Here is a 47,929-nt window from a genome sequence, read left to right as displayed (position 1 = left end):
AGCAAGTTGGTACCACACCTTCCCATCCCGAACAGGACCGTGAAACGACTTTGCGCCGATGATAGTGCTGCAACCAGTGTGAAAGTAGGTCATCGTCAGGCTCTTATTCCGCATCGCCCCTGATTCAAATCGAATCAGGGGCTTTTGCTTTTTTAAATCCTTCTACACTTCATTTCCTACCGCACTCTTCAGCCAAATTTGTTTAGATTTGCTTGTGCTTTCCTGTTCTTCTGATTCGAGCCTCCGCCTTAGACTGTCACTGACTGACTTATTTCCTCTTTAGCCTCCTCATCTATTCCTGCTCTCGTCACTAAGTAATTTTTGTATCACTTAGTGATTACAGTGCTTTGCATTGTCTCTTCGCTTGTCTTTTTAGAAATGATCGATTTTGAAGCCTTAGACTTATTTGTCGATGTTTTATCCGATATATTTGAACCAAGCACTTCTTGTTTTTGTCAAAGCCGTGAGTAAGCCTAACTGAATAAAAATTGACGAAAATGTCATTTTAAATGCATACTTAGTTTTTATTTTAATAATATTTAAGGGGAGAGTTTCATGCGAAATAGTAGTCGCAATATTATTGTGGCATCTTTGATGGCAATGTCTGTTTCGGTCAGTGCTGCGGATGCGCCTAAGAAAAAATGGGATGTGAATAATCCACCCGGAGAAAGTAAAACAACAAATTTGGATGTCAGAACTGGCACTTGGATGAGTGTCGATGTTAGCCCAGACGGTAAACAAATTGTGTTTGATGTACTCGGTGATTTGTATCTCATGCCAATAGCCGGAGGAGAAGCGAAAGCCTTGACGCATACAATGGCTTGGGAGATGCAAGCGCGGTTTTCTCCTGATGGTAAGCAAATTGCTTATATGTCAGATGCTGGCGGTGGTGACAATGTCTGGGTTATGAACGTCGATGGAAGTAATTCTCGTGCGGTAACGAAAGAAGACTTTCGTTTATTGAATAATCCTGTGTGGCATCCAAACGGTGAGTTTATCGCTGCCCGCAAACATTATTCCGGTACTCGCTCCCTAGGTTCTGGTGAAATTTGGATGTATCACGCCAGTGGTGGTTCTGGTGTGCAAATTAATGAAAAACCAAATTGGCAAAAAGATCTCGGTGAGCCAGCTTTTTCACCTGACGGTCGTTATGTCTATTTTTCACAAGATACGACAAGTGGATCGGCGTTTGAATATAACAAGAATTCAAATGCACAAATTTATCAGATATTTAGAAAAGATTTACGTGATGGGAAAACCATCTCCTTTGTGAGCGGTTCTGGCGGTGCAGTGCGCCCGACGCCATCGCCTGATGGTAAGTATTTGGCGTTTGTTCGTCGCGTCAGAAATCAAAGCACCTTGTTTTTGAAAGACTTGAAAAGCGGCGAAGAATTTCCTGTTTGGGGAGAGCTAGAGCGAGATATGCAAGAAGCATGGGCAATTCATGGCGTTTATCCTGCGTTTTCTTGGATGCCGGATGCAAAGCAAATCGTGTTGTGGGCAAAGGGGAAAATTTGGAAAGTTGATCCATTTGCAAAATCTGCTCAAGAAATTCCATTTCACGTCAAGGATACACGTGAAATTCGCAATGCCGTTCGATTTGCGACGCCGGTTGGTAGTGAGCAATTTGACGTTAAACAATTGCGTTGGGTAAATGTGTCACCAAAAGGCGATAAAGTCATTTATTCAGCATTAGGACACCTGTATATTCGCGATCTGCCGAATGGTTCACCACGTCGTTTGACGAAACAAAACGATTATTTTGAGTATTTCCCGCAATTCTCACGTGATGGCCAAAGTGTCATATTTACTACCTGGCATGATGAGAAATTAGGTGCTGTTAAAACAATCGATTTACGCAGTGGACAAGAGTTAACTTTAACTAAAGAGCCAGGCAAATATGCTGATGTCACGCTTTCCCCAGATGGAAAGCAAGCCATTTTTGTAAAATCACGAGGCGGTTATTTAACCTCCCCATGGCATGGAATGGAAACGGGTGTCTATGTCGTTCCTACTGATGGGAAATCAATTCCTCGGAAGGTGGCCGATGATGGGAGTGCTCCTCAATTTGCGAACGATAACGATGTCATTTATTTGACGCGTACTAAGTACACTGGAGAGGTCGATTGGTCGACTTCATTGTTCCGTGTCAAGCTGGACAGAAGTGAAGATGTGGCTATTGCAAAAGGTGATTTTGTTTCTGCGTTCTCAGTATCTCGTGATGGAAAATGGCTGGCTTTTAATGAGCGGTTCCATGCGTATGTGATGCCGATGCCATTGGTCGGTAAAACCTTAACTGTTGGGGCGAAAGCGGATGCTTTGCCAGTAAAGCAATTAGATGTCAACGCTGGCGATTATTTGCACTGGTCTGGAGATAGTCAGAAGATTCATTTTTCTTTGGGCGACGAATTATTTACCACCGCTTTAACCAATACATTTGGATTTGTAGCGGGCGCCCCTAAAGAATTACCTAAGCCAGTAGAGTCCGGTCTGAAAATCGGATTCCGTGAAGTATCAGATAAGCCAAATGGATCGATTGTTTTATCCGGTGCACGTGTAGTGACCATGAAGGGGGATGAGGTTATTGAGAATGCTCGTATCGTCATTAAGGATAACCGGATAGTTCAAGTGGGAACAGCTGAAAATGTTTCTGTCCCAGCTGGCGCAAAGCAGATCGACCTAAAGGGAAAGACAATTATTCCTGGTCTTGTTGATGTACATTGGCATGGTGGCATGGGGGAGAGTGAAATAATTCCTCAACAAAGTTGGGTCAATTATGCATCTTTGGCATTTGGTGTAACGACGATACATGATCCCTCAAACGACACGACTGAAATCTTTACTCAAAGCGAAATGCAAAAAGCAGGGCGCGTGGTCGCTCCTCGAATTTTTTCGACGGGAACTATTTTGTATGGCGCAAAGGCCAACTTTAGTGCTGTTGTAAATAGTCTTGATGATGCGTTGACACACATGAAACGCTTGAAGGCTGCTGGCGCGATTTCTGTGAAAAGTTACAACCAACCTCGTCGTGAACAGCGTCAACAAATTCTGGAGGCAGCCCGTCAAACTGGCATGATGGTTGTGCCAGAAGGTGGTTCACTTTTTCAGCATAATATGACGATGGTGATCGATGGACATACTGGTGTGGAACATTCGATTCCGGTTGCAAATGCCTATGATGACGTTAAACAACTTTGGTCACAGACTCAGGTTGGATATACACCAACTTTAATTGTTGGTTACGGCGGGTTAGATGGCGAGCATTATTGGTACGCCAGAACCGACGTTTGGAAGCATCCTATATTGTCTCGTTACGTTCCTCGCTCGGTACTTGAGCCTCGCAGCGTTAGACGTTTAACTGCGCCAGAGGAAGATTTTAATGTCTTTAATGTGGCGCGTACTGCGACTGAATTACAACGTGCTGGCATACCTGTAAATTTGGGCGCGCATGGCCAACGCGAGGGTTTAGGCGCACATTGGGAAATGTGGACATTGGCTCGTGGTGGCATGACTCCGTTAGAGGTGATTCGTGCATCTACTTTAAATGGCGCGCGATATCTGGGAATGGACAAAGACATTGGCTCATTAGAAGTAGGTAAGTTGGCTGATTTGGTGATTTTGAATGGAGATATTCTAAAAGATATTCGTCAATCCGATCAAATTGCACAAGTGATGATTAACGGTCGCTTATATGACGTTGAGAATATGAATGAAGTCGGATTAAGGAATAAAGCTAGAAAACCATTTTTCTTTGAGGGTAAGAATGGTGTGAATGCACCTGTCAATGTGGAAACGCATGGTGAGGGGCATGGTCATTAAGTACATTTTTGATCGAAGTGTTTTAGAAAATGCCGCAATTTTTTGCGGCATTTTTTTGTCTTGGAAGTTGGCAATCAATTATCTTGTAGAAGAAGCTTAAAGAGCCGCGAAAATAGGCAGGTTCTATGTCGATTCTTGATTTAGCAGAAACTTGATTTGAATAAGATCTTAAAGATGCCGACTCTTATCTGCTTTTCCGTTTAAATACTTTAGAATAGAGGGTTAGATAAAAATGATGTGAATCGTCGCATTGAAATCGCTATTTAAGCGGGAAAAACTCATGAAATTGTCAAATACTCAAGAAATTATTGAAGAATTACGTGCTGGACGCATGGTGATTTTGGTCGATGAGGAAGATAGAGAAAACGAAGGTGACTTAGTATTGGCTGCTGAGTTTGTAACTCCAGAGGCGATTAACTTTATGGCGAAATATGGCCGTGGGTTAATTTGTTTAACATTGACAGAGGAACGCTGTAATCAGTTGAATTTGCCAATGATGGCGACACGCAACGGCACCGCATATGGAACCAATTTCACTGTCTCAATTGAAGCGGCTGAGGGCGTTACAACAGGAATTTCGGCCGCAGATCGTGCTCGTACTGTTCAAGTTGCAGTTGATCCTAAGATGACGGCTGACGATATTGTTCAGCCAGGTCATATCTTCCCATTAAAAGCGCAAAAAGGTGGCGTGCTGATGCGAGCAGGTCACACAGAGGCTGGATGTGATTTTGCAGAGTTGGCTGGATTGAATCCATCTTCAGTCATATGTGAGATCATGAAAGATGACGGTACAATGGCTCGATTGCCCGATCTAATGATATTCGCGGAAACTCATGGATTAAAGATTGGAACGATTGCTGATTTGATTCGTTATCGTAGTCAAAATGAAAGCATGGTGCAGCGGGTTGCTGAGCGTGATATGGAAACTGTGCATGGCCAATTCAAAGCAATCGTCTATCGTGACTTGCCTAGTAACTCCGCACATCTTGCATTAATTCATGGCGATATTAGTAGCGAGAAGGAAGCATTAGTTCGCGTTCATCAGCCAGTATCGATTTTAGATTTATTAGAAGCGCAAATTTCGACACATTCTTGGAGTATTGCCAACGCGTTGGCAATGATTAAGTCTGCAGACAATGGTGTCATGGTCTTACTAAATTGCGAGGAAACGGCGGAACAGTTGTTTGCGCAATTCAATGCTTTGAAAACGCCAGAAAGTCGTCCACAGGCACGTGCAGCGCGTATGGATCTGCGGACTTATGGTATCGGTGCTCAGATTTTAAAAGATGTCGGCGTCGGGCAGATGCGATTGTTGGCAAACCCGCGTAAGATGCCGTCAATGACAGGCTTCAACTTGGAAGTGACAGGTTATCTGGATAGTTCTACAGTAAAGTAATCTCAGTAAATTTGCTGACAAGTAAATTGAAAATAAGATGAAAAATAAATGAGACCCTGATGGTCTCGAGAGGAAATGAAAATGACAGTTGGACATTACGAATCAAATTTAGATGGTGCTGGTGTACGCGTTGGGATCGTACAGGCGCGATTCAATGAAAATGTTGGCGCAGGCTTATTAGATTCATGTTTGCAAGAATTACGACAACTAGGTGTCATGGATGAAGATATCCTTCATGTTACCGTGCCAGGAGCGCTAGAAGTTCCTTTAGCCTTGCAAAAGCTGGCGGCGACCCATCAATTTGATGCGCTGATTGCGCTCGGAGCGGTGATCCGAGGTGAAACTTATCATTTTGAGTTGGTATCAAATGAGTCTGGTGCTGGTATCACGCGTGTAGGTTTGGACACTGGAATCCCAATTGCAAATGCAATTTTGACGACCGAAAATGATGCTCAGGCGGAAGCACGTATGCACGAAAAAGGTGCTGATGCAGCTCGTGTTGCAGTGGAAATGGCTAATTTGACTCTCGCTTTAGAAGAGCTTGCAGAAGCGACTGAGGGCATCGAGTACGAGCAAGGGTAAATTGTGTCGTCTCTAGAGTGACAGCACGATGCAAAGATAAAAGTAAATATAGGAAATAGAATGACATCAAATACCCAACACGCAAACCCAAGTAAAAGTCGCTCGCCACGTCATCGTGCACGTGAGTTCGCATTACAAGGAATTTATCAGTGGTTGTTAAATAATGAAGACTCTGGTGTGATTGACGCGCACATTCGTGAAGCACATGGTTTCGATAAAGCTGACCGCGAACATTTTGATGCCTTATTACATGGTGCTATCAATCAGTCAATTCAATTACGTGAGGAATTTGCGCCATTTATTGATCGTGGAATCGCCGAATTGTCACCGATTGAGCACGCTGCTTTGTTAATCGGTGCCTATGAAATGAAGAATCACATAGAAATTCCATATCGGGTAATTATTAACGAAGCCGTTGAGTTAACAAAATCGTTTGGTGGACAGGATGGTCACAAGTATGTCAATGGCGTATTAGATAAATTGGCTACACGTTTACGCACGGTTGAAGTTGAAAGTAAGAAGTAAAACTAAGGCAATAAATATTGAAATAATTGGCAAATTATTTGCGTATTGAGTAAAAAACCGATGAATTGAATCATCGGTTTTTTTATGCGCGTCAATTTATTCGAAACTGTATTCTAATAAGACTTGTGAGGCATCGGTTCCTGTAGAGCTCCAAGTTGTTCGTCCATGCCCTTTAATTCCCGCAAAATCACCAGTTCCTGATCCAGAAATGACATTTAAGGTGCTAATGGACTGACCAGATTTCATTGAGCCAATATGTTGCAATATAAATCCACCCACACGATCACCAATTCTACCTGTGAGGTATTCTAGTCCAACAAAACTTGATGAATCTGTGTTGCCAGCAAATGCCAAACATTCAAAGCTCGATTCAGCTTGAATATCACCTAGATAAAGGTGGGTTAATTTTGAGCGTCGAAGACCCGTCGTCAGGTCAAGTTTTTCATCTATACCAAAAAGTTTTACCGTGCCACAAGCTAACATTTCGTTTACCTCCCCAGGGCGTTCAAAAGATTATTTTCATTTTTATTCAAGGTGAACTTTGGTTTTGCCTAAGACACGATGATTATTACCTTTTGAGTATTTTTTTTGCGCTTATTTTTTTGCTTATTATTGTCTACATGCGTTGGGCTTGTCGCCTCTTGTGCACATGTGTACTTGAGTATTTCAAAATTCACGTATCATGTCTACTCACAAAATCACATACTCTATGTGATTTTGTGATAGTTCTTATGTTGTTTAAAAAATATTTTAACTTAAAAGCCCCTTGAGTAATGATGAAATTTAGACAAATCGAAGCTTTTCGTTGTCTTATGGTCGCAGGCACGAGTATTGGCGCGGCAAGAAAGATGAATATAACCCAGCCGGCAATTAGTCGTTTAGTTTCTGATTTAGAGGAATCTCTCGGGTTTCGGCTGTTTAATCGATCAAAAGGGCGATTAGAGCCAACCACAGCAGGTGTTCGATTTTATCGAGCGGTGGAAGAAAACTTTCTTGGTTTAGAACGCCTAACGCAGGTAGCTAGCAATATTCGTAATGAGACACCTGAGGGCATTTCGGTTGCCTGTTTGTTTGTGCTGTCAACGACACTGATGCCTCTCGTTCTTAAAGAGTTTTTTAAATATCATCCAGATGTCCCGGTGACGATCGATACTTGTAACGGACCGGAAATTTTAGTGCGCCTGCAAGATATGAAAGTTGATATGGCGATTGCACTTGATTTTCCTCCATTTGCAGGAATTGAAATTGAGAAAATCTTGAAGGTGAATGTGATGTGCGCGATGCCAGAAGGGCATCGTCTTGCGTCAAAAGAGTCTATTTCTCCCGAAGATTTACATGAAGAGAATATGATTGGATGGGTGCCTATTATTTCTCAGAATTATGAGAAAGAACGACAAAGTTTGATTGACGTTGGTAGTGTCCCTAGAAATGTGATTAAGACGCATACATCGCATACACGTTATGCAATGGTTGCTAATGGATTAGGTCTGTCAATCGTTGAGCCATTTGCCGCCAAAATTTGGGCATCTAATGGTGTCGTTGTTCGTCCGTTTTCTGCCAAGATTAGCTATGAATACGTCTTGGCATATCCTGGTGGCGGGATACGATCACAAATGATGCGTGACTTCCGCGACGCGGTAATGACCGTGGCTGCGGACTATGATTTTGGTTTTGAAACACGTGTGGATGAAGCAAACGTCTAATTGACATGGAGTGCCAATAAAAAACGCACCATATAGTATTGATCTATGTGGTGCGCCTTTCAAACATCAAGGATTGCTAGAAAATTTTTTAGATTCCTGCAATTTGATCTGTGTTCATAGATGCTTGTTGCGTGATTTCATCTGGACGTTTATCGTTAACGTCCTGTGGTCGTGAAATCATACTTGGTTTCGCGGTTGTCGAGTAAATCGATACGGATTTGCCAGCAGCGACATCTTTTAGGCGTTTGTACTCGGCCATCACTAAGCCTCCATAGCCGCCATCTGTTTCCATATCAGCAGCGCCGACATAACGCTTCAAACCAGCTTCAACAGAACCTGCACTGTTAACATACTCTTTGAGAATCATTGCGCCAACCTTGATATTGGCTACGGGATTGAGTGCAGCTTTGATACCACCTAAATCAGAGAATTTTTCATGATGTACTTTGGACATCACTTGCATTAATCCTTGGGCGCCAACCGGGCTCTCTGAAAATGGGTTGAAACGTGATTCAATTGCGATAACCGATAAGATCAACAAGGGATCTAATTTGGTTTCTTTTGCAGTGAGGTAAGTAGCAGAGACAAGCATATCGATTGCTTCATCTGCGACGCGATAGCGTTTTGACAGCCAATTGGTTACCAGTTGTTGTTGACGCTGCGTACCGATTAAGTTTTGGTAATTGCCCTCACTACTTGCGTTTGCACCAGTTTCTACGTCGCCAACTTGACTAACTAACTGAGGAGTAGCCATCAGTAGCGCTAAGTTTGGTTCCGCTACTTTGTCTTCAACTGCGATCGTGGTGTCATCGCTAAATGGCGACAAAACACGGAATTTTTCCGCTAGGTCTGGATTTACAAACATGCTACCAAGTACAACCAATGCGATTAAACCCAAGCCAGATGTAAGATGTAATATGGTGGTAAGTACATTGACCTTTGACTTGCTAGCTAATAGACGAGCAAGCTCTTTTTCTGCAGATATACACTTGCTTGGAGAGCGAGCTGTTAGAATTAAATTTTGAAGCATACAACCTCCTGAATTGTCGAGAAGTGTCACGCATATTTACCAGTAATGGCGAAACATGCTCATCTACGAATCAGAAACATCGTCTTGGTGTTGACATACAATGTCAAACTAAGACGCCGGAGTTCTTCATTCTTTTCGGTCTTGCGATGGCATGGCAGAAAAGAATAAATAACGATATTCGGGTTGAGGCTTTCGCCTGATTTGAGGTAAGGAGATTTTTTGTCCTTACTCATACATGAGATCCCGAGTCCCAAAGTTGAGTTCTGTCATTTACATTAAGCGATGAACTCGAACTAAACTTCAAAATATTACTGTTAATCAATCCAGTAGTTTTCAAAGTTGGGCGAATTGTAGGTGTGCATTTATATCGAGTCAATACTATAAATCGAGTTCTTAATAACTTTTGGATCTTACTTTTCGTGCTGCAATGCAGCAAAACCTAATGAAATCAATTACTTGGCTAAGTATTTTAAGTAAACTCTTTGATCAACTGAATTCGTAAAAAAAGATGAAATATTCAGATTTAAGGGATTTTATTTCCCAATTGCAGCAACAAAATGAATTAAAACAAATAGTTACACCAATCTCGCCGATTTTGGAGATGACCGAAATTTGTGATCGTACCTTGCGAGCGGAAGGTCCAGCATTGTTGTTTACCAATCCCACTGGTCACACAATACCTGTTTTGGGAAATCTATTTGGCACACCCAAGCGAGTGGCAATGGGAATGGGGGCGAATGACATTAGCGAGCTACGAAAAATTGGACATGTTCTTTCGTCTTTAAAAGAACCTGAGCCACCAAAAGGTTTTAAAGATATTCTCGGTCTTGGTTCTCTCGTCAAAGCTGTATGGGACATGGCGCCAAAAGAGCTACGTGGTGCGCCTTGTCAGGAAATTGTTTGGGAGGGTAACGATGTCGACCTTGGACGATTGCCGATTCAACATTGCTGGCCAGGTGATGTGGCGCCTTTGATTACTTGGGGCTTGGTGATTACGAAAGGACCGCATAAAAAACGTCAGAACTTAGGAATCTATCGACAGCAGGTCTTAAGTCGAAATAAAGTGATTATGCGATGGTTAGCACATCGTGGTGGTGCATTAGATTTTCGTGAGCATGCTTTGGCCACTAAAGGACAACCGTATCCCATTGCAGTTGCTTTGGGGGCAGATCCGGCGACTATTTTAGGTGCCGTAACGCCAGTGCCCGATAGTTTGTCTGAATACCAGTTTGCAGGATTATTGCGTGGTAGTCGAACCGAGTTAGTGAAGGCGATTGGTAGTGAGCTTAGAGTCCCTGCGTCGGCAGAAATTGTACTAGAAGGGCATATATATCCTGATGAGTCTCATCCTAGTGGATATGAGCATGCATTGGAAGGCCCATACGGCGATCACACCGGCTACTACAATGAGCAGGATAGTTTTCCGGTGTTTACGATTGATAGAATTACGATGCGCCGAGATCCAATTTATCATTCGACTTATACTGGAAAGCCACCGGATGAGCCTGCCGTACTTGGCGTCGCGTTAAATGAAGTGTTTATCCCACTGCTACAAAAACAATTTCCTGAAATAACAGATTTTTACTTGCCACCTGAAGGATGTAGTTATCGGATGGCTGTCGTGCAAATGAAAAAATCTTATGCTGGTCATGCTAAGCGTGTGATGTTTGGTGTTTGGAGTTTTTTGCGTCAATTTATGTACACTAAATTTATTATTGTGGTGGATGAAGACGTCAATATTCGAGATTGGAAAGAAGTCATTTGGGCGATTACAACCAGAGTTGATCCTATCCGTGATACCACTATGGTGGATAATACGCCGATTGATTACTTGGACTTTGCATCGCCTATTAGTGGCTTAGGAAGTAAGATGGGTTTGGATGCGACGAATAAATGGCCGGGTGAGACTACACGTGAATGGGGTACAACAATTCAGATGTCACCGGAAGTCAAAAAACGTATAGATCATATCTGGCAAGAGTTAGGTATCTAGTTGGTGGTTTTGTCGGTGCTGTGATTTTTCACTCACGAACGGTGAGCAATGCGCTATAATGCGGCTTGGCGGGCCCCTGCGCATTGCGGCGTGACCAATCTGGTCAGGTCGGGAACGAAGCAGCCACAGTCATTTCCCGTAAGTGCCGCAGATCAGGCTCGCCCCTTTCTATCTTGGACTCGCTCCGAAATCTCAGTTCTTTCTGAAACTTCCTACTCTTTAGATTAATGTAGTTCTATGTGACTTGCCTTTGTTACGCTTTTCTTGATGTGTAATGTAGAAGCAGGATTGCGCCATTATTCTTATATCCACATAAAATAGAGCTGCGGATCTGCGTAAAATTCTTTAAAATGCAGCAGCGTCTTGATGTGCTTTGCTTCTTATAACTTAGCTATAGAGTCAGAGAATAAATAAACCAGCAAACAATCTCAATCAGATTCATCGTTAATGTTAGCTGGTACTCGTCAATTACTAAAATTAAATACGCTAGACTGAGATATTTCTCATCGATCAATCGCGATTTTTTGCGCGCAAGAATAAGGTAAAATTGCCAGATGTCCTATCAAGTCCTCGCCCGAAAATATCGCCCAAAAAGTTTTGAAACCTTGGTTGGTCAAGAACATGTGGTGCGTGCTTTAAGTCACGCGCTCGAACAGCAACGTTTACATCACGCTTATTTGTTTACTGGCACACGCGGTGTTGGTAAAACAACTTTATCCCGCATTTTGGCAAAATCCTTTAACTGTGAAAAAGGTATTACGTCGCAGCCTTGTGGCGTTTGCGATGCATGCACTTCGATTGATGCAGGACGTTTTGTTGATTACATAGAAATGGATGCGGCATCAAATCGTGGTGTCGATGAGATGGCATCTTTGCTTGAACAAGCAATCTACGCACCTTCCAATGCACGCTTCAAAGTCTATATGATAGACGAGGTGCATATGCTGACCAACCATGCTTTCAACTCGATGTTGAAGACCTTGGAAGAGCCGCCTGAGCATGTGAAGTTTATTTTGGCGACCACCGATCCACAAAAAATTCCTGTTACGGTTTTATCTCGTTGCCTGCAATTTAATCTGAAGCAAATGCCGCCTGGACACATCGTTGGGCATTTGGAAAATATTTTGGGGCAAGAACAGATTGAATTTGAGGTACCTGCTTTACGTTTGTTAGCGCAAGGTGCACATGGATCTATGCGAGATGCCTTATCTCTTACCGATCAGGCAATTGCGTATGCAGCTGGAAAAGTTAGTTTAGATGCTGTGCAAAGTATGCTCGGTGCCTTAGATCAATCGTATTTAATTCGTTTGTTAGATGCCTTGGTTGCAGAAGATGGTGCGGCTTTATTGGCTGTGTCGGACGAAATGTCGGCGCGTAGCTTGTCGTATAAAGCGGCTTTGCAAGATTTGGGCAGTATGTTGCATCAAATCGCCATTGCGCAAATGGTGCCTGCTGCTCTGGCTGATGACCTGCCCGAGCGGACTGAATTATTGCGCCTGGCTCAGAGCCTGAGTAAAGAAGAAGTTCAGCTGTTTTATCAAATTGCAGTACATGGCCGAAATGAAATTGGCTTAGCGCCTGATGAGTATGCAGGATTTAGTATGACTTTACTGCGCATGTTGGCATTTCGACCTGCGTCGGCGGCAGCTGTGACTAGCGGTGGTGCAGGTGGTGTGGGTTCAAATCGTCCGGTAGCAATACAAGCAACAGCGGCGGCGCGTCCAAGCCCATCTTTACCAAGTCAAACTCCTGTACGTGCTTCAATTGCGTCGCCGACAAGTTCGACTAGTTCTCCAATATCAGTACAAACGACGACGCCAATAGCTACAGCTGAACCTGTGTTAGCTCCTGCGGCGTCAACTATCACAGTAGCATCGCCTGAGACTCACAGTGTTACACCCGCCGCCAAGCCCATGAGTCCAGCGATGGCAGCGCTTGCAGCAGCGCGGGCAGGTGGTGGTAAGAAACAAGTGAATCAACAATCTCCTGTGCTGCAATCAGTGGTAGCGGAACCTGTGTTGCCAATGAAGAGTGAATCTGTCATTACGCCAGCTTCAGTCGTACAGCATAGTTCTGCAAGCAGTTTGCCAAACTATGTGGACGATAATCCGATGCCGCCGCCTTGGGATGACCTTGAATTTGAAGCGCAAGCAACACAAGTAACTCCGCCAACAGGTCGTCGTAAAGATATTCAAGAAGCTGATTATTGGACTGAGGAAGCTTCTGCTGAATTGCCACTTGAGTCGATCGCACAGGCAAATGTGATTTCTTTGGTTGCAGAAGCTCCAGCACTCCATGAGACAACTCAGGTTCCGGTGATTCCAGAAATAGCATCGCAGGTGGCAGCGATAGAGGAAACAGAAGATATTCTTGTCGCGCCTGCTGCACTAGTTAGTAAGCCTCTGCAATTAATGCCGATAGCCGAAATTAGCTGGGATGGACATTGGCCCAAGCTTGCAGCTTCCTTGCCATTGCGCGGCGTGGCGCAGCAATTGGCACAGCAAAGTGAATTGAAGCATTGCGGCATCAATGGGAATGCAATTCTGTTTAAATTATGTGTGCCATTGCAGACATTATTGTCGGCTGGAAGTGGTGAAAAACTGACTGCCGCTTTAAACGAACGTTTTGCTGATGCTGGGCGTGAGATCCGAATTGATTTTGAGATTGGTGCTGTTGAGCAGACTGCCAATGCGCAAGCGGTTGCTGAACGTGCCGAACGTCAAGTTCAAGCAGAGCAAGCGATACAATCGGATAATTTTGTGCAGACCTTAATGCGTGAATTTGGTGCCAGTATTTTGACTGGCAGTGTACGTCCAATTTAGTGGAGGTTTTGCTGCTCTTCCATCGATGTATGGTGATGCCAAAACGTCCTTTACTTATTTTACTTAGGAGAATTTATTATGATGAAAAATCAACTTGCAGGTTTAATGAAACAAGCGCAAGCGATGCAAGACAATATGAAAAAAGCGCAAGATCAATTGGCCTTGGTTGAAGTTGAGGGGCAGTCTGGTGCAGGTTTGGTACGTGTGGTCATGACCTGTAAGAACGACGTTAAGCGCGTAACCATCGATCCATCTTTGTTGGCTGACGATAAAGATATGTTGGAAGACTTGGTGGCTGCTGCTTTTAATGATGCGGTACGTAAAGCAGAAGCAACCAGCCAAGAGAAAATGGCTGGCTTGACAGCTGGAATGCCTTTGCCGCCGGGCTTTAAGATGCCGTTTTAAGTTGCCGCTTTTCTAGTTCGTTTTTTGTTCTAATTTATTTCGGAGCGCATCAAATTTTGATGCGCTTCTTTCATTGAGGTCGCCGCGTGAAATCATTAAGTAGTTTGGAACAGCTAGCAGAGGCTTTACGACGTTTACCTGGCGTTGGCCCTAAATCTGCCTTGCGCATGACTTACCACTTACTGCAGCATGATAGAGAAGGTGCTGAGCAGATTGGAAAGGCTATGCTCAATGCATTAAATATGGTGCATAACTGCGGCTCGTGCAACACCTTTACTGAAAATGAGATATGCGACACCTGTGCCGATGTGCAGCGTGATTCATCAATGCTTTGTGTGGTTGAATCACCCAGCGATCAATTAATGATAGAGCAGACGATGACGTTTAAGGGTTTGTATTTTGTCTTGATGGGGCGTTTATCGCCGCTTGATGGTGTTGGTCCGCAAGATATTCATTTAGAAAAATTAATTCAACGTGCGACCAATGGTCAGGTGAAGGAAGTTGTGCTGGCAACTAATTTCAATAATGAAGGTGAGGCGACTGCACACTACATTAGCGAAACCTTAAAAGCACGCGGTCTGCATGTGAGCCGCTTGGCGCGCGGAGTGCCTGTGGGTGGTGAGTTGGAATATGTGGATCCGGGGACTATTGCTCGTGCGATGTTGGATCGACGGGTGACTTAATGGTAAATGCAGATTTAAGCAAAACTAAAGGACCTTTGGCAGGTGTTAAGGTTCTTGAATTAGGCACGCTAATCGCGGGACCTTTTTGCTCGCGAATGCTTGCTGAATTTGGTGCGGAAGTGATTAAAATCGAAGCGCCTGATGGTGGTGATCCCTTGCGTCATTGGCGCGTATTAAAAGACGGCACTTCGTTGTGGTGGAGTGTGCAGGCGAGGAACAAGAAAAGCGTCACTTTAAATATGAAAACCACCCAAGCGCAAACTATCGCGCGTGCCTTAGCGTTGGACGCCGACATTATCATTGAAAATTATCGTCCTGGTGTGTTGGAGAAGTGGCAGTTGGGCTACGATGATTTAAAAGCGATTAATCCCGCAACGATCATGGTGCGCTTATCGGGATACGGACAAACTGGACCGCTACGTGATTTGCCAGGTTTTGGTGCAATTGGTGAATCGATGGGCGGATTGCGCTATGTATCTGGACACCCAGATCGTCCGCCGGTACGGGTTGGTATTTCTATTGGTGATTCGGTTGCAGCATTGCATGGTGTGATCGGCGCCATGATGGCCCTGCGTCATCGTGATGTGACTGGTGGGCGCTGGAACGGTAAGGCTGGTGCAGAGTCGCTTGCAGGGCAAGGACAGATGGTCGATGTTGCCTTGTATGAGTCGGTTTTCAATTTGATGGAATCCTTAGTTCCCGAATTTGATTTTGCTGGTGTTGTGCGCGAGCGCACTGGCGGCGCTTTACCAGGGATTGTTCCTTCCAATACCTACACGACTGCGGAGGGTGACAATATTGTGATCGCCGGTAATGGTGATGCAATCTTTCATCGCTTGATGTTAGCAATCAATCGCACTGATCTCGCACATGATGCAGCTCTGCAGCGCAATGATGGGCGTGTGCCGCGTACTGCGGAAATTGATGCTGCGATTCAAAGCTGGTGTGAAACCCAAACGATAGAAAGTGCTTTAAGCTGTTTGCGTCAGGCAGATGTGCCTGTCGGTAAAATTTATTCCGTGCGTGACATGATGAATGATGCGCAATTTCAAGCACGTGAGATGTTTGAACAACATCAGTTCGCTGATGGTACATCAGTTAAATTACCAGCGATTAGTCCAAAGTTGTCTGAAACACCGGGAAGAACATTGTGGCTGGGACCAGATCTGGGGGCGCATACGGAAGAAGTATTGTTTGCACTGGGTTATACCCTTGAGCAAATTCAAGCATTTAAAGAGCAGCAAATTATTTGAAATTGGCTGCTCTTTTTGTGGTTTTCTTTTAGCCCAGAGTTTTTACATATTCGCGTATCCCTGCCAACAGCATTTCGACAGCCATTGCAGTCAAAATTAAGCCCATTAAGCGTTCTACAGCAGTCATTGTACGTTCCCCTAAAGCGCGCTGCATACGTTCAGCGCCGAGTAAAACCACTAGCCAAACCAACGCAACGGCAACTAATGCGCCAACATGAACAACCACGTCAGATTGGCTGTTGGACGAAAATAGTAAAACTGTCGCCAGCGAAGATGGTCCAGCTAAAGCGGGAATCGCTAATGGCACAATAAATGGCTCACTATCGCCCTCGGTTGCGCCAAATACGCCACCTTCTTGAGGAAATACCATGCGTAAAGCAATCAGGAAAAGAATGACGCCGCCGCCGATGCGTAACGCGACTTCAGATAGTTGTAGTGCTTGTAAAAAATGTTTGCCGAAAAACATAAACAATAGAAGTAAGAAGAAAGCGATCGCGCATTCCCGCACTACCACGCGCCAGCGACGTTCTGGGGTCACTGTGGAAAGTGCGCTAACGAAGATCGGAATATTCCCGAATGGGTCGGTGACTAAAATCAAAAGGATGAATGCCTGGAAAAAGTCTTGGGTCATGTTGTTGTGCTCAGTATGGAAAATTTATTCTATTGAGATTGCCAAAGTAACTCAGTAAATAATCGATCAAATATAATCGATCAACTATCTAAGTTGCTCAGCGTTAAAGACTTACAGGCCTGATTTTGCTGCTGATCTTTGCTTCGGTCAATCAAGTTCTGCCATTCTCGTGTGCTAAAAAATTAAATCACGGTATGATGTTGTAAAAAATGAAGTCGCTTTTGGATGTTGTGTGTCATATAAATTGAATTGTTCATGATGGAAAAAAATAATCGACCAGATACTCCTTGTGTCGCAGTATGTTCAACTACTTTTGATGATGTTTGTCGTGGCTGTGGTAGAACAGTTGCGGAAGTCGCTGATTGGGTTTTTATGACCCAAGAGCAAAAAGATATCGTATGGGATCGCATTTTGGCCCAGGGCTTTCCGCGCCGGAATTAATCTATATCTGATTGTTTAGTAGCAGCTTAAATGGAAGGTGTATTTAAATTGCCATACTAAAATGCTGATCGGTGTGCGAGTGGTGGAATAATTTTTTTCTTATGCGATGAAATAGAATTTTCCGGTTTGTTTCATGATACGATTTACATCGTAAGTTTTTATTATCTTTTTCTTGTTGAGGTGATTTGCCATGAAAAAATGCATTAAGTGGTATTAGGGGTATCTCTCGATCAAGGTGATGGTAAGCAAAGAATGGCTAAGCGAATAATTGATAAGTAATTTAACGTATTGAGAATGTAATGAAGAATTTGAGCACATTAAAGCTAAGAAAACAGAAAAGTCGTACAGGTGCATTTGCAAAAGGTTTTACGTTGATTGAGATTATGATTGTCTTGGTCATTATGGGAATTTTGGCAGGTCTGGTGGTGCCCAAATTAATGGGCAGAACTGACGATGCACGAGTGCTACAGGCGAAACAAGATATTTCAACGATGCTCGGTGCATTGAAGATGTATAAATTGGATAATCTCCGTTATCCGACAACTGAACAAGGACTGCAAGCCCTGATCACTAAGCCATCTTCTGGCCCTGCAGCAAACGGATATAAGGCAGATGGTTATATTTCTAAATTGGCGAAAGATCCTTGGGGAAATCCCTATCAATATATGTCGCCAGGTTTGAAATCAGATGTGGAAATTTTCTCGTATGGACAAGACGGCAAACCAGGCGGTGCTGGTTATGACGCCGATATTGGTTCGTGGGATCTGTAAGCGTCTATTTTGTGGACGCGCAAATAAAAAAGCCGAAACAATTATTTAACTCAGGTTTTACACTGCTTGAGTTATTGGTTGTTTTAGTCATTATGGGCATTATGCTTGGTGCTGTGTCATTGAACGCAGTTCAAAGTGTTCATCAACGATTGCAAACCGATGCGCAACGAGTCTCTTTGTTGCTGCAGTTAGCTAGGGAAGAAGCAATTGTACGCAATCGGCAAACCGCTTTTGAAGTCCTTGAACAGGGATATCAGTTCTTGGTGTTAAACGACAATAAGTGGGAAAAAATTACTGATCTTGACACTCTACGCGGGCGTCCATTCACCTTCCCAGAAACGCAAGTAAGTATCCTTTCAGCTGATCCAGTTCGATCTGAAACGCTCCGTATCGTTTTTGGTCGTGAACCTGTAAGTCGCCCATTTACGATGATTCTCCGTGTTGGAAATGATCAGGTCGCTATCAATGCAGATGGTGTTGGCCATTTTGTTGTGGAGTGATGCAAATGGCGCTGAATACAGGAACGGACGTGAAATATCATCACAAACAAAATTGCCATCGCTTCGGTGGTTTTACTTTATTGGAAGTCTTGGTTGCCTTAGTGATTGTCGGCACCGTGCTAGGTGCGAGTCTACGTGCGGTCGCTAGCTTGGCACAAAATAGCAGTGGTTTGCGCGCCACCATGATGGCGAATTGGTCTGCGGAAAATCGCCTTGCGCAGATACGTCTTGGTAAAGAGTGGCCACAAATTGGTGAGAGATCTTTTCCTTGCCCACAAGGTGCGCTGGATTTGCTTTGTGAAGAGCATGTTTTGACCACGCCGAACCCCTCATTTCGGCGAGTAGAAGTGCTGGTGTTTGATGCCAGTAATTTACAGCGTAGGCTTGCAAAATTGACTCAGGTGGTTCCCAATGCGCCATAGTCAACGTGTTCATTTTGCTGGTTTTACTTTAATTGAGTTATTGGTCGCTATCGCTATTTTGGCAATTATCGCCGTTATGGGATGGAGTGGTTTGGATAGTATTATCCGCGCTCGTCAAACGCTCAATAGTGAATTGGAACAAAGTCGTGGCGCGCAAATTAGTTTTGCACAACTTGAAAATGATTGCGCACATCTTGTCAGCGATGCTCTGTTACCTAAGCGAGAAAATCTACGTGCATTTGATACGCAGTTGATTTTAATTCGGACGGTCTATGAAGATAATCGCGCTCCGCAGTTGCAAGTTGTTGCCTATAAAATGCTAGATGGCGTATTCACTCGCCGTGAATCAATCGCCACTCGAGATCTGAAATTATTGGATTCTTTTTGGCAAAGTGCAATTAATGGTAACGATAATATGCCTGTGGTGAAATTGCAGACAGGCGTCACGGTCTTTCAAATGCGCACTTGGAATAATGACGAGAACACTTGGCGAGTAGCTGGTACCGACATATCTCATGACGGACTCAATCCAGCACCCGGCAAGCCCGGAAAGTCAGTGCCGCGCAAAACCGGCCTTGAAGTGACCATGCAACTACTTGGTCAACAAAATCCATTGTTGAAAATATTCCTATTGGGTGCAGCATGACCCACCGAAAGCAAGACGGTGTCGCCGTGGTAACCGCCTTATTACTTACGACATTGGCGATTACTATTGTCGCTAGTTTGTTTTGGCAGCAGCAAGTGCAAGTACGCTCGATAGAAAATCAACGTTTTCAGTTGCAGAAAAAATGGGTCTTGCGTGGTGCTTTGGATTGGGCTGGTCTTATTTTGCGAGAAGACCGACGCATCAGTAAAGTCGATCATTTAGGCGAGCCTTGGGCGGTCAATTTGGGCGATACGCGACTTGATCAATATGTCGAGAACGGTAGGGCTGAAACAGAAGACAGTGATGCCACACTGTCTGGGCAAATCAGCGATGCGCAGGCGAAGTTTAATTTGTCAAATTTGGCCTTGAATGGTCAAGTTGATCGTCGCGAGCTGGCTGTCTTCGCTAAACTCCTCAGTAATTTACGCTTAGATCCGGCATTGGCACAAAGTGTTGCTACCCAAATTGCGTTGACTAGTGAAAGAGTGTTGGAGGGGCCAACTAAACCCGGAGAGTCAGGCGGGCCGGGTGATGTGAAAAATCCACCAGATCCTAAAGAAAATCCGGGTAGCCCACCGATAAGTCTGAATTCCGAAGTACAATTCTTGAAATTTAGTCAAATTGATGATTTGTTGTCAATTCCTGGTTTTTCCCTTGCAAGCATTGCGCGTTTAAGAAATTTCGTGACCGTGTTGCCAAGATCGACAAAAATCAACGTGAATACGACCACCGCTGAAGTTTTGTCAGCACGTCTGGAAAATGTCAGTATGACCGATGCCGCATTGATGATAGCGACAAGAGATCGTGCTTATTTTCTTGATTTTGAAAGATTTAAATTAAATTTTCCCGATAAAGTGCTTGAAACCGACGTGAATTTTTTAGATTTTCAAACCAATTTTTTTGTCGTGAATGGTAGGGTGCGCTTGAATCGATCTTTGTTGGAAGTCGATGCATTACTTGAGCGAGATGATAAAGGGACGCAAATCTTGTGGGTGCGAGAAAATTGAAATAAGAAATAAAACAAAAATAAGACAGCTCAATTTCGTAAAAGGTTTAATAGAACATGGCAAGTACGCTTTATTTACAATTACCACCTAAAGTAGTCGCGGACAGGCTCGGTGCATTGGATCAGCAAGTGGTCGCATATTGCCAAGCATCAGCAGATAAAAATATTTTGCAACAAGGACGTGATTCTTTGTCTGCGATACAGAAAAATGTATCTGGCGTTGATGATTTGGTGTTGTTGGTTTCGGCTAGTGATGTAAATTTCATTGAGGTCGCAGTTCCACCGATGCCTTTTGCGAAACTGAAGGCGGCACTTCCTAACTTATTAGAAGAACAGTTATTAAGCGATCCAACAGACTTATTATTTGTTCCTTCTCAACCTGTGAATGGAAAGTGCACTGTTGCGGTAGTCGCTAAATCTTGGATGGAACAATTGCTTCTCGTCGGAGCGGCTTTTGCGGCAAGAAAAGTCTCTGCTTATGCGGTGTCTGATTGTCTCGGACATGCAGCTGATTTCAGTACTGTCCTAGTGGAAATGGTCGTGGCAGATAATCTCACTTGCGAAATATCTGTTAAGGGAGATTCGCAAATCAGACTCGGATTAAGTATCGACTCGCAAGGAAAAGAATTGTCGGAGCGAGATTTTGCGAACCAGATTTACGCAGCCGTCAATATTTTGGTGCCGCAGCAAAATTTGCAGTGTTATGTTCCTATTGAATTAGAGTCGTCTTTGCAGCAATTGATTTCAATCGATGACGCAAATGACGGTGTAACACAACGCCAAATTCAATTCCATCGTCCTGATTGGAAAAATAAGATCGCTAAGGTTTCGAATCAAACCATCGATTTGTTTTCGACTTTACATGTAGAAGGCAAACACAGCGTTGATTGGCTTAAATGGCGTTGGACTATCATATTGTTGGTCACGATGTTGTTGATCAGCTTGCTTGCTTTAAATTGGCAATGGATGAGTCTTCGTCGTGAGGCGAATACAATTCGAGATTCTATACAAGCCATCTATCAAACCACTTTCCCCAAAGAGCCCGTTTCACGTGACCCAGTGTTTCAGATGCAGCAGAAAATTAATCTGGCAAAAAAAATGTCAGGCCAATCTGGTAATGATGACTTTCTTGTATTAAGTGCGCAATTTGCCGCAGCATGGGGGCAGTTAGTACCAGCACAGGCGAGTGCAACGGTTAGTAGTATTGAGTATCGTGAACGTAGTTTGTTTATCACTCCAAAGAATCCTGCTGAATTTCCAGCGGATCAGCTAACGACACTTTTGAAAGAACGTGGATTAAAGCTGGATGTCAAAGACGGTGTGCTCAAGCTGACAGTAGATATGGGTGGTGTACGATGAAACTTCGCGAGACTATCAATCAGTTACAAACTAACTGGAGCAAGCGGGAAATACGTGAACGTCAGATATTAATTGGCGTAGCTTGCTTGATCTTGGCCAGTTTAGTGTATTTAGTCGGAATTCAACCAGCCCAAAGTAATATTCGAAATTTGGAAAACTCCACGCCTGCGTTGAAAATGCAAGCGGCGACGATGATGAATATGGCTTCGCAATACGATGCTTTGTCAAAGACAATGGCTGAAAATGTTCCAGTTGTGACGCGTGAAGTCATCGAGTCGACATTGATGCGGCGTAATATAAAAACGCAGTCATTGACGGTTTCAAATGATATCGTCCGTTTTCAGGTGAATGCAGTTGCGTATGCTAATTTGATGGAGTGGATTTTAGAGATGCAAAAAGCAGCTCGATTAACGGTAGACGAAGCGAAAGTGACAGCGCTGGCTGATCCAGGGCAAGTCGGCGTGGTGATTACTTTGCGTCAGCAAAGGGCTAGTAATTAGTATGCAAAGAAAAACAGTATTTGGTTTGGCGGTAGTGGGTATAGTCAGTGTACTGGGAACGGTGTTGGTTTTTTTGCCTGCAAGTTGGGTAGGTGTCGCGTTAGAGAGACAAACACTTGGACGCATCAGCTTAGGAGATATTCAAGGAAGTTTTTGGCGTGGATCTGCATTTGTCGGTGCTGCGGTAGATCATAAATCGGCAGTCACACCCTTATTTCCTGGTCGGTTTTCATGGCGAATTTCACCAGCGATTTTGCTTGGGCAGGTTGCGGTGGAATTGGAAAATAAGCAGGTCATGTCGGCACCCTTGCAAATTAATGGAAATTTTCAACAGTGGCATATTAGTCCAGCGAGTATTAGTTTGCCGCCAGAGCGATTAGAAGGATTAGGTGCGCCATTAAATACGATTGGACCAAGTGGAAAAATCGTCTTGCATTGGAGGCAATTGGCGTTGAGCCTGGTACAAGGACAGATGCTGATTAACGGCATTATGAAGTTAGACTTAAACGAGATGGCATCACGGGCATCTTCGATTAAACCATTGGGAAGTTACTCACTGACATTAGATTGGCGAGGTGATGTCGCCAATATGGTCCTGAATACCAGTAAAGGACCAATGATGTTAGAGGGTAATGGAGTGCTAGAGCAGGGGCGATTCCGGTTTTCAGGAAAAGCCTATGCTGAGCAAGGACAAGAAGAAAAAATGGCAAATTTACTGAATTTGCTGGGGAGACGTCGTCAAGAGGGCGACAAACAAATCATCGCATTAGAATATAACTGAGACAACAGGCATGAAGAACACAATTAAAACGTCAACAGAAGCACACGCGAAAATGTATCCGAAGAAATTGCTTAGTGTATGGGTTCACGCGGCATTTTTTGGTGGCTTAGGTTTACTGAGTTTAGGTTTACCTATGGCTGCATCTGCACAAGAAAGTAATCAAACTGCGGCCAGCTTGAATTTTGTCAATGCCGATATTGAGTCGGTGATTAAGGCGGTTGGTCATTACACCGGAACCACATTTGTGATTGACCCACGAGTTAAAGGGCAATTGACTTTGGTCGCCGAGAAGCCACTTAGCAAAGAACAAGCGTTTAAATTGTTGACTTCAAATTTACGGATGCAAGGGTTTGCCGTTGTGACGTCTGATGGATTTTCAAAAGTTGTTCCAGAAGCCGATGCAAAGCTACAGGGCGGCCCCACGCAAGCGAAAAGCGTCAAAGGTGATCAAATCATTACCCAAGTGTTTCGTATTAATTACGAAGCGGCTAATAATATTGTGACGGCCTTACGACCTTTGATTTCACCGAATAATGTGATCAACGTGAATCCTGGTAACAATTCTATTGTGATTACCGATTACGCTGACAATATGCGTCGTATGTCGGAGGTGATTGCTTTATTGGATGTGCCATTAAATCCAGAATTAGAAATTATTCCAATTAAACATTCGATCGCGACCGATGTCGCGACGATGGTGACGCGATTAATCGAGAACAATCAAGTAAATGCAGAATCCGGAAGGACGATCGTGTTGGCTGACTCTAGGACGAATTCTGTTTTGATTAAATCACCATCCGTGGCACGTAGTAATTTGGTGAAATCGATGGTCGCGGCTTTGGATCAACCAACCACGCAGCCTGGCAATGTGCATGTTGTTTATTTGAAGAATGCCGAAGCGGTGAAACTGGCCGAAACTTTGCGCGCTATTTTGAGCGGAGAATCTTCTTCACAATCTGGTCTTGGCAATACAAATAGTAATTCTGGTTTCGCTCAATCTGCACCAAGTAGTGCAGGTGCGGCTACCGGACAAGGTAATAATTCCGCATTTAGTTCCTCAGGTTCTAATTTAAGTTTGCCGATCAGCTCTAGTAGTAAGCTTCAAGGGCAGGCAGGTGGTAGTGGCGGTTTTATTCAAGCCGATCCGGCAACCAACACTTTAATTATTACGGCAAGTGATGCGGTTTACAAAAATCTGCGCGGAGTAATTGATCAACTTGATGCACGACGCGCGCAAGTTTATATTGAAACTTTGATTGTTGAAGTGTCGGCAGATCGTTTAAATGAGTTAGGCGTGGAATGGGCTGGCGCGACTGGCGATAGTACGAGTAATTATCGTTTAGGTGCGGTGACCTCGTATCCAAATCAGAATGCTTTGATTAATCTGGCTGCTGGCAATGCGACTACCCAAGCTGCGGCCTTAGTTGGTAAGGGTTTGAATGTTGGACTATTTCGTCAGATCGGTGGTCAGTTAGGCATCGGTGCTTTGGCGCACGCTTTAGCAACAGATGGAACTTCGAATGTGTTGTCCGTCCCAAATCTCGTGACCCTTGATAACGAAGAAGCGACCATTATGGACGGCCAGAATGTGGGTATCGTCACTGGACAGTACACAACTGCGACTACTGGAACTGCCGGTTCTAATCCGTTTCAAACTATTGAGCGAAAAGATATCGGTATCAAATTGAAAGTGAAGCCGCAGATTTCTGAAGGTGGCACTGTTAAGTTAGCGATAGCCCAGGAAGTTTCCAATATTGGAGCCCCTGTAGCTGGAGGCGTTGGGATTACTACGACTGTTCGTTCTATCGCAACCAATGTATTGGCAGAAGATGGACAAATCATTGCGCTCGGTGGGTTAATTCGAGATGACACGCGTGGCGGTGTAGAAAAAGTACCGTTCTTGGGTGATCTTCCTCTCATTGGAAATTTATTTAAATACAGTAGTCAGAAGCGTTCGAAAGTGAATTTGATGGTGTTTTTGCGCCCAACAGTGATTCGTACTGCTGAAGACAGTAAAGGTGTTTCCTTGGATCGTTATGATTACTTGCGTACTCAGTATTTACGGAGCATGCAAAATGAATCGGATGCGCCAATTTTGAAAATTGAAAATGGCCGCTTAATGACTCCTGTCGAACCCACGGCGACCGAAAAAGCGAAGTTAAATAACAAAGAAGGCAAGTAAATCGTATGTCTGAAAATCGATTATTGCCATTCGCCTTCGCGCGTGATTTTTCTATTCTTGCCAATCGACGCGATGACCTGGAAGGCGCTCCAGTCGAGTTGAAAGTATCGGGCGAGACTAAGCAAGCTGCCATTTTGGAGGCTGGTCGGCGCTTTGGACGAGTTCATTTAGATATTCTTCCCCATGCGGAATTGCTGTTGGAAATTGCCCGCGCTTACGCAGGATCTGGTGGTGACGCTGCAGACGTCGTTGGTGAGGTTGAATCTGATATGGATTTGGCTAAGCTGATGCAAGATATGCCTGCGATTGAGGACTTGTTAGAGTCCGCAGATGATGCGCCAGTGATTCGTATGATTAATGCCTTACTGACGCAGGCTTTGCGTGAGGGCGCATCGGATATTCATATTGAGCCATTTGAACAGATTTCGGTAGTGCGTTTCCGTGTCGACGGTGCCTTACGTGATGTGATTCGGCCAAAGAAAGCAATCCATGCGTCTTTAGTTTCCCGTATTAAGATCATGGCACAGTTAGATATTGCTGAAAAACGCCTGCCGCAGGATGGTCGCATTACTTTACGTATTGGCGGCAAGCCAGTCGATGTGCGGGTCTCAACTTTGCCAACCGGACATGGTGAGCGCGCGGTATTGCGACTATTAGATAAAGAAGCTGGTAAGTTAGATTTAACGCATCTCGGCATGAGTCCTGATGTGCTTACACAATTCGATCAATTGATCGCACAACCGCACGGCATTGTTCTGGTTACGGGTCCAACTGGATCAGGAAAAACGACGACACTGTATGCCGCATTGTCACGGGTAAATGCAGGCACAACCAACATATTGACGGTTGAAGATCCGATTGAATATGAGTTGGCGGGCATAGGTCAGACCCAAGTTAATGCAAAGATCGATATGAGCTTTGCTAAGGCATTGCGTGCAATTTTGCGTCAAGATCCAGATGTCATCATGATTGGCGAAATTCGTGATTTAGAGACCGCGCAAATTGCAGTGCAAGCATCGTTGACGGGGCACTTGGTGTTGGCAACTTTGCATACTAATGATGCTGCTGCTGCGGTGACGCGACTATTAGATATGGGGATAGAACCATTTCTGCTTTCCTCATCGTTATTGGGAGTCGTCGCGCAACGCTTAGTGCGTAAGCTATGTACGCATTGCAAAGTTCAGGATGGCGATGTTTGGAAGTCAGTCGGTTGTGAGCATTGTGGTCATACGGGGTATCAGGGGCGTGTTGGTGTTTACGAACTCTTGTTAACTACCGAGGCAATCTCTGCACAGATTCATCATCAAGCATCCGAAGCAGAAATTCGTATTGCCGCTCAGGGTGATGGAATGAAGACGATGCGTGAAGATGGTCAGCGTTGGCTTGATGCTGGTGTCACAACAAGAGAAGAGTTGTTACGCGTGACGAAAGAATAATTCAAGAAAGAGTTTCACTGTGCCAGCATTTCGATATGAAGCAGTAGATCCCCAAGGGAATAGTAAAAAAGGTGTGCTGACTGCCGATAGTGCTCGTGCAGCGCGGTCGGACTTGCGCGCGCAACAATTAGTTCCGGTGATGGTTGAGTTAATCGTCAATCAAAGCGGTGATGCGAAACGTGGAAAATCGATGTTTGGCGAACATTTGTCGACGGTTGAGTTGGCCTTGTTTACCCGTCAATTATCTAGTTTGCTCGATGCCGGATTACCTTTGGAGCAGGCATTTTCGGCCTTGTTGGAACAAGCGGAGCGGGTTTATATTCGTGACTTAGTAGCATCGATTCGTTCTGAAATTTTAGCTGGCTCTGCTTTGTCGGATGCCTTAAAACAGCATCAACATGACTTCACTGATATTTACTGCGCCTTGGTCGCATCGGGCGAGCAGATTGGTCAATTAGCCAGAGTTTTGTCTCGCTTGGCAGACTATATTGAACGTCGAAATGCGCTTACGCAAAAAGTAAAACTTGCGTTCACCTATCCAGCGATTGTGACTGTGGTTGCATTTGCGATCGTGATTTTTTTATTGACTTATGTGGTGCCGCAAATTGTTTCGGTGTTTGCGAACACCAAGCAAAAATTACCCTTGCTAACGGTTGTCATGTTGGCGATTTCGGATTTTGTGCGTGCATACGGTTGGCTGCTTGCGATTGTGATTACAGCTGTGGTGTTTGCGTGCCGCTACGCTTTGAAAAATCCAGAAGTGAAAATGCGTTGGCATACTTGGTTATTGGATGCCCCGATGTATGGAAAATTTGAACGTAGTTTGAATACCGCGCGTTTTTCTAGTACTTTATCGATTACGACAGGTTCAGGTGTTCCCATTCTGAAAGCTTTGCAAACGAGTAGGGAGACTTTGTCGAATGTTGCGATGCGTGCCCAGGTAGAAGACGCTACGAATAGTGTGCGTGAAGGCGTTAGTTTGGCACGAGCATTATCTGCCCATAAGCATTTTCCACCGATGCTGATTCATATGATTCGTGCTGGTGAAGTGACTGGTGAACTGCCTGCGATGCTCGAACGTGCTTCTTCAGCGCAGGAACAAGATCTGGAACGACGTGCGTTGACCATCGCGGGATTACTTGAGCCCCTCTTGATTTTGGCAATGGGTGTCGTGGTCTTGCTAATCGTGCTGGCCGTCTTAATGCCGATTATCGAAATTAACCAATTGGTTCGTTAATCCTGACTAGATTTGCAGATCAACATTTGAATGTAAAAGTAGAGCGAGAATTTCCATGAAGCGTCTTCCATTGCTAATTAATGTCGTGTTGTTTGCCATGCTTTGTATGGTGCTGACCTATTGGGGGATGAAAATATTTAAACCCACGATTCGCCCCATACAGGCGCCGGTTACCGTTGATAACTACGAGCCAAGTGTTGGGCAATGGGGGGATTTGTTCGGACAATCTGCAGTCGCGCAAACCGCACCTAGCAGTTATCAGTTAAAAGGGGTGATCGTCTCAGCTCGCAATCGTGACAGTGTCGCCATTATTGTGATTGAAGGACAACCTAGTTTTACGATAGGAATCGGCAAAGAATTCACGCCCGGTGTGACTTTGCGTGAAGTCCACGCCGATCACGTCATCGTGAGCGAGGCTGGAGTTTCACGACGGATTGATTTGCCTGCGCCAGTTCCACACACTGGCATTATTTCATCTCCCTTAGCTCATCCGCCGGAACGAGTACCAGGTTTAGTGCCACCTCAGGCGACTAGCGGCATTAAATAATTCTTAGCGCAATATGGATTTTTCCGATTACTTTCAACAAGATATTGCACTTGCCCATCCTTCTTGGCATGTTGTTTTAAAGCAGGGCTTAGATGCGATTGAGCAGCAGTATCCCGGGTATTTATCTCAATTAGCCAAGACACATTTTTTACCCACGCAACATCGGCTGTTTGCGGCATTTTCAATGCCAATTTCAGAAATTCGTTATGTCTTGATCGGTGAAGGACCTTACCCTCGCGAAGCGAGTGCAACAGGTTATTGTTTTATGGATGGTGCTGTTGCAGAGATTTGGTCGCAAGAAGCAAGTGCTGGGCTGAGTAAGTCGGTGAATCGTGCTACATCCTTGCGTAACTTCATAAAAATGCTATTGGTCGCTGATGGATATTTAACTTTGGATGATACCAGTAGCCGTGCGCTTACATCTTTCGTGCAACAGATGCGTCAAGAATCCGATAAGTACGTGCAAACGATGATGCAGCTACAAGACAATTTCTTGAAACATGGTTTTTTGATGCTCAATGCTTCTTTGGTTTTTCGTAGCGAGGTGTCGCCTGCTGAGGATGCGAAAGTTTGGCGAATTTTTCTGCAGTTTGTGTTTGAAGCTTTGGCACAACAAGCGTCTGTACCTAGTCTCATTTTGTGGGGCAAGATTGCCGACCGATTGGAAAGTATCGATGTACTTTCTCAGTTTGAAAAAATTAAATCTGAGCACCCGTACAATTTAAGTTTTATCGGTAATTTGTCCATGCATAAATTATTTGCGCCAATGAAGTTATTGTCTAGATCAATGTAAATTGGGCGTGAAGATTTTCATTTTCATATGACGTTATTGAAAGTGTCGCGCCTGCCGAATAAATAATCACGTAATTGAATCCAAAGATTTTGCATATTTGCCTCAAATCAACAAAAATCCTATTGGGTTTGCAAGTCAGAAGAAGTGCACTGCTGTAAAATGGATTTAATTTCTCTGCGCAAACCTTCGTATTTGCTTGGTTTGGATAAGAGACTCCTTAAAAAGACCGACCCACAGTGCAGTGCAAATTTGAGTGCGGGATGTTAGCGGAATATGTTAAAGAAAATTAAGAGCGCGCAAATTCGAGAAGGCATGTATGTTCAGGAACTGTGTGTTTCTTGGATGAGTTCTCCGTTTTGGCAGAAGTCATTTCTGATCGAAAATCAAGCGGCAATAGATAAAATAATTAACGCAGATATTCGCGAAATCTGGATTGATACGGATAAAGGTTGTGATGTTCTGCAGCCCTTGCCACAGTCAGATAGAACACCAGTGGCGGAAGTGATCCGAGAAGAGGCTGTGGTAGAGGTCACGCCAATTGAAAAAACAAAGTCATTCTCCGAAGTCAAATCCGTCTCGATGGACGCTGAGGTCGGACGTGCCGCAAAGATTGTCGGTAAATCGAAAGGTGCTGTCTTTTCGATGTTTAGCGAAGCCCGTATGGGTAAGGCGATCGAAGCAGAGCAGGCCATGCCTTTGGTGGAGGAGATTGCAAACTCCGTCATGCGAAACCCTGGTGCACTGATTGGCTTGGCTCGATTGAAGACGGCTGATGACTATACCTATATGCACTCAGTTGCTGTTTGTGCATTGATGATTGCTTTGTCGCGTCAACTTGGTTTGAGCGATGATGAAACGCGTGAAGCTGGCTTAGCTGGCTTATTGCATGATATCGGTAAGATGGCAGTTCCCCCGGCAATTTTAAACAAACCAGGTCGGCTTACTGATGACGAATTTGTCTCGGTGAAAGAACATCCAAGTGCTGGACACGCGATGTTACTGGAAGCCAAAGGTGTTGGTGAGATTGCACTCGACGTTTGCTTACATCATCATGAGAAAATTGATGGATCAGGTTATCCAAAAGGATTAAAAGGCGATCAGATTAGTTTGTATGCCAAAATGGGTGCCGTCTGTGATGTTTATGATGCGATTACCTCGAATCGTCCGTACAAAGAAGGTTGGTGTCCAGCTGAATCTTTGAAGAAAATGTCAGAATGGAGTCGCGGACATTTCGATGAAGTGGTATTCCAAGCATTTGTACGAAGCATTGGTATTTATCCAGTCGGAACTCTGGTAAAGCTACAGTCTGGGCGTCTCGGTGTGGTCGTCGAGCAGCAGATTGGTAAGTCGTTATTGTTACCTAAGGTCAGAGTTTTTTTCTCTTCCAAATCGATGACTTATATTTCCCCATCTTTACTCGATCTGGCAGCTGCAGGTATTCAAGATAAAATTGTATCCCGAGAAGATGCGATTACTTGGGGTCTAAAAGATATTGATCGTTATTGGCTTGGCGAGAGTGTTGGGCAAGCTTAGTGCGTCGTTATCACGCAAATGTTATCAAGCAAAATCAGACGCACTGATTCTGAATTACGATGAATGATTATATTGTCGTTGTAGTGCATAGCAGTAAATCCCTCATTTTTCGCATGCGTTCATTCTGCGCATTTGACAGCTTATTTGGCCGATAAAAGCGAGTTATTTTTGTCCATGCTTGATTCCGCTTTGTTACAAAACCAACGCTCTGAAATAAATCATCATGGCAATGATTTTCCTCAAGTGCATCAGGTAAAATGCACTTATGAAAATTTTGATTAGTAATGATGACGGCTACTTAGCACCCGGAATTCTTGCTCTGGCGAGTGCTCTACGACCCTACGCAGAGATTACCGTGGTTGCTCCTGATAGTAATCGTTCTGGTGCCTCTAATGCGCTGACTTTAGACCGGCCACTGTCCGTATCCCGCGCTGAAAATGGATTTTACTTTGTTAATGGTACCCCGTCAGATTGTGTTCACATCGCCTTAACTGCCTTGATGAAGGAGCCGCCTGACTTAGTTGTATCTGGTATTAATCAGGGGCAAAACATGGGCGATGATACTTTGTATTCGGGTACCGTTGCTGCAGCGACTGAAGCTTATTTGTTCGGAATTCCAGCAATTGCTTTTTCTCAGGTGGATAAAGGCTGGGGGAAGTTAGCGGATGCAGCGAAAGTGGCAGCTGACATGGTGCTGCGAGGCTTTCCCAGTTTAGCGCGACCCTTTTTGCTCAATGTGAATATTCCCAATCTGGATTATGATGAAATTCAAGGTATGCGAGCGACGCGTCTAGGTAAACGACACGCATCTGAGCCAGTAATTCAGGCACATGATCCAAGTGGTCGGGTTATTTACTGGATCGGCCCCGTAGGTGCAGTCAAAGATACTAGTGAGGGTACAGATTTTGATGCTACTTCTAAAGGATTTGTTGCTGTCACGCCCTTACAAATTGATCTGACCAATCCTCAACAAATGCATGCGCTGTCGGTGGATTTGGTATGAGTGGGAATGAAAAGCGCTTTCCTTTAAGTTTGGCCTCTGTCGTTTCACAGCGAGGAAATGTCCGTAAATCACCCACAGCGATGCCGCAAACTGCGGTACAAAACGCTGCATTTCACATTAAAAATTCTCACTCTTCCACGATCAAACCAAGTACCCAGGTGCCGCTTGCAAAGAAAGCTAGTGCCTTGGCTGTTACACCGCAGACAGCCGGTGTAGGTATGGTGTCGGATAAGATTCGACAAGCAATGGTTGCGCGCGTGGCACAACAGGGCGTAAAAGATAGCCTAGTACTTGCGGCCTTAGAGGCAATCCCTCGTCATTTGTTTGTTGAATCTGGCTTGGCGAGTCAGGCATACATTGATGCTTCTTTGCCGATTGGTCATCACCAAACGATTTCCCAGCCCTATATCGTTGCGCGTATGACGGAAATTTTACGTAACGGTAAAAATCTACATCGTATTCTTGAAATTGGTACTGGCTGTGGGTATCAAGCTGCAGTACTCTCATTGGTGGCGAAAGAGGTCTATTCCATAGAGCGAATTAAGGCATTGCATGAATTGGCAAAAAATAATTTGCGACCAATGCGTATAGCGAATATTCGACTGCACTATGGCGATGGGATGTTAGGTTTGCCACAAGTTGCACCGTTTGACGGTATCATACTCGCTGCTGCTGGTTTGGAGGTGCCGCATGCCTTACTTGAACAATTGGCGATTGGTGGGCGGCTTATTGCTCCTGTCGGTGGGCGTCAGCAAGTGTTGCAGCTGGTTGAGCGTACTTCTCAACATGCATGGAACAGTACAATTTTAGAGCAATGTCATTTCGTACCTTTACATCAAGGCGTGATTTAGTTTAGATTTTTAGTTTAGATTTTCAGCCTATCGTATTTAGCTAACTTATATAAGAAATTAAGAAATATTTATGAAGCAAAGTTGCATCCTTAAAAATAGCTTGGCCTTGTTATTTGTTTTGCTGATTGGTGCATGCAGTTCCGTGCCAAATCAAGCGCCTGTTATTGAGCGCAGTAAAGAAGTACCAGCCGAACCTACCGTTGCAAGTACAGGTACGGCAGCGAAACCAGCAGACGTGCGTCGCCCAAGTTACATTGTTAAGCGAGGTGATTCACTGTCGAAAATTGCAATTGCACAAGGGGTGAATATTAATGACCTGATCGCCTGGAATAATCTAGCGAATCCAAGTGATATCAAGGTTGATCAAGTTTTATGGGTCGCTGCAGAAAATGGTGATGTGAAAGTGACGCCGATTTCTGTTAATTCTGGAATTGAAGTGCGTAACCTCAATCCAATTAATCCAGCAACACACAAGAGTTCACCAAAAGCTGATAAACGGATCTATTCAGATGCGAACCTGCAAGAATTGCAAAAAGCGGATGGCGCGACACCGAGTGTGGCTAACAGTAAAACTGAAACGCCTGTAGTTGCTGCGAAACCAGCTGAACCAGTGCCAGAAATGAATTGGGTTTGGCCTACCGCTGGTAAAGTATTGGCGACATTTGATGATCCAAAAAATAAAGGTATTGATATTGGTGGTAAGTTAGGACAAGAGATTGTTGCTGTTGCTCCAGGTAAGGTGATTTATGAAGTCGGTGCGGTGAGGGGTTATGGCAACATGTTAGTCATTACCCACGCGAACAATTATTTGTCAGTTTATGCGCACAATAAAACCAATCTTGTAAAAAAAGGACAAACTGTGAGTAAAGGTCAAAAAATTGCGGAGATGGGTAATTCAGATAGCGAGACTGTGAAACTACACTTTGAAATTCGTCAAGCTGGAAAACCAATTGACCCTTTAAAGTTATTGCCGAATCGCTGATGTAAAGTTGATTGTGATTGCGGCGATTTAGGGCGTGTTGCCATAATATTTTTAGATATTTCATTAAATAATTCATTGAATTTGAACATGCATAAATCTTCTCCGCAAAAAACGTCGCAAACAGTTTCTGATCATGAAGACAGAGTATTAGATATGGAACGCAGCACTGACGATGTAGATGATCTGAATAATAGTGGATCGGAAGCTGACGAGGCAGAAGAAAGCAAATTTGAAGAAGTACCAGTCGTTGCGATAGCGCCCATTGATGAAATAAAAAATATTTTGGCTGCAGAGTTGTCTACTGATACAACCCAGCATTATTTGAATCAAATCGGTACTCGACCTCTATTTTGTGCTGCCGAAGAATTACACTTCGCGACTTTGGCGAAGCAAGGTAATTTTGAGGCGCGTCAGAAAATGATTGAACACAATTTGCGTTTGGTGGTATCGATTGCAAAACATTACATTAATCGTGGCGTTGCTTTACTTGATATGATAGAAGAGGGTAACTTGGGATTGATGCATGCCATCGATAAATTCGAACCCGAGCGCGGTTTCCGATTCTCAACTTATGCAACGTGGTGGATACGACAGAGTATTGAGCGCGCAATCATGAATCAAGCGCGCACGATACGTCTTCCGGTTCATGTGGTACGCGAACTGAATCAAATTTTGCGCGCCAAGTATCACCTTGAAGCGCAGCATAGAGATGGCAAAGATGCGAGCGCTGAAGATATTGCCCATTTAGTTAGCCGACCACTTGACGAGGTACAAGACATACTTGCGCTCTCTGAACATGCGATGTCGCTCGATACCCCTTTGGACGGCGATCCTCAAAGCAGCCTTTTAGATATGTTGCCAGGTGATAATGAGCATGGGCCTGATACCTTAGCGGAACATCACGAGGTGACTGTTCTAGTTCGTGATTGGCTCTCTAAATTACCTGATAAACAAAGAATTGTGATCATGCGTCGATTCGGTCTCGACAATGATGATCCTGTCACTTTGGAAACGCTGGCTGACGAGATGGGGATTACCCGTGAGCGGGTTCGTCAAATTCAACAGGAAGCCTTAATCAAACTGAAGCGCAGCTTCGCTTCTCGCGGCGTTGGTCGGGACGCCTTGCTCTAAAACATATTGCTTGATAGCAGATAGTTAATTATGGAGTGCTTGGCATTTTAAGATAGACCCTTGGCTTTGAATTGTCGATTAAACGGTATAATCTTGGCTCTTTGAATCCACTATTCCCATTGGCTTGAACGCCATCTCTCTTGTTTATCATGAATACAATTAATATCCGTTCCCTCGATATGGACGCGCGTGGCGTTGGTCATCTCACTAATGAAGATGGTAGTCAGGGAAAAGTCGTTTTTGTCGAAGGTGCCTTGCCCGGTGAAGTGGTGGGCTTCAATAGCTATCGAAAAAAACCGAGTTGGGAAGCGGCAACCCTAGGGCCAATTATTAAGGAATCGTCACAGCGAGTAAATCCGAAATGTCCGCATTATGGCGTTTGCGGAGGTTGTTCAATGCAGCATCTCGATCCTAGTGCGCAAGTGGCGATGAAGCAGCGAGTACTGGAAGATAATTTGTCGCACATAGGAAAAGTAAAACCAGTGATGGTAATGCGACCAGTCTATGGCCCGACATGGGGATATCGTTATCGTGCACGTTTGTCGGTACGGAATGTGCATAAAAAAGGCATAGTGTTAGTTGGTTTTCATGAGAAAAAATCACGCTATGTCGCGAATATGGAAACCTGTGAAATCCTGCCTCCGCACATTTCAAAAATGTTGATGCCACTACGTGATTTGATTAGTTCATTGACCTTAATTGAAGCACTGCCGCAGATTGAATTAGCGATAGGCGAGGGTGTCACCGCGATGGTGCTGCGAATCATGCAACCCTTGGGAGCTGGTGATGCAGAAAAATTGAAAGCTTTCGCTGATCAACATCAAGTGCAATGGTGGTTGCAAACCGCTGGGCCTGATAGCGCAGAACCTTACTATCCCGAGCATTCGGATTTGCATTATCTGTTACCAGAGTTCGGCGTCAAGATGCCGTTTAAGCCAACTGACTTTACGCAAGTAAATCATCATATCAATCGGGTCTTGGTAGCACGTGCTTTGGGTTTACTTGAGGTGCAAAAAGATGAACGTATCTTGGATCTGTTTTGTGGACTTGGAAATTTCACGTTACCAATCGCGACGCAGGCACGTGAAGTTGTTGGGATCGAAGGTAGCACGGCTTTGACTGAGCGCGCATTAAGCAATGCTCAGTCAAATGGATTAGGCGATAAAACCTCGTTTGCAACACGTAACTTATTCGAGGTGAAAGCAGAGGATTTTGTTGCGCTGGGTAAGTTTGACCGCTTCTTGATTGACCCACCGCGTGATGGTGCGATGGCTGTATGCCAGGCCTTGATCGATTTGGGGAAAATTGCGCCAGAGTTACGCCCTAAAAGGATAGTCTACGTTTCGTGTAGCCCTTCGACATTAGCACGAGATGCTGGAATGTTAGTGAACGAGGCTGGTTATCAAATGACGAAGGCGGGCGTTGTTAACATGTTTCCACATACCTCGCACGTTGAATCCATGGCGGTATTTGATCTTTTATAACAGTCATCCGCGTTGATACGTGTTTTGCGATAGCAGACTGTAGTTTCGAAAAAGCCGACATGATGTCGGCTTTTTTTATGTTCCTGAGAAATTTTGTATTGCTCTCTTGAAAGTTTGATTGATAACGCGGATACTAGGACGTACTTAATATCGATAAAAGAGAAGAGGAAAAATAAAGATGAGTTATGAAGTGATGGATGCACAAATTACACCTGATGGTCATTTAGAGGTTTTGTCAAAAGCGGAAGTTGCCAGATTATGGGATACCAGTCATGGCGGTCTGTATCAATTATTTAGAAGCTGCGCTCTGGCGGTACTCAATTGCGGCAGTGGTTTGGACGACGGCAAAGAGTTGTTGGAGCGCTATAAGAGTTTCGATATCAGCATTGTTCAGCGTGAACGTGGAATAAAACTTGAAGTAAAAGCTGCGCCAGCAAGTGCGTTTGTTGATGGTGTCATGATTAAGGGTATACAGGAACATTTGTTCGCTGTGTTAAGAGACATTTTATTTATTGATGGTGAAATTTTAAAGAACGCCCACATCAATCTCGAAACAACTGAGGGCGTGACTGATGCAGTTTTCCATATTTTACGGAACGCGAATTTATTGCAGCCACAAATCAGCCCTAATTTGGTGGTGTGCTGGGGCGGGCACTCAATTTCAGGGCACGAATATGATTACACAAAATTAGTTGGTTATCACTTCGGTTTGCGCGGAATGGATATCTGTACTGGTTGTGGACCAGGTGCGATGAAAGGTCCGATGAAAGGTGCGGCAGTTGGACACGCCAAACAGCGTATCGATAATGGCCGTTATTTGGGAGTTTCTGAACCAGGAATTATTGCAGCTGAAGCGCCAAATCCTATCGTCAATGATCTTGTGATCTTGCCAGATATTGAAAAGCGTTTAGAAGCATTTGTTCGTATGGGACATGCGATTGTTGTGTTTCCTGGTGGGGCTGGTACGGCGGAAGAAATTCTCTACTTACTTGGAATATTGCTACATCCAGACAATGCAAAATTACCGTTTCCTTTGATCTTTACTGGTCCGGCATCTGCTGCAGAGTACTTTAAGCAAATCGATCAGTTTATTGTGAACACCTTAGGTGCAGAAGCACAAAGCAAATATCAAATAATTATTGATGATCCGGTCGAAGTGGCGCGTCAGGTGCAAGCGGGAATTAAGACTGTGCGTGCATATCGCAAACAACATGGAGATGCGTATTATTTCAATTGGTTGTTGAAAATTGATCGTGAGTTTCAACATCCGTTCGCACCGACGCATGAAAATATGCGCGGCTTGGCATTACACAAAAATCAGCCTGCACATTTGTTGGCAGCACATTTGCGTCGTGCATTTTCAGGGGTTGTTGCTGGCAATGTGAAAGACCAAGGCATACGAGCAATTGAGCAATTTGGTCATTTCGAGATCTGTGGTGATCCAGATATTATGCATGCAATGGATATTTTGCTAGATTCGTTTGTTAAGCAGAGTCGAATGAAATTACCTGGCAAAGCCTACATTCCTTGCTATAAAGTTATTAGGTAAGCTAGTGAAGCCCACTTATTCTGTGGCTTTTTTTGAAGTAATTGTTAACGGTTGAAACATTTTTGTCACATCAACAAAAAAAACAAATATTTCAACTGGGAAATTCGTGTTTCTCGGAAAAAAAGTAGCATAATAAGAACACGGTTTAACTTAAATCCGTCGTATCGCAACATAAATAATGAGGGAAAAGAATATGAGTACTGTACAACATGAAGTTGATGAACGTACCAACTTAATCAGTTCAAATAAGTTTGAATTGTTGTTGTTCAGATTAGGTACTGATGCGGCGAATCAACGTTCCGAATTGTTTGGTATCAATGTCTTTAAGGTGCGTGAAATTGTGGCGATGCCTGAGATTACCGCGGTTGCTGGCGCACTCCCTCATAATTTGGGCGTAGTAAATTTACGAGGGCAAATTATTCCGGTGATTGATTTGCCATCGGTAGTGGGACGTACGCCGACCACTGGTTTGAACATCATGCTGGTCACCGAGTTCGCCCGCTCAACCCAAGGTTTTGCGGTTGAGTCAGTGGAGGAAATCGTTCGTTTAGATTGGAGTCAGGTGTTGTCTGCAGAGTCTAGCGCTGCCGGTGGCATGGTTACCAGTATTGCGCGTTTAGATGGCGATGCGGAAGACACGCGTTTGGCACAAGTGCTGGACGTTGAACAAATCTTGCGTCAAATCGCACCTAGTGGCAACAAAGACGTCGATACGGAAACTATCGGTGCTAAATTGAAAATCAAGCCTGGCGCGGTTATTTTGGCAGCAGATGATTCTGCAGTTGCGCGCGCCCTGATTGGACAGGCATTGGATGCGATAGGTGCTCCTTACATCATGTGCAAAACCGGTAAGGAAGCTTGGGAAAAATTGCAAGCCTTAAATGCTACTGCGGTCGCAGATGGTAAAACTTTGCGCGATAAAGTGGCATTGATGTTGACCGACTTGGAAATGCCTGAAATGGATGGTTTTACTTTGACCCGCAATATCAAGCAAGATGAGCGCTTCAAAGCTTTACCGGTGATTATTCATTCTTCTTTATCGGGTACGACGAATGAAGATCATGTACGCAGCGTTGGTGCGGATGCTTATGTCGCGAAATTTGTTGCAGAAGAATTGGCTGCGACGATACGAGAAGTCATTACCCATTAAAGATTAACGGAATTGATCGCAACTTGATCACGATTGATCACGAAAGCGCTGACAAAGTATCGATTGCTATGTCAGCGTTTTTTTATGGCTAAAGCAGATGATTCTAATAAATCAGAGTAAGATGCAGCCCTCATTCAGATACTTAGCGCTAAAAGGAATAATACGATGGAAAAGTTCATGACCTATGAAGAATATTTAGACGAAGTCACAACACTTCTGACGGAAATGTACAACATCAATGACGAGGCGGCGATTAAATATGTGATGCGTGCGCAAGCGGCTGATTATTTTTGTCCGCATGATGATCACGAAGAGATGCGTACACAAGATCGGGCGATGAAAGATGCAAAGATCGTGTACGAAACACGGAATAAATCGCGACCTGAAATTTATCGTAAGTAAGTCTCAGCTTACAAAAAAATGGCTCGATGTTAAACAACTTCGAGCCATTTTTTTAGGTTCAGATAATCGCCTACACTTTTTCCATTTCTTCAGAATCGAGTGCGATCACATGTGTTTGTAATTGACCGCGTTCATCATGCCATTCACGCATGATGCAAGCCTGACCTTCTTCATCGATGGCAATAATTTTGAAGAAATTGCCTATCATTGACTCAATTAAAATACGTTCGTCTTCAGGAAAGCTTTTAATAAATTGCTTGCTCAAAGTGGTCACGCGAATAATGTCTCCGATGTTGACGGGCTGTTGTTTGCAATCGAGGATAGTGGTGTCGCTCATGGTTTTTTACTCTGGTAGATTTTAAGATTGACGTTCAGTTGGTGGTTTTTCTCGGCCGACGAAATACAAGACTAGGGCGATCAAAGCAAATGGAATCAGTGACAAAGCATCGGCATAGTCACTATTCATGAAGGGATTATTTGCCGCAGCCCAATCACCCATTTTCTTGTCAAAGTCAGTCATGATACCTGCGCTAAATGCAATCACAATACCAGCCAAGGCACCACCTGCGATGTAACCTGAAGAAATTAACACGCCTTCGCTCCGATCGCCCGCAGCTTGCTTTTCTTCTTCGCTCAAATGCTTGTTTTTCTCTAGCTTATTATTCCGCCAATCAACCAGCCAACGTATCATGCCGCCGATAAATAAAGGCGCAGAAGAGGCGAGTGGTAAATAGACGCCGACTGCAAATGCTAATGAAGGAATGCCAGACATTTCTAGTGTCAGCGCAATAATGACACCGAATAGTACTAAAGCCCAAGGCAGTTCTCCGTCCAATATACCTTTGATGATGTAAGAGATTAGCACTGCTTTTGGCGCATCATATTTTTTCACTTCCGATCCATCTGGACGCGTATTGTGCGTGCCGTTAATGCCGGGATCCACCAGATACGCCACTTTGCCGTTGGCATCTACCAGATACTTACCCGCTGGTGCTTGAGCATTATCTGTCTTATGCCAAACTTTATAGTTGGCGTGATCTTGTTCCGCTTGTGGACCTTGAAGTTGAGCACTCTCAGTCAATTTGCTGACATCGGTTTGCAAGCCAGGCGCGATTTGTGCAATCGGAACATACACCGTGCTGGCATCGTTCAGTTTCAATAAAATGGGTCCCAATATTAAGGCCGAACAGAATGCGCCAATTAAAATCGCGTATTGCTGGTATTTCGGTGTGGCACCAACTAAATAGCCCGTTTTTAAATCCTGCGATGTGCATCCAGCCACGCTTGATGCAATGCAGACGATCGCGCCAACAGATAATGCCGTGACGTAGTACTGACCACCAACCCAGCCCATCAAGAGAAAAATCAGACAAGTAAACAGCAAGGTGGCGACTGTCATACCAGAAATCGGATTGGATGATTGGCCGATTTGACCCGTCAGCTGTGAAGAGACGGTGGCAAATAAAAATCCAAAGACCAGTATCAATAAAGCGCCCAAAAGATTCATGTGTAATGGGGTTGCGATCGTGATGACCGCAATAATCGAAAGTGCTCCGATAACGACCCATTTCATATGGATACTTTGTTCAGTACGCGGAACATCTGTACTATTTGTGTTATTGGTGCTGTTTGGGCTATCTGTGAGGTCAATTTTCTTTCTGCCAAATCCAGATAAACCCGATGCTAAACTGCGCCAGATCAATGGCATGGCGCGCGCCAAACTGATCAAGCCGCCGGTAGCAACCGCACCAGCACCAATATACAAAACATAGGCGCCACGAATTTCATGGGGACTCATCTCGCTGATTAATTTGGTCGCAGGTGCTAAGGGTGTCAGTAGTCCATCACCGAAAAATTTGATCAAAGGGATTAACAACATATACGACAAAACACCACCCGCGGCCATAATTGCTGCAATCTTTGGTCCGATGATATAGCCAACACCTAAGAGTTCTGGCGAGATTTCAGTGCCAATAGATCCCGCTTTCAATGGTGCAGGAAAAACATATTCGACGGTATCTTTCCAGCCCTTGAGTGCGATATTGCCGACCTTGTAAATTAATCCAATCAGAAAACCACCGAAAATAATTTTGGCGCGTTTGTTGGCATCCGCTTGAGCATTCGGATTACTTGATTCGCCAGCCGCTTCACGCGAACTGTCGTTGGCCGCCGCTTTGAGTACTTCGGCACAGGCGGTACCTTCGGGATACTTCAACTCATGATGCTTCTCAACGATCATCGTGCGACGCATAGGAATCATCAACAGAATGCCGAGCAAGCCGCCCAAAATTGCCACCAGCATGACACGATAAATTTCTAAGTCAAAGCCTAAAATCAGAATCGCAGGCATTGTGACACCAAGCCCGAAGGCTAGGGATTCACCAGCAGAACCGGCGGTTTGCGCGATACTGTTTTCTAAGATCGTCGAATCTTTTGCGCCTAGTTTATGCATCATGCGAAACAACGTGATCGCGATGACTGCAACAGGAATGGACGCGCTCACCGTTAAACCAACTTTGAGAACCAAGTAAAGCGATGATGCACCAAATACCATGCCGAGCACCGTTCCCATGATCAAGGCACGAAGGGTAAATTCCGGTAGCACGGCATTCGCTGGAATATATGGCTTAAAGCTGGTTTGTTTGGATTGTTGCGACATACATATCTTTCGAAAAGCGTCTCTTAAAAAATGCTGCTGGTCTTAGTCAAATTCGCAGGAGAAAGCGAAGTCGATGAGATGGGCTGCATTATCCCGTGTTTTATTCTATAAGTATAATTTTTGCAAATAAACTTGAGCCTGATGTCGCATCTATTCGACAAGCGACATCTATCTATAGCTGAGGTCTATAGCTGCGGTAAAGATTTGATTGAACGTATGGTCTGATTACGCCAAGCAAAAATTGCTAATAGCAAGGCACAAATACAAGAGAAGCCGAGTGTATGACGTAGGCCCCAATATTCTCCAAGCCAGCCACCAATTAATGCACCCGGCCCAGCGGGTAGTAGCGTCAGCCAACGCATCGTGCTGGTGATTCTTCCCAATAAAGGTTCTGGCGTGACGGCCTGTCGTAACGCAAGGAAGTTGATAAAAATAAAAACCCCACCAACGGCGAAAAGAATGAGCATCATGCCAAAAGCGATTACACCGAAACGATTTGCAGGTGCAATAGCCAATAAGCCCCAACCCGCAGAGCAAAGCAGAAATCCAAGTATCATGCATAAGCCAGGGCCAAGCTTTTTACTGACCCGATTGCCATAGATACTCGCTAACACGGTGCCAATTCCCATGCAGACGTAGCTAAGACCTACTGCGTGTTCAGATAACCCCAAGATGCGTGTCGCAAATAAAATTTGTACGACGAGTGCCGCGTTGTAGGCCATCTGCCAGATGCCAACGGTGAGTGCTAGGGCAACTAAGATTTTATTGTGCGCTACAAACTTCAATCCTTCTTTTAAGTCGCGCCAGAAATTGGCATCGTGTGCAACTTCGCGTACTTCATGAATCTTGATTTTGCGTAAGATTGCGGCCGATGTCAGTAGCAAGATGGCATCTGCAAGTAGCGCGAGTGGCGCACCCAGCAACTTGATTAAGGCACCAGCAGTCGCGGGGCCAGCAACTTCTGAGCCAGAAGTTGCCAATGCATTTTTCGCATGGGCTTCAATCAGCCGTTCGCGTGGCACAATTTGCGTCAGCACAATTTGCGCCGCTGTACCCGCTGTGGTGTTGACCGCGCCGATAAAAAAACCGACGACATATAGCCAAGGCATGTTGAGATAGCCAAGCCACCAAGCGACAGGAACACTGGCGACGGCGAGTGAAATGGCGAGTTCGCCAGTAATGTAGACGGGTAATTTTCGTACGCGGTCTAGCCAGACTCCTGAGGGGAGAGATAATAATACATAGGGAAAAATTTCCATGAAGGTCAGTAATCCCATTTGTGTTGGTGTCGCATGTAATAACACAGCCGCAGTTAATGGCAAGGCGAGCAAGGTAATTTGTGCACCAAATGAGCTGATCAAGATAGACGTCCATAATCGGCGATAGACAAAATCACGTAGTAAATCGTTGGCTGGGACGAGTTTATTCAGTCTGAGGAGCCAGCTTTGTAGGTAGTTTGCTTGCGGAGATTGTTGCATGCTAAGACGAAATTTGAAAAGAATGGCTAAGAGTTATTCTTGGTCGCTACCCGTCCTTATGACTTGTTACGACTACGCAGATTACAATAGCAAATGTCAGACAGCATGTCATGCTTTTGCTGTTTGAAGTGAATGCTTGAGTAGCGGAATGATCCAGAAGTTCCCGCGCTCGAAGAAAACAATTGTTAATACCTGAGTTAATACCAGACCATAGAAAGCCTAGAGAGCCATATGTTAGCAGAACCCATAGTGATGATTGACTTTGAAACCACCGGCATGAGTCCTGATCAAGGTGATCGCATCACTGAAGTCGCTGCGTTGCGAATACAGGGTGGTGAAATTGTCGATCGTTATGTCACGCTGATTAATTGTAATGTCAGAATCCCTGCTTTCATTACGCAATTGACTGGCATTACACAAGCAATGGTCAATCAGGCGCCTTCTGTAACTGAGGTAATGCCAGCACTATTGGACTTTATCGGTGGTGATTACTTAGCCGCGCACAATGCCAGTTTTGATGAGAAATTTTTGTTTGCAGAAGCCCAGCGTTTGGGCTTAAGCACGCGCCACCGAGGTACGATTTGTTCCGTGAAATTGGCGCGACGTGTTTTGCCTGGTAAGTCGAGTTATTCTTTGGGCCCCTTGGCTACAGATTTAGGATTGCGCTTTAAAGGCAAGGCGCATAGAGCCGAGGCTGATGCGGAAGTAGCGGCGAACTTATTATTGCATATTGCGTCTCACCTCCAGCATCAGCATCAAGTGCCGATTGTCTACCCAGCTTTGTTTGGTCAAATTAATAAACTGGCTGCAGCAAAAGTTCCTGCATTCTTGCATGAGCATGTGCAAGGTGCGCATGCAAAGCTTTCGACTAAAGTAAAGCGGTCTGCAGGAGTAAACACCGTACGCTATCGGCATTACAAAGGTGGTATCTATGAATTGGTTTGTGAGGCAACTCAAGAAGCGGATTTGCAGCCAGCAATTGTGTATCGCGCACCCGATGGTAGTTTGTGGATCAGGCCGAAGTCGGTATTTTTTGAAATGATTGCTGTTGCCGGAAAAGTGGTGCAACGGTTTACTGAAATTGAATAAAAAGTGTCATTTTTCGTTGTTGCTCCATGCCATTGACTTCACTTAACCGTGAGAAAAATAAGAGAAAATACAATTTATGGATAGCATTGATTTAGAAGTTTTAAAAACTTGTGAACAGTGGTTACAGGCTGGTCAGCGTTGTGAATTAGTGACGGTGGTGAAGACATGGGGATCAAGCCCTAGGCCAGAGGGCGCGATGCTGGCGATTGCCGAAAATGGGCAGGTAGTTGGATCTGTTTCGGGCGGATGTATTGAAGATGACCTGATCGCTCGGGTGCAAAGAGAAGGGTGCGTGCGGCAATTGCCTGAGATTGTGACCTACGGTATTACCGCAGATGAGGCGCACCGATTCGGTTTGCCATGTGGTGGCACTATACAATTGGCGATTGAGCCATTATTTGTAGATCGTGCAGATGGTACAGATAGTCAGATAAGTACGCTATTGGCACGTTTGTCGCGACATGAACTAGTGGCGCGTGAATTGAATTTGCAAGATGGCTCAGTGGTATTGCGTCAGGCGGAAACGAATGAAGTGCTCACGATCAGTGAAACGCATTTAAGGACTATTCACGGGCCGCGTTGGCGCTTGTTGATCATTGGTGCCGGACAATTATCAAGATTCTTGGCAAGTATTGCGCTTGGTATGGATTATCAAGTGACGGTCTGCGATCCTCGTGAGGAATATCGTGAGGGCTGGCAAGTTGATGGCGTGCAATTAGTTCACGAGATGCCAGATGATACGGTGATCGCGATGCAACTGGATTCTCGCAGTGCCGTAGTGGCATTGACCCATGACCCTAAATTAGACGACATGGCCTTAATGGAAGCCTTAAGGTCTCCAGCGTTTTATGTGGGGGCAATTGGCTCCCGAGCCAATAATGCTAAGCGCAAGCAACGCCTGTTGGAGCTCGATTTGAGTGCAGCGCAGATCGAACAACTACATGGGCCTATTGGTTTGTACATTGGTAGTAAAACCCCAGCAGAAATTGCGATTTCAATTTTGGCAGAAATGACAGCGATTAAAAATAAAGTGCCAGTCATCAAAGAAAATCAAATTGCGTTTGCGAAACAACAGGCTAGCAGCGAGAATCTTGGTGGTTGCAGCGTTTGAAAATCAAGATTTCCATGGAAAATGCCTTCACAAAGGCGATTCTTAAGCTAGTTTTGACGTAAAATTCAGACTTACGAAAAAAACTAAGAAAGCACAAATTATCATGAGCATTAAGTCAGATAAATGGATACGCCGCATGGCAGAACAGCATGGCATGATTGAGCCGTTTGCTCCTGATCAGGTGCGCCATGAAAATGGCCAGAAAATTGTTAGCTACGGTACGTCATCTTATGGCTACGATATTCGTTGCGCAGATGAATTTAAGATATTTACAAATATTAATAGCACGATCGTCGATCCTAAGAATTTTGATGAAAAATCTTTTGTCGATTTCAAAGGTGATGTCTGTATTATTCCGCCCAATTCTTTTGCTTTGGCACGCACCATAGAGTACTTCCGTATTCCACGCAGTGTATTAACGATTTGCCTCGGCAAATCAACTTATGCACGTTGCGGCATTATCGTGAATGTCACACCGTTTGAACCTGAGTGGGAAGGTTATGTGACCTTAGAATTTTCTAATACAACACCATTGCCAGCAAAGATTTATGCGGGTGAAGGATGTGCACAGGTTTTGTTCTTTGAAAGCGATGAAATTTGCGAAACCTCTTATAAGGACCGCGGAGGTAAATATCAAGGGCAGGTGGGTGTGACGCTACCAAAGACGTGATAGCGAGATAGCGGCTACTAAATCATATCTGATCCCTGTGCAATCCAGGTTTTGAATAAAAAAGCAGCGTCAGCGCATGTGCCTGATGCTGCTTTTTAACATCTGCATTAAATAAATCCTAGATTTCGATTGCTAAAATTAACGATATTCGGGAAGACGTCATTAATTTGGCTAGGGCTGAGTCCAAACCAAGTCCCCAAAGTCGCACCATATTGATCTACTGAAAATTGTGGCAATAGACTGCCGGAACCCACATCTAGTGTATGTTTTAAACCCGTGACAGGGAATGTGCCGTAGATGTTCTTTCCTTTTACTGCACCGCCGACGATAAAGTGGTGCGATCCCCAGCCGTGATCTGTACCATCGCCGTTGCTGGTAAATGTGCGCCCGAAATCGGACGCCGTAAACAAGCTAACTTGCTGACGCAAGTCAGTCCCCATCACATTTGCCATCGTTGTATCAAAGTAGGCGATCGCATGAGACACTCGAGCCAATAAATCTGCTTGTTGTGTGCGTTGCGAATCGTGCGTATCGAACCCACCCAAACTAACAAAAAATACCTGGCGTTTAGCACCTAATGCATTGCGCCCAGCAATAATTCTGGCAACTGTTTGTAGTTGAACCGCTAGGGCATTGTTAGCTAGCGCTCCGGTATTTGGATTCGTGTACTGGCTAGGATTAGGAATTCCCGTAGGGCCAGCCGCAGCCATCGCTGGCGCTAACATGCTTTGCGCGGCGATCGCCCGACTAGTCGTTGCTGCGTGCTCTTTTTGAAAATAATTATTAGTGTCGCCACTAATGATATTGCGCAAGGTGCTGCCTGCCATGGTGGAGCCATACAAACTACCAGTTAAACCTGAGATGGCGACTGCGCCTGACGAACCGACTTGATATTGTTTAATAGTTCTGCCAGATAAAAACACGGCATTTCCAGATGCTGAAATCGCTGTGAAAATAGGATTACTATTATTTGCCGCAAGCAGATCCCCCATGCGACCACCCCATCCATAAGCAGCACCTTCAGGCGCATATGCTTGCCACAGAGATTGTTGATCATTGTGCGAGAATAGTTTGGGCGGTAAGGGAACACTGGCGGCTTTATATTGCGTCAGTGTAGTTGGGGTTAGGAGCGGACCGACATTCGCAATAATGGCAGCACGACCAGCATTAAAGAGATTTCTTAATTCTGGCATGGCCGGGTGCAAAGCAAAGCTACGTCCACTTTGCGTCGTATTTGGTGTGATTGGTAACACGCCACCGGTCGCGCCCACTGCCGGTAAGGCGATAGAACCCGCTTCATTGGTCGTGCGGACGCTTTGGTATTGGTTCCATGACTCGCTGTCGGTAGCTAAGACGGTATTTGCGTGATCGTTTG

At 44.6% G+C, this 47,929-nt stretch carries 43 protein-coding genes, 1 rRNA gene and 1 other RNA gene (1 of these 45 only partly in view); 38 read left to right on the top strand and 7 right to left on the bottom strand.

Annotation, left to right across the window (positions count from 1 at the left end; all coding sequences use genetic code 11):
* From rrf to nusB, 5 genes are all read left to right on the top strand, one after another.
* Nucleotides 1–101 (top strand): 5S ribosomal RNA (gene rrf, locus H8K33_RS04335); the annotation flags it as partial.
* Between the two features lie 454 nt (nt 102–555).
* A complete protein-coding gene (locus H8K33_RS04330) occupies nt 556–3,819 on the top strand; it encodes an amidohydrolase family protein (protein WP_186889710.1) in 3,264 nt (1,087 codons plus the stop codon).
* 280 nt (nt 3,820–4,099) lie between these two features.
* A complete protein-coding gene (ribBA, locus tag H8K33_RS04325; protein WP_186889709.1) occupies nt 4,100–5,215 on the top strand; it encodes a bifunctional 3,4-dihydroxy-2-butanone-4-phosphate synthase/GTP cyclohydrolase II in 1,116 nt (371 codons plus the stop codon).
* 81 nt (nt 5,216–5,296) lie between these two features.
* Complete coding sequence (gene ribH / locus H8K33_RS04320; RefSeq protein WP_186889790.1) at nt 5,297–5,797, top strand: 6,7-dimethyl-8-ribityllumazine synthase; 501 nt, start codon at nt 5,297–5,299, stop codon at nt 5,795–5,797.
* Between the two features lie 60 nt (nt 5,798–5,857).
* Nucleotides 5,858–6,322 (top strand): transcription antitermination factor NusB, encoded by a 465-nt coding sequence (gene nusB / locus H8K33_RS04315; protein ID WP_186889708.1) that lies wholly within the window; start codon nt 5,858–5,860, stop codon nt 6,320–6,322.
* 96 nt (nt 6,323–6,418) lie between these two features.
* Here nusB and H8K33_RS04310 read toward each other — a convergent pair whose 3' ends face one another.
* Nucleotides 6,419–6,805, bottom strand: coding sequence for a DUF3224 domain-containing protein (locus H8K33_RS04310; protein ID WP_186889707.1), 387 nt, complete (start codon nt 6,803–6,805; stop codon nt 6,419–6,421).
* A 290-nt stretch (nt 6,806–7,095) separates the two neighbouring features.
* Here H8K33_RS04310 and H8K33_RS04305 point away from each other — a divergent pair, with 290 nt between their 5' ends.
* Complete coding sequence (locus H8K33_RS04305; protein ID WP_186889706.1) at nt 7,096–8,025, top strand: LysR substrate-binding domain-containing protein; 930 nt, start codon at nt 7,096–7,098, stop codon at nt 8,023–8,025.
* An 88-nt stretch (nt 8,026–8,113) separates the two neighbouring features.
* On the opposite strand, the gene H8K33_RS04300 is transcribed toward H8K33_RS04305, so the two are convergent.
* Nucleotides 8,114–9,055, bottom strand: a complete 942-nt coding sequence (locus H8K33_RS04300) for a transglycosylase SLT domain-containing protein (protein WP_186889705.1) — start codon at nt 9,053–9,055, stop codon at nt 8,114–8,116.
* 508 nt (nt 9,056–9,563) lie between these two features.
* On the opposite strand from H8K33_RS04300, the gene ubiD reads away from it, so the two are divergent.
* The 6 genes from ubiD (at nt 9,564) to H8K33_RS04270 (ending at nt 16,211) form a co-directional block, all read left to right on the top strand.
* Nucleotides 9,564–11,048, top strand: coding sequence for a 4-hydroxy-3-polyprenylbenzoate decarboxylase (gene ubiD / locus H8K33_RS04295; protein ID WP_186889704.1), 1,485 nt, complete (start codon nt 9,564–9,566; stop codon nt 11,046–11,048).
* Between the two features lie 67 nt (nt 11,049–11,115).
* Nucleotides 11,116–11,214: signal recognition particle sRNA small type (gene ffs / locus H8K33_RS04290), an RNA gene on the top strand.
* Nucleotides 11,215–11,602: 388 nt separating this feature from the next.
* Nucleotides 11,603–13,870, top strand: coding sequence for a DNA polymerase III subunit gamma/tau (locus H8K33_RS04285; RefSeq protein ID WP_186889703.1), 2,268 nt, complete (start codon nt 11,603–11,605; stop codon nt 13,868–13,870).
* A 78-nt stretch (nt 13,871–13,948) separates the two neighbouring features.
* Complete coding sequence (locus H8K33_RS04280) at nt 13,949–14,275, top strand: YbaB/EbfC family nucleoid-associated protein (protein ID WP_186889702.1); 327 nt, start codon at nt 13,949–13,951, stop codon at nt 14,273–14,275.
* A gap of 86 nt (nt 14,276–14,361) precedes the next feature.
* The gene (gene recR, locus H8K33_RS04275) at nt 14,362–14,958 is read left to right on the top strand and encodes a recombination mediator RecR (RefSeq protein WP_186889701.1); all 597 of its coding nucleotides are present in this window, start codon (nt 14,362–14,364) and stop codon (nt 14,956–14,958) included.
* Entirely contained in the window at nt 14,958–16,211 is a 1,254-nt protein-coding gene (locus H8K33_RS04270; RefSeq protein WP_186889700.1) for a CaiB/BaiF CoA transferase family protein, read from the top strand. Before recR ends, H8K33_RS04270 begins: the two co-directional genes overlap by 1 nt.
* Before the next feature lie 28 nt (nt 16,212–16,239).
* Here H8K33_RS04270 and H8K33_RS04265 read toward each other — a convergent pair whose 3' ends face one another.
* Nucleotides 16,240–16,842, bottom strand: a complete 603-nt coding sequence (locus H8K33_RS04265) for a MarC family protein (protein WP_186889699.1) — start codon at nt 16,840–16,842, stop codon at nt 16,240–16,242.
* Nucleotides 16,843–17,097: 255 nt separating this feature from the next.
* Between H8K33_RS04265 and H8K33_RS04260 the strand changes: the two genes are divergently transcribed.
* The 23 genes from H8K33_RS04260 to H8K33_RS04150 all read left to right on the top strand — a co-directional run bounded on the left by H8K33_RS04260 (nt 17,098) and on the right by H8K33_RS04150 (nt 39,547).
* Nucleotides 17,098–17,283: a DUF1289 domain-containing protein gene (locus H8K33_RS04260; protein WP_390319768.1), complete on the top strand. Its 186-nt coding sequence runs from the start codon at nt 17,098–17,100 to the stop codon at nt 17,281–17,283.
* Nucleotides 17,284–17,582: 299 nt separating this feature from the next.
* Complete coding sequence (gene gspG, locus H8K33_RS04255) at nt 17,583–18,053, top strand: type II secretion system major pseudopilin GspG (RefSeq protein ID WP_186889698.1); 471 nt, start codon at nt 17,583–17,585, stop codon at nt 18,051–18,053.
* A gap of 11 nt (nt 18,054–18,064) precedes the next feature.
* Complete coding sequence (locus H8K33_RS04250; RefSeq protein ID WP_343043780.1) at nt 18,065–18,553, top strand: GspH/FimT family pseudopilin; 489 nt, start codon at nt 18,065–18,067, stop codon at nt 18,551–18,553.
* A gap of 5 nt (nt 18,554–18,558) precedes the next feature.
* The gene (gene gspI / locus H8K33_RS04245; RefSeq protein ID WP_186889697.1) at nt 18,559–18,975 is read left to right on the top strand and encodes a type II secretion system minor pseudopilin GspI; all 417 of its coding nucleotides are present in this window, start codon (nt 18,559–18,561) and stop codon (nt 18,973–18,975) included.
* A complete protein-coding gene (locus H8K33_RS04240) occupies nt 18,965–19,621 on the top strand; it encodes a PulJ/GspJ family protein (RefSeq protein ID WP_186889696.1) in 657 nt (218 codons plus the stop codon). The genes gspI and H8K33_RS04240 overlap by 11 nt, the downstream gene beginning before the upstream one ends.
* A complete protein-coding gene (gspK, locus tag H8K33_RS04235) occupies nt 19,618–20,628 on the top strand; it encodes a type II secretion system minor pseudopilin GspK (protein WP_186889695.1) in 1,011 nt (336 codons plus the stop codon). The genes H8K33_RS04240 and gspK overlap by 4 nt, the downstream gene beginning before the upstream one ends.
* Before the next feature lie 56 nt (nt 20,629–20,684).
* The gene (gspL, locus tag H8K33_RS04230) at nt 20,685–21,986 is read left to right on the top strand and encodes a type II secretion system protein GspL (protein WP_186889694.1); all 1,302 of its coding nucleotides are present in this window, start codon (nt 20,685–20,687) and stop codon (nt 21,984–21,986) included.
* The gene (gene gspM / locus H8K33_RS04225; protein WP_186889693.1) at nt 21,983–22,486 is read left to right on the top strand and encodes a type II secretion system protein GspM; all 504 of its coding nucleotides are present in this window, start codon (nt 21,983–21,985) and stop codon (nt 22,484–22,486) included. Before gspL ends, gspM begins: the two co-directional genes overlap by 4 nt.
* 1 nt (nt 22,487) lies before the next feature.
* Nucleotides 22,488–23,267 (top strand): type II secretion system protein N, encoded by a 780-nt coding sequence (locus H8K33_RS04220; protein WP_186889692.1) that lies wholly within the window; start codon nt 22,488–22,490, stop codon nt 23,265–23,267.
* A gap of 10 nt (nt 23,268–23,277) precedes the next feature.
* Complete coding sequence (gene gspD / locus H8K33_RS04215; protein ID WP_186889691.1) at nt 23,278–25,449, top strand: type II secretion system secretin GspD; 2,172 nt, start codon at nt 23,278–23,280, stop codon at nt 25,447–25,449.
* 5 nt (nt 25,450–25,454) lie between these two features.
* The gene (gene gspE / locus H8K33_RS04210) at nt 25,455–26,885 is read left to right on the top strand and encodes a type II secretion system ATPase GspE (protein WP_186889690.1); all 1,431 of its coding nucleotides are present in this window, start codon (nt 25,455–25,457) and stop codon (nt 26,883–26,885) included.
* 19 nt (nt 26,886–26,904) lie between these two features.
* On the top strand, nt 26,905–28,122 hold the full coding sequence (gspF, locus tag H8K33_RS04205; RefSeq protein ID WP_186889689.1) for a type II secretion system inner membrane protein GspF: 1,218 nt from the start codon (nt 26,905–26,907) through the stop codon (nt 28,120–28,122).
* Nucleotides 28,123–28,177: 55 nt separating this feature from the next.
* Nucleotides 28,178–28,669, top strand: a complete 492-nt coding sequence (locus tag H8K33_RS04200) for a type II secretion system protein N (protein ID WP_186889688.1) — start codon at nt 28,178–28,180, stop codon at nt 28,667–28,669.
* 13 nt (nt 28,670–28,682) lie between these two features.
* Nucleotides 28,683–29,462: a uracil-DNA glycosylase family protein gene (locus tag H8K33_RS04195; protein ID WP_186889687.1), complete on the top strand. Its 780-nt coding sequence runs from the start codon at nt 28,683–28,685 to the stop codon at nt 29,460–29,462.
* Nucleotides 29,463–29,735: 273 nt separating this feature from the next.
* Nucleotides 29,736–30,995, top strand: a complete 1,260-nt coding sequence (locus H8K33_RS04190; protein WP_186889686.1) for an HD-GYP domain-containing protein — start codon at nt 29,736–29,738, stop codon at nt 30,993–30,995.
* A 265-nt stretch (nt 30,996–31,260) separates the two neighbouring features.
* Nucleotides 31,261–31,998: a 5'/3'-nucleotidase SurE gene (gene surE, locus H8K33_RS04185; RefSeq protein WP_186889685.1), complete on the top strand. Its 738-nt coding sequence runs from the start codon at nt 31,261–31,263 to the stop codon at nt 31,996–31,998.
* Entirely contained in the window at nt 31,995–32,849 is an 855-nt protein-coding gene (locus H8K33_RS04180; RefSeq protein ID WP_186889684.1) for a protein-L-isoaspartate(D-aspartate) O-methyltransferase, read from the top strand. Before surE ends, H8K33_RS04180 begins: the two co-directional genes overlap by 4 nt.
* Nucleotides 32,850–32,919: 70 nt before the next feature.
* Nucleotides 32,920–33,831 carry a peptidoglycan DD-metalloendopeptidase family protein gene (locus tag H8K33_RS04175; RefSeq protein WP_186889683.1) on the top strand — a complete coding sequence of 304 codons (912 nt, stop codon included), beginning with the start codon at nt 32,920–32,922 and terminating at the stop codon, nt 33,829–33,831.
* 87 nt (nt 33,832–33,918) lie between these two features.
* Nucleotides 33,919–34,962 (top strand): RNA polymerase sigma factor RpoS, encoded by a 1,044-nt coding sequence (rpoS, locus tag H8K33_RS04170; protein ID WP_186889682.1) that lies wholly within the window; start codon nt 33,919–33,921, stop codon nt 34,960–34,962.
* A gap of 149 nt (nt 34,963–35,111) precedes the next feature.
* Nucleotides 35,112–36,446, top strand: a complete 1,335-nt coding sequence (gene rlmD / locus H8K33_RS04165; RefSeq protein WP_186889681.1) for a 23S rRNA (uracil(1939)-C(5))-methyltransferase RlmD — start codon at nt 35,112–35,114, stop codon at nt 36,444–36,446.
* Between the two features lie 178 nt (nt 36,447–36,624).
* On the top strand, nt 36,625–37,995 hold the full coding sequence (gene ppnN, locus H8K33_RS04160) for a nucleotide 5'-monophosphate nucleosidase PpnN (RefSeq protein ID WP_281387245.1): 1,371 nt from the start codon (nt 36,625–36,627) through the stop codon (nt 37,993–37,995).
* A 193-nt stretch (nt 37,996–38,188) separates the two neighbouring features.
* Nucleotides 38,189–39,145 carry a chemotaxis protein gene (locus H8K33_RS04155; protein WP_186889680.1) on the top strand — a complete coding sequence of 319 codons (957 nt, stop codon included), beginning with the start codon at nt 38,189–38,191 and terminating at the stop codon, nt 39,143–39,145.
* 165 nt (nt 39,146–39,310) lie between these two features.
* Nucleotides 39,311–39,547: a hypothetical protein gene (locus tag H8K33_RS04150; RefSeq protein WP_390319783.1), complete on the top strand. Its 237-nt coding sequence runs from the start codon at nt 39,311–39,313 to the stop codon at nt 39,545–39,547.
* A gap of 70 nt (nt 39,548–39,617) precedes the next feature.
* On the opposite strand, the gene H8K33_RS04145 is transcribed toward H8K33_RS04150, so the two are convergent.
* The 3 genes from H8K33_RS04145 to H8K33_RS04135 form a co-directional block, all read right to left on the bottom strand.
* A complete protein-coding gene (locus H8K33_RS04145) occupies nt 39,618–39,884 on the bottom strand; it encodes a hypothetical protein (protein WP_186889679.1) in 267 nt (88 codons plus the stop codon).
* 21 nt (nt 39,885–39,905) lie between these two features.
* Complete coding sequence (locus H8K33_RS04140; RefSeq protein WP_186889678.1) at nt 39,906–42,206, bottom strand: OPT family oligopeptide transporter; 2,301 nt, start codon at nt 42,204–42,206, stop codon at nt 39,906–39,908.
* A gap of 185 nt (nt 42,207–42,391) precedes the next feature.
* Entirely contained in the window at nt 42,392–43,684 is a 1,293-nt protein-coding gene (locus H8K33_RS04135) for an MFS transporter (RefSeq protein ID WP_186889677.1), read from the bottom strand.
* Between the two features lie 231 nt (nt 43,685–43,915).
* Here H8K33_RS04135 and H8K33_RS04130 point away from each other — a divergent pair, with 231 nt between their 5' ends.
* From H8K33_RS04130 to dcd, 3 genes are all read left to right on the top strand, one after another.
* Complete coding sequence (locus H8K33_RS04130) at nt 43,916–44,773, top strand: DUF1653 domain-containing protein (protein WP_186889676.1); 858 nt, start codon at nt 43,916–43,918, stop codon at nt 44,771–44,773.
* 76 nt (nt 44,774–44,849) lie between these two features.
* Nucleotides 44,850–45,884 carry an XdhC family protein gene (locus H8K33_RS04125; RefSeq protein ID WP_186889675.1) on the top strand — a complete coding sequence of 345 codons (1,035 nt, stop codon included), beginning with the start codon at nt 44,850–44,852 and terminating at the stop codon, nt 45,882–45,884.
* A gap of 103 nt (nt 45,885–45,987) precedes the next feature.
* Nucleotides 45,988–46,554 (top strand): dCTP deaminase, encoded by a 567-nt coding sequence (gene dcd / locus H8K33_RS04120; protein ID WP_186889674.1) that lies wholly within the window; start codon nt 45,988–45,990, stop codon nt 46,552–46,554.
* A 107-nt stretch (nt 46,555–46,661) separates the two neighbouring features.
* Here dcd and H8K33_RS04115 read toward each other — a convergent pair whose 3' ends face one another.
* Nucleotides 46,662–47,929 carry the 3' portion of a DUF1501 domain-containing protein gene (locus H8K33_RS04115; protein WP_186889673.1) on the bottom strand. Its footprint extends 178 nt past the window's final position, so 1,268 of the gene's 1,446 nt are visible here — the last part of the coding sequence; its start codon lies beyond the right edge, outside the window — the gene reads right to left on this strand; it ends in the stop codon at nt 46,662–46,664.

Origin of the sequence: Affinundibacterium amnicola (assembly GCF_014284275.1) — a bacterium.
GTDB lineage: Bacteria > Pseudomonadota > Gammaproteobacteria > Burkholderiales > Burkholderiaceae_D > Undibacterium > Undibacterium amnicola.
Note: the sequence above shows the minus strand (reverse complement) of the source record. Positions and strands in the feature narration are given on the sequence as shown.

Coding starts and splice junctions, on each gene's coding strand:
- gspG (WP_186889698.1), top strand. CDS start 17,583: ATGAAGAATTTGAGCACATTAAAGCTAAGAAAACAGAAAAGTCGTACA.
- H8K33_RS04310 (WP_186889707.1), bottom strand. CDS start 6,805: ATGTTAGCTTGTGGCACGGTAAAACTTTTTGGTATAGATGAAAAACTT.
- H8K33_RS04280 (WP_186889702.1), top strand. CDS start 13,949: ATGATGAAAAATCAACTTGCAGGTTTAATGAAACAAGCGCAAGCGATG.
- gspD (WP_186889691.1), top strand. CDS start 23,278: ATGAAGAACACAATTAAAACGTCAACAGAAGCACACGCGAAAATGTAT.
- H8K33_RS04200 (WP_186889688.1), top strand. CDS start 28,178: ATGAAGCGTCTTCCATTGCTAATTAATGTCGTGTTGTTTGCCATGCTT.
- ubiD (WP_186889704.1), top strand. CDS start 9,564: ATGAAATATTCAGATTTAAGGGATTTTATTTCCCAATTGCAGCAACAA.
- gspI (WP_186889697.1), top strand. CDS start 18,559: ATGGCGCTGAATACAGGAACGGACGTGAAATATCATCACAAACAAAAT.
- H8K33_RS04220 (WP_186889692.1), top strand. CDS start 22,488: ATGCAAAGAAAAACAGTATTTGGTTTGGCGGTAGTGGGTATAGTCAGT.
- H8K33_RS04150 (WP_390319783.1), top strand. CDS start 39,311: ATGGAAAAGTTCATGACCTATGAAGAATATTTAGACGAAGTCACAACA.
- H8K33_RS04180 (WP_186889684.1), top strand. CDS start 31,995: ATGAGTGGGAATGAAAAGCGCTTTCCTTTAAGTTTGGCCTCTGTCGTT.
- H8K33_RS04270 (WP_186889700.1), top strand. CDS start 14,958: ATGGTAAATGCAGATTTAAGCAAAACTAAAGGACCTTTGGCAGGTGTT.
- dcd (WP_186889674.1), top strand. CDS start 45,988: ATGAGCATTAAGTCAGATAAATGGATACGCCGCATGGCAGAACAGCAT.
- H8K33_RS04285 (WP_186889703.1), top strand. CDS start 11,603: ATGTCCTATCAAGTCCTCGCCCGAAAATATCGCCCAAAAAGTTTTGAA.
- H8K33_RS04300 (WP_186889705.1), bottom strand. CDS start 9,055: ATGCTTCAAAATTTAATTCTAACAGCTCGCTCTCCAAGCAAGTGTATA.
- H8K33_RS04260 (WP_390319768.1), top strand. CDS start 17,098: ATGATGGAAAAAAATAATCGACCAGATACTCCTTGTGTCGCAGTATGT.
- ribBA (WP_186889709.1), top strand. CDS start 4,100: ATGAAATTGTCAAATACTCAAGAAATTATTGAAGAATTACGTGCTGGA.
- H8K33_RS04240 (WP_186889696.1), top strand. CDS start 18,965: ATGCGCCATAGTCAACGTGTTCATTTTGCTGGTTTTACTTTAATTGAG.
- H8K33_RS04130 (WP_186889676.1), top strand. CDS start 43,916: ATGTTAGCAGAACCCATAGTGATGATTGACTTTGAAACCACCGGCATG.
- H8K33_RS04125 (WP_186889675.1), top strand. CDS start 44,850: ATGGATAGCATTGATTTAGAAGTTTTAAAAACTTGTGAACAGTGGTTA.
- gspM (WP_186889693.1), top strand. CDS start 21,983: ATGAAACTTCGCGAGACTATCAATCAGTTACAAACTAACTGGAGCAAG.
- rlmD (WP_186889681.1), top strand. CDS start 35,112: ATGAATACAATTAATATCCGTTCCCTCGATATGGACGCGCGTGGCGTT.
- nusB (WP_186889708.1), top strand. CDS start 5,858: ATGACATCAAATACCCAACACGCAAACCCAAGTAAAAGTCGCTCGCCA.
- gspE (WP_186889690.1), top strand. CDS start 25,455: ATGTCTGAAAATCGATTATTGCCATTCGCCTTCGCGCGTGATTTTTCT.
- surE (WP_186889685.1), top strand. CDS start 31,261: ATGAAAATTTTGATTAGTAATGATGACGGCTACTTAGCACCCGGAATT.
- ribH (WP_186889790.1), top strand. CDS start 5,297: ATGACAGTTGGACATTACGAATCAAATTTAGATGGTGCTGGTGTACGC.
- gspK (WP_186889695.1), top strand. CDS start 19,618: ATGACCCACCGAAAGCAAGACGGTGTCGCCGTGGTAACCGCCTTATTA.
- H8K33_RS04265 (WP_186889699.1), bottom strand. CDS start 16,842: ATGACCCAAGACTTTTTCCAGGCATTCATCCTTTTGATTTTAGTCACC.
- H8K33_RS04155 (WP_186889680.1), top strand. CDS start 38,189: ATGAGTACTGTACAACATGAAGTTGATGAACGTACCAACTTAATCAGT.
- H8K33_RS04175 (WP_186889683.1), top strand. CDS start 32,920: ATGAAGCAAAGTTGCATCCTTAAAAATAGCTTGGCCTTGTTATTTGTT.
- H8K33_RS04135 (WP_186889677.1), bottom strand. CDS start 43,684: ATGCAACAATCTCCGCAAGCAAACTACCTACAAAGCTGGCTCCTCAGA.
- ppnN (WP_281387245.1), top strand. CDS start 36,625: ATGAGTTATGAAGTGATGGATGCACAAATTACACCTGATGGTCATTTA.
- H8K33_RS04305 (WP_186889706.1), top strand. CDS start 7,096: ATGATGAAATTTAGACAAATCGAAGCTTTTCGTTGTCTTATGGTCGCA.
- rpoS (WP_186889682.1), top strand. CDS start 33,919: ATGCATAAATCTTCTCCGCAAAAAACGTCGCAAACAGTTTCTGATCAT.
- H8K33_RS04190 (WP_186889686.1), top strand. CDS start 29,736: ATGTTAAAGAAAATTAAGAGCGCGCAAATTCGAGAAGGCATGTATGTT.
- H8K33_RS04330 (WP_186889710.1), top strand. CDS start 556: ATGCGAAATAGTAGTCGCAATATTATTGTGGCATCTTTGATGGCAATG.
- H8K33_RS04145 (WP_186889679.1), bottom strand. CDS start 39,884: ATGAGCGACACCACTATCCTCGATTGCAAACAACAGCCCGTCAACATC.
- H8K33_RS04195 (WP_186889687.1), top strand. CDS start 28,683: ATGGATTTTTCCGATTACTTTCAACAAGATATTGCACTTGCCCATCCT.
- H8K33_RS04140 (WP_186889678.1), bottom strand. CDS start 42,206: ATGTCGCAACAATCCAAACAAACCAGCTTTAAGCCATATATTCCAGCG.
- gspL (WP_186889694.1), top strand. CDS start 20,685: ATGGCAAGTACGCTTTATTTACAATTACCACCTAAAGTAGTCGCGGAC.